This window comes from Ferrovum sp. (assembly GCF_027317285.1).
Taxonomy (GTDB): domain Bacteria; phylum Pseudomonadota; class Gammaproteobacteria; order Burkholderiales; family Ferrovaceae; genus Ferrovum.
This window is the reverse complement of the sequence record NZ_DAHVHV010000004.1, coordinates 1-57,671: the sequence shown is the minus strand read 5'-3', so window position 1 is coordinate 57,671 and position 57,671 is coordinate 1. Positions and strand designations below refer to the sequence as shown.

The following is a 57,671-nucleotide window of genomic DNA, read 5'->3' as shown; positions in this document are numbered from 1 at the left end:
CACACAAAAAACAGCCCCGCCGCCCCCGTTCTCCTGAGGAATGAGCGAAACTCCACCGCCATGGGCCTGAACCAGTGCGCGGACAATGGAAAGCCCCACCCCACTGCCCTTGCGCGCGCCGGCAGGTTGACGTTTGCCTTGATAAAAGGGATCAAAGATGTGCGACGCATCCTGGGGATCAACACCGGGGCCCTGATCCTGAATCGTCAGTTTCCAGTTCTCTTTCCCTTCTGAAAGGGTCAACCGGATCAACCCGGACACCGGAGAGAAACGAATGGCATTGACCAGCAGATTCCCCGCCACGGTCTCCCATTTGTCCGGATCCAGCCAGACCCGTGCCAGCGTCCCCTCGATCCGGACCTGCAACGACTTGGCCTGAATCTGCAAACGCTGGCGCGTCACCAGATTTTCCAGGAGAGTCCGCACATCCACCCAGCGTTTTTGCAGATACTGGGCGCCCGATGCTGCCGCATTGTACTGCAGGAGACCTTCGATCTGGTGTTGCAGCGCCAGGGAGTTTTCTCGCAGAATCACCAGAATTTCCCGTTGCGCTTCATTGACCGGGCCCGGCACCTGTTCTTCGAGCAGGGCCACACCCTCCCGAAGATTGGCCAGGGGCGTCTTCAGTTCGTGAGAAATATGCCGCATGAACTGGAGTTTATCCGATTCCAGATCCGCCAGTCGTTGTTGCACCCAACGCACCCGTTCCCCCAATTGACGAATATCCGTCGGCCCCCCCAGCGGTTTCAGGGGAATCTGCTGAGACTGTCCCAACTGGCGGATGGCGCGGTCCAACTGGGCAAAGGACCGTGACAGCCACGCCCCCAGCCCAAGAGCCAGCACCAGGGCCAGCGAAGAAGCCGTGACGCCCATGTTAATCAGAACTTGCCGTTGACGCTCGAACTCCTGCAATAAGGTTTGATCCTGTTCTGCCAGACGGGTTTGCAGCACGCTGTCCAGTTGCTGGTCCAGTTGCCCCAACTGATGGAACACCGCATCCAGTTGCGCGGTGGGAATGCTCATTCGTTCACTGTGTTCCTCGAGCAAGGGAGGAATATTGGCCGCCGCCAGTGCGCGCCATTGCTGGGTCAGGGGGACGAGATCCGCCGGGCCCGCATCATCCAGTTTCTTCAGCACGGCCAGACTTTGCATCCAACTATGGCGGATATCCGTGCGCAGGGAAGGATCGTGCAACACCAGGTATTGGCGGACCTGGCGTTCCAGGGCGATGGTGGTTTCCTGCAATTCGCGCACCTGCCCGGAACGTTGCAGCGCCTTGGCCGGAAAGTCCCGGCTGTCCCGACTCAGCGTATCCACCGCCACCAGGGCACGTCCCAGCGCCCCGCCCAGCAGGATCAGGATCCCGGCAAAGGAAGCCCCCAGCAACTGTTTGAACGAGAAAGGAAAGGGGGCATGCATCACCAACCGTCTGAAACGTAACCAGCGCACTATGCTGCCTCCCGTGAATCCGCCGGGCGAACCCCGGCATCGCGCCGGTCTTCGGCAAAGCGCAGGGCCAACTGCTGGTAGAGTTCCGGTCCAAAATAAGCGCTGATGGCACGCGCCAGAAAGGTCACCGCCATGAGGGGCAGGGCCATGCGATGCCCATCCACCATCTCGATCACGATCAGGGCTGCCGTGATCGGCGCCTGGGTGACAGCCGCCAGAAAGCCGGCCATGCACAAGGTAACCCAGGGGACCAGGTCGTGGCTGCCCAGGGCGGGGGCCAGGGTTGCCCCCAGGGTACTGCCCACCGCAAGCGCCGGCGCAAAGATCCCGCCGGGAATTCCCGAATAATAACTGATCACGGTAGCCAGGAAACGGGCGGGGGAAGCATACCAGGGCACGCTCTGTGTCCCTCCATTCACCAGGGGCAGGGCAAGGGCATAACCACTCCCGAAGGAAAGCCCATGTGTCAGCAGGCCCAGCACGGCAATCAGCACCCCGCAGAGCCCGGCGAACAGGACCGGGTTTTTCTGGCGCCAGCGCCACACCCCCCAGGCCTGCCCATGTTGCGGCCACAACAACAGGCGGCTGAAAAGCCCACCCAGCAGGCCGCAAACCGTCCCACTCACCAGCACGGGCCCCGCGATCCGGTAATCCAGATCATGAAGGGTAATGCGTCCGAAATAATTGTAGTTTCCCAGGAACGCGATGGAGGTCAGTCCGGAAATGATGATCACCCCGAGCAACACGCCGCTGGTGCGGGTTTCCAGGCGGCGTCCCAACTCTTCGATGGCAAACACCACCCCGGCCAGAGGCGTATTGAAAGCAGCTGCCACCCCGGCGGCCCCGCCAGCCAGGATCAGGTCACTGGGGCGCAGAACCCGGGAACGGGGCAGATAGCGGTGAGCCAGAAACACCAGCGACGCCGACACCTGCACGGAAGGCCCCTCACGCCCCGCGGAAAACCCGCCGGTCAAGGCCAGCAATCCCACCAAAACCTTGCCCACGGCAATCCGCAGGGATACCAGATGGTGAACGGGTTTTCCCTGGGCAATCAAACGAGTGGCGGCGATCACCTGGGGAATGCCGCTCCCCTGAATGCCGGGAAACACTTTCTGGGTCAGGGCCACGGACACCATCCCGATGAAAGGCGTCCAGATCAAGGGTAACCAGAACCAATGCCGATCCAGAGCAAAAAAGAACGCCAGGGCCAGATCGGCTCCCTTGGCAAACCCCGTCACCGCCAGACCCGACAAGGCCGCAAAACCCCACAGAACGAGGCGCAAACGCCAACGTGCCCGACGCCATGGGTTGAGAGAGCGCTTCAGATGAAAAAATAAAGGCATGGCCGGAGTCTAACCCAGGTTCGCCCCACCAGAGCAATACCTTTCGTTTTGAATCCTCTCCCCCCACCCAACGCAGATTACAGTTCCTTCGCCCCGGACTCGGCAAACGCCAGGAACGCGTCCAGAGTCATCGGCTTGGCGATGAAATAGCCCTGTGCGATATCGCAGTCCAGACTTTTCAGCGTGTCCCAATCCTGCCGTGTCTCCACACCCTCGGCCACGCTCTTGACCCGCAGTTTGCGCGCCAGGCTGATGCTCGATTCCACCACGATGCGCAAGGCTTCGTTATGAGCGATGTCCTTTACGAAAGACTGGTCGATTTTCAGTTCGCTGAAGGCAATCCGCATCAACTGCTGCATGCTGGCATAGCCGGTGCCGAAATCATCGATGGAGAGGCCGAAGCCATGCATGCGCAGACGCGCCAGATTTTCCAGGGCGTGGGCCACATCGGTCATGGCTGCCGACTCGGTCACTTCAAGGACAATGCTGTGGGGATCCACCCCCGCATCGAGCACCAATTGGGTGACCCGATCGGCCAGCGTGATGTCGGTGAGCGAGGTCAGGGACAAATTGACCGATATGACCAGGGAATGTCCCCTATCCTGCAGGGTGCGGCAGGCGACCACCGACTTTTCCAGCATCATGAAAGTCAGTTCGTCCATCTCCTTCGCCCTCTCCAGGAGCGGGATGAAGGCATAAGGAGCGATCACGCCATACTCGGGATGAACCCAGCGCGCCAGCGCCTCTGCCCCCATCAATCGTCCTGTTTTCATGTCTGTTTTGGGCTGGAAATAGGGTTCGAACTGTCCCGCCTTCATTCCCTGCCGGATTTCCTCGAGCGTGAATACCTGTACCGCGTCACTGAGTTGCCGTGCCCTGCTGCTGCCCCGCTTGTAACGGAGGATCAACCCCTCGAGTTGAGCCAGCGTGAGGGGTTTTTCGACAGACCCCAGCAACTTGACCCCGTAGGCCTCGGACATTTTTTCCACGGACACCAGCAACACCCGTTCCAGCATGCTGAGAATGATGACCGCAGCCGCGTTATTTTCCTGCCCCAGGTGACGCAGGAATTCCATGCCATCCATTTCCGGCATGTCCATGTCGCAAAGTACGATGTCCACCGGCCTTGCGTGCCCCGCATGCAGCATCTCGAGCGCCTGCCTGCCATTGCCGGCTTCCTGCACCTCGGTGGCCCCCAGGGAGCGCAACATGGAAACAACCATCCGGCGCTGAAAATCATCATCTTCAACCACCAGAAAATTCAGTTCGCTCGCAGTCATCTGCTTTCCCCGTTCGAAGCCTTCAACGCCGCGCAATGTGCTTCCAGCTGCTCGATGGCCGCATCCAGTCCGGCCAGGGCCAGGTGCGCCTCGGTCAGTTTCCCCTCCCGCACCGCCTGCTCGATGACGACGCAGGCGGTACCGATGTCCGTGGCACCCACCATCCGGCTCGATCCTTTCATGCGGTGCGCCGTGCGCTCACCATCGAGGTGATCCCCCTGTTCCAACATTTCGCCCAAATGGATGCGGTCCGCGCAAAGATGTGCCTGAAAATCACGCAGCACCCGAACCTGATCGGCCTGCTCCGGCACCACCCGACTCAACGCGGCATAATCGATGGGGGCCGGGGTCTGTTCGCCCTCCCCCGCGGGCAACGGGGCGGCAGGTTCACGGCGGTCCGTCCCGGCAAGGTGCAGCCATTCTTTCAGCACCTCCTTCAGTTGCGACAGATCCGCAGGTTTGACCAACAACGCATCCATGCCGGCGTTCTGGCAACGTTCCTTTTCTTCGGCAAGCGCATTGGCCGTCCAGGCGATGACAGGCGTGCGCGGCAATCTTTTCTCTGCCTCGATCCGACGTATTTCCTTCGTGAGCACATACCCGTCCATCTCCGGCATATGGCAGTCGGTGATCACCAGCGCGAAACGCCCCTCCTGCCACAGAGACAGGGCGACTTGCCCATTCTCTGCGGTTTCGGCCCGCAAACCGAGTAACTTGATCTGACGCACCAGCAAGTCGCGGTTGATCGGATGATCATCCACCGCCAGCACCAGCGGCGCCTCCGCACCCTCCTCCAGAAGCGGTTGAACGTGCTTTCGGGTCACCTCGGGCAAGGCGGTCACCCCCATATCTCCCGGCGTCGCGGAAATCGGCAGGCTGAGGGTCACGCTGAACGTGGAACCTTGCCCGGGTTCACTCACCAGTTCGAGTTGGCCATCCATCAAATCCGCCAGACGGCGGCAGATCGACAGCCCAAGCCCGGTTCCGCCATACATGCGGGCCGTATCAGCACTCTCCTGGCGGTAGCGCTGAAACAGGTGCTGCTGGACTTCCCGGTCGATACCGATACCGGTGTCCCTGACCGAGAAGCGTACGCGCTCACAACTGTCGAGCCGTTCGAGGCGTTCGGCGCGCAGTTCGATCTCTCCGCTCCGGGTGAATCTGAGCGCATTGCTGACAAAGTTGTTGAGTACCTGCGAGAGGCGCAGCGGATCGACGATATGTGCCGCGGCAAGCCGGGCATCGGCATGGTGCCACAGCAGCAGGGACTTGGAACTGGCCACCCGCGAATAGGTGTTGACGACCTCCTGCAGCAGGCGGGGAAGCGAAATGGATCGAGGGGAGAGCGTCAATTTGCCCGCCTCGATTTTCGACCAGTCCAGAATGTCGTTGACGATGCGCAGCAAACTCCGCCCAGACTCCCACACGGCCTTCAATGTCTCATCCTGGTCATGGTCGAGGGAGGTCAGTGAAAGCACCTCCAGCATGCCCAGCATTCCGGTGAGCGGCGTACGGATTTCATGGCTCATGGTGGCAAGGAACGAATCCTTCGCGCGGTTGGCCAGTTCTGCGGCTTCCTTTGCAACAAAGAGTTTCTGTTCGGCCTGTTTGCGCTCGGTGATGTCATGCACGACGCCGATGAAGTGACGCTCACCTTCCAGCCGCATCTCGCTCACGGCCAGATACATCGGAAAAATGCTGCCGTCCTTGCGCTGTCCCACCACTTCGCGCCCGCTGCCAAGGATATGCGCCTCACCCGTCGTCCGATAACGCTCGAGGTAGCCATCATGTTGACTGCGATACGGTTCCGACATCAACATGCAGATGTTCTGCCCGACGATCTCGGCGACGTCATAACCAAACATGGTTTTTACGGCCAGGTTGGCCGTCCAGACGGTACCGCGCTCATCGATGGTGATGATGACATCCGCCACCGTATTCAGAATGACCTGGATACGCGTGGCGCTGTCGCGCAATGCGGCCTGGGTTGCGTATTCCCTGCTCACATCGCGGAACACCAGCACCGTTCCGACCACATCGCCCGCACGATTGCGAATGGGGGCACAACTGTCGGCGATGGCGCACTCGCTCCCATCGCGGGCAATCAACACGGTATCGTTGGCCAGGCCATAAATGGCACCTTGCGCCAGGGTTTCCGCCACGGGAAGAAGGGCAGGCCGACGGGTCTTCTGGTTGATGATGTGAAAAACATCTTCTGCCGGTCGGCCGATCGCTTCCGTCCTGGACCAGCCGGTGAGTCGCTCTGCAACGGTGTTCAGGCGCGTCACCCGACCCTCGGCATCCGTGGTCAGAACCCCGTCGCCAATGGAGTTGAGCGTGACGGACAGGTTTTCCTCGCTGGCGCGCAACACGTCATGAGCCTCGCTCAGTGCCGTGTTCGCCTCTTCACTGACCCGCAGCCGCAGCCGCGTTTCGCGGTACACGATGTAGACAGAGATCAGGGTCAGTCCCATCGCCAACACGTTGGCGATGGTCATCGACACCAGCAACAGGCTCAGATCCTGGTGAAATCGAGCCGCACGCTGTTCCAGCAAGGTATTTTCCTGCCGGTTGAACTCGTTCAACTCGGCGCGAATTTCGTCCATCAACTGCCTGCCCGAACCACTACGCAATATTTTCAGGGCATCTTCGGCCTGTTGGTTGCCGTATAACGCCAATACCTTTCTCAACTCCAGCAACTTTGCCTGGACCAGGGGGGCCAGCACGTCCAGCCGATGTTTCTGGGCCGGGTTATCCTGGGTGAGTCGGCGCAACTCTGCCACCTGGGACGGGATGGTATCGCGTACGGTCAGATAAGGCTTCAGAAAGGCGTTATCCCCCGTCAGCAGATACCCGCGCTGGCCCACCTCGGTATCCTTCAGGCTGGAAAGCAACAGATTCGCCTTGTTCAGGACCTGCAACGTATGCTCCTGCCACCGGTCGGCGTCTTCGCTCTGCCGGAACAGCCAAAACGACAGCAACGCCACCAGAATGATCAAAAAACCCGCACTGCCGAACCAGACCGCTATTTTAGAAGTAGTTTTCAAAGAATTATTCTCCTTTGAATCTCTTGCAAAAAAATTTCGCCCCCCCCAGGGTATTGGCATTGTAACCGCTAACCGGACGACGGATTGTTTCCGTTCGAACTATACTACGATTTGGGATGGGTCCATGGTGTAATGTAAATTTAGTTGACAAATACCCGCAAAAGGTTGATAAACGTCTTTAATTAGATTTACAAACAAACCACAGAAGATTGACAATCAACCATGAACCAGCAACAAATTACAGCCTTGAAACTGATTGCCGAAAGCGGCTACAACGTAGGCACACGCCTTGGCAACCTCCTGGGAATCACAAGGCAGGCAGCCAGCGCCAGGCTAAAAAGGCTCCTAAAGGATGGCCTGGTTGAGGTCTCGGGTACCTCGCGTGCGCGCTTTTACCGCTTAAAGGTTGTAGGCCAGACTTCCGCAAGCTACCCCATTCTTGGGCTCAACGAAGACTTGGTATGGCGCGGTCTATGCCTTCCATTTATCGCCGGTCTGCCGGAAAACCTCAAGAATATTTGGCACTACGGAATAACCGAAATGGTGAACAACGCCATAGACCATTCTGGGTCGAATGTGCTTACTGTCGGCATGGAGAGAACCGCCATCTACACAACAGCCTGGGTATCAGATGACGGCGAAGGGATTTTTCTCAAAATTCAGAAGGCGTTGGGTTTATATGACCCTCGCGAGTCGATCTTGGAACTGGCCAAAGGAAAATTCACAACCGATCCAGCAAATCACTCCGGCGAAGGGATTTTTTTCTCCAGCAAGATGTTTGATATGTATGACATCCGGTCAGGGAATCTGCACTTCATGCACGATGACGGGTTGCGAGATGTGTTGACTGAGCGTGATTCCGGAAGCGCAGGGACCGTTGTGCTAATGCGGTTGAACAATGACAGCGCAAGAACCTCGAAGGAGGTGTTTGATCGATTTTCCAGCCCAGATGAATACACCTTTGACCGTACGATTGTGCCGGTACGTTTGGCAGCTTATGAGGGGGAAAATTTAGTATCCAGATCCCAGGCCAAACGGCTCACGATGCGATTTGAGCGATTCAGGCACGTGATACTGGATTTTGAAGAAGTAAATGAAATTGGGCAGGCTTTTGCTGATGAAGTGTTTCGAGTATTCAGGAACGCACATCCGAGCACAGAAATGATTCCGAGAAATATGTCAAAAGCGGTTTCGGAAATGATTATGAGAGCCCAGTCCAAGGAATAGCGCCACAAAGTTAATAGGATCGGCACCACCGCCTGATGGTCTCGGGCATTGAAGTCAGCTCGGTTAACGACCGTCGCCTAGATGTGATGGTGGCGAATCAGGGATTCGAACCCCGGACCTTCGGATTATGATTCCGTCGCTCTAACCGGCTGAGCTAATTCGCCACAAGCGGGGCATTCTAACCCTTGACCGGACTTTACTCAAGCCCCTGAGCCAATATTTTTGGTATGATGGCCCCTGTTGCCCCATAAACCCCAAGGACAGACCCCATGATCAACCGTTCTCTGGTGCGCCTCTGGTTCGTGTTGTTCGGTTTTTTCCCGCTGCTGGTCAGCGCAACTCCTTCCCAGGGAGAGGAAACCTTCGATCAGGACGCCATCGTCAAGGATGCCGACCAGTTTTTTGGTCAAACCACGGAGGGATTGGCCAAACTGATCGAAAAGGCCTTTCGTGAGAAAGGGCGCCCCAATGGCTACATCAAGGGGGAAGAAGTCGCCGGCGCGATTGGAGTCGGACTGCGTTACGGGAACGGCGACCTGATCATGAAGGAAGGAGCCGCGCGCAAGGTCTACTGGACCGGTCCGTCCGTTGGCTTTGACCTGGGCGGGGATGCCACCAAGGTATTCGTTCTGGTCTATCACCTCCCCTCCGCCAATGCCATCTTCCAGCGCTACCCAGGTGTCGACGGCAGCCTCTACTTTATCGGCGGCGCCGGCATCAACTACCAGCAACTGGGCGATGTCATCCTGGCTCCGATCCGGCTGGGCGTGGGTCTGCGTGAAGGCGCCAGCGTCGGTTACATGCATTACACCCCAGAAAAAACCTGGAACCCGTTCTGAACTTTCTCCATTTCACAGGTCACGCTGCCGTTTCAATGAATTCCACCGTCTCGCTCCCACCTCCGGGCCGAAAGGTCCATATCAAGACCTTCGGCTGTCAGATGAATGTCTATGACTCGGAGAAAATACTCGCTTTGCTCCAACAATCCCATGCCATGGAACCTACAGAGGACATGGCGAGTGCCGACCTGATCATCTTCAACACCTGTTCTGTGCGCGAAAAAGCCGAGGAAAAGTTTTTTTCCGAACTGGGACGAGCCCACGAATTCAAATTGGCCCAACCCGGCGTAGTAATTGCCGTCGGCGGGTGTGTGGCCAGCCAGGAGGGTCAGGCCCTGCTGGACCGCGCCCCCTATGTGGATGTGGTATTCGGGCCGCAGACTCTCCATCGCCTGCCCGAACTGATGCGCCAGCGCCAGCGTTCCGGGCAAAACCAGCTCGACATTTCCTTTCCGGAAATCGAAAAATTCGACGCCCTGCCAGCCGCCCGGGTTGAAGGCCCCACCGCGTTCGTTTCCATCATGGAAGGGTGCAGCAAGTACTGCAGTTTTTGTGTCGTTCCCTATACGCGCGGCGAAGAGTTCTCCCGCCCCATCGAGGCTGTTCTGGAGGAAATCCGCCTCCTGGCCCGCCGGGGAGTTCGGGAAGTCACGCTGCTCGGACAAAACGTCAATGCCTGGCTGAACCTGCAAAACTCCGGCGCGGATCTGGACTTCGCGCACCTTTTGACCGAGGTCTGTACCCTCGAAGGCATCGAACGGGTCCGCTACACCACCAGCCACCCGCTGGAAGTGACCCCTGGCCTGATCGCCGCCCACGAACGGCTGCCCAAACTGGCCAGCCAGATCCACCTGCCCGTACAATCGGGCTCCAACCGCATTCTGGCGGCCATGAAGCGGGGCTATACCGTGGAATCCTACAAGGAAATCGTGACCGCCCTGCGTCAGGCCAAACCCGGTTTGTCCCTGACCAGCGACTTCATCATCGGTTTTCCCGGCGAAACCGACGAGGATTTTGCCGCCACTCTCCAGTTGATCGAAGAAGTGGGGTTCGATGGCAGTTACGGCTTCATGTACAGCCCTCGCCCCGGCACCCCGGCAGCCGATCTACCGGATACCGTCCCGTTGGCGGTCAAACGGGCCCGGCTCCAGGCACTGCTGGCCCGAACCGACGCCCACGCCTTCAAAATCAGTACCGCCATGGTAGGCACCCAGCAGCGCATCCTGGTGGATGGGCATGCGCGCCGCCATACGCTGGAGATGCGGGGGAGAACGGACAACAATCGCGTCGTGAACTTTCCTGGCGGGGAACGACTGGTGGGGCATTTCGTCGATGTGCGCATCACGGCCACCGCCCCCCACACCCTGCGTGGCGAGTTGGTTGATTTGCTCTGATGCCCGTCCCCGTTCTCGAGCAATGCGAATTCGTCCCCACCCCCCTGGACAATGTTCGGCTGGCCAATCTGTGTGGGGTACTTGATGAAAATCTGGCCATCATGGCCCGTCATCTGGAGATCGGCCTGCATCGACGGGGAGACGTCTTCACCCTGACCGGGCAACCCCGGGACCTGAAGCGGGCCAAGGCAATACTGGGCACGTTATACCAGGAGGCTACCGCCCCTCTGGATCCCACCCTTCTGTTCCAGAAACTGACCCATTTACGCCTGCAACAGGCCGAAGAACCCGCCCAGGCACCGACCACGCAGATACTGCAGACGCGCCGTGGCCTGGTGGAAGCCCGTTCCCCCCGCCAAATCCAGTACCTGCAACAAATGCGCGAACATATCCTGTGCTTCGGCGTAGGACCCGCTGGCACGGGAAAAACCTATCTGGCCGTGGCAGCCGCCGTGGATGCCCTGGAACGGGAAGAAGTCAAACGCATCATCCTGGTGCGTCCGGCCGTGGAAGCGGGCGAGCGCCTGGGCTTTCTGCCGGGCGATCTCCAGCAGAAAATCGACCCCTACCTGCGCCCCCTGTATGATGCGCTCTATGATCTGCTGGGCCATGACCGGGTCGGACGCCTCTTCGAGCGCGGGGTCATCGAGGTGGCGCCGCTGGCCTACATGCGGGGACGCACCCTCAACCATAGCTTCATCATTCTGGACGAAGCACAAAACACGACGCCAGAGCAGATGAAAATGTTTCTCACCCGGATCGGCTTTGGCACCCGCGCCGTGATCACGGGCGATGTCACCCAGATCGACCTGCACCGCACCCAGAAAAGCGGACTGATCGACGCCCGCAACGTCCTGCAACGGGTGGAAGGCGTTGCCTTCACCATCTTTCAGACGGAGGATGTGGTTCGCCACCCCCTGGTTCAACGCATCGTCAACGCTTATGAAACCCAGCACGCCGCCCATGGCTGAGCCGCATCGCTTCCACCTCGACCTGACGGTTCAGCGCGCCAGCCGTTCCTCCCCCCTCCCCTCCGAACGGCAGATCCGCCGCTGGCTGCGTCATGCGCTGCGCCGTTCCGCCGTGATCACCGTGCGCCTGGTGGACCGCCCGGAGGGACGATCCCTGAATCAAGCCTTTCGTCACAAGGATTACCCCACCAATGTTCTGACGTTCTCCTATCCCGACGAAAATCCGCGCGCCTCTGCACGCCTGCACGGAGACCTGGTACTCTGTGCCCCCGTGGTCAAGGCTGAAGCCCGGCAGCAACATAAACCGCTCCTGGATCATTATGCCCATCTGCTCATTCACGGAACACTTCATTTGCAGGGCTACGATCACGAAAACGAGCGGGAGGCAGCCCTCATGGAAACCCTCGAAATCGACCTGTTGACCCAACTATCCATTCCCAACCCTTATCTGGACCGTCCTGCCCATGGTTGAAGACCCCCCCAACAAACCCTCGCTGCTCGAACGTCTGACCCACTGGTTGCACCATGAGCCCGAGAACCGCGAAGAACTCATCGCCATCCTGCACCAGGCACTGGAACGAAACCTGCTCGACACCGACGCCCTGAGCATGATGGAGGGCGTTCTGGGGGTAGCCGACATGCAGGTTCGGGATGTCATGATTCCCCGGGCCCAGATGGACGTCATCGATCTCCAGTCCTCACCGGAACAGGTCATTCCGTTTCTCATCGAAACTGCTCATTCCCGTTTTCCCGCCATCGACGGCAGCAAGGACAACGTGGTGGGCATCCTGCTGGCCAAGGACATGCTGCGCTTCACCGCCGGGCTGCCCTTTCAGATCCGCGACATGCTGCGCCCCGCCATCTTCGTCCCCGAATCCAAACGGCTCAATGTCCTGCTCCGCGAATTCCGTACCAACCGGAACCACATGGCGATGGTGGTGGACGAATACGGGGGGGTCTCGGGCCTGGTGACCATCGAGGACGTGCTGGAACAGATCGTGGGCGACATCGAGGATGAATACGATTTTGACGAAACCGAGGACAATATCGTCCCGGAAGGCGAGGATCAGTTTCGCGTCAAGGCCACCACCGAACTGGAAGATTTCAACAGTTTCATGGGAACGCATCTCCATGGCAACGGCATCGAAACCCTGGGCGGACTGGTCCTGAATCAGTTCGGACGCATGCCCAAGCGCGGTGAACAGATCATCTTCTCCGGGCTCAAGGTCAAAGTCCTGCGGGCCGACAGCCGCCGCCTCCATTCCGTCTCGGTGACGAAAGTCGACCATGAGGATCCCTCGTCTTCATGAAAGGAAAACTCTGGGCCGGCCTCTTTGCCCTTCTGGCTGGAGCCCTGGCCATCACCGGTTTCGCGCCTTACCATGTCTGGCCTGCGCCCCTCCTGTCCCTCTCGGTTCTGGGGTTGCTCTGGCATGGCTGCCGTCATGGCCGGGGCGCTGGCTGGATCGGGTGGTTTTGGGGTCTGGGTTTTTTCGGCGCCGGGATCCACTGGATCGAGATCAGCCTGCACGAATTCGGCGGCATGTCCCTGCCCCTGGCCTACGCCCTCATTTTCCTCTTCAGCGCCTTTCTCGCCCTCTTTCCCGCCTTGGTCGGACGCTGGAGCTGGCGTTTCCATGATCGCCCCACCAGCCGCTGGCTGCTGGTCACTCCGGCACTCTGGACGCTCTCCGAATGGGTGCGCAGCTGGTTTCTGACCGGATTTCCCTGGCTGTCCCTGGGCTATGCCGCCACCCCCAGGGGCCCACTGGCCGGGTTCACGCCTCTGCTCGGCGTATTTGGCACCTCGGCAGCCACCGTCCTTGGTGCAGGACTGCTGACGCTCGCCCTTCTTTCACTACGGCACCATCGTTCTGCCCTCACCCTGCTCCTCGCCCTGGGCATGCTCCTCGCCAGCGGGCAGGCCCTCAGGCGATTGCCCTGGGTTCACCCCGTGGGCCAGCCCATCGCCGTCAACCTGCTGCAGGGAAACATTCCCCAGGACATGAAGTTCGTGGCCGAAAGCCGGGGGCTGATCGTGCAACGCTACAACACCCTGCTCTTCAACAGTACCGGACGCCTGATTCTCCTGCCTGAAAGTGCCTTGCCCTACCTGCGCCAGCGGATGCCGGAGGGGTATAGCGAAGCGCTCGAGACGTTTGGCTATGAAAACAACAGCGACATTCTGGTGGGCCTGTTTTCCGAACCGGAACGCGGTCAGTATTACAACAGCGTCTTCAGTTTCGGCCACTCTCCCATGCAGGCCTACCACAAGGTCCACCTCGTCCCCTTTGGCGAATTCATCCCGTTTGGCGATCTGCTGGCGCCCCTGATCCATGCCATTCTGAATATTCCCCTGGACGATCAGCAGCGCGGCAATCCCGACCAACCGCCCCTGCGCGTGGGCGGGCAGTGGGTCGGGGTGGACATCTGCTACGAAGACGCCTTTGGCGATGAGATCCGCCGGGCCTTGCCCCAGGCGACCCTGTTGGCAAACTTCACCAATGATGCCTGGTTCGGGTCCTCCATCGGTCCCGAACAGCACCTTCAAATGGCCCAGACTCGCGCCCTGGAAACGGGGCGCCCCATGCTGCGTGTCACCAATACGGGCGTCACCGCCCTGATCGGTGCCCGGGGAGAGATCCTGGAACGCGCGCCCCGTGGAGAAATTTTCAACCTCAGCGGGAATATTTCAGGCTACGGGGGCGTGACACCTTTCGTGCTGGTCGGAAATTACGGTATCCTTGCGCTTTGCGTGCTTGCCCTGATTCTTTCCTTACGTTGGCGACCCTTGCGATGAATTTTCCATTTTCGCGCCGCCTCTGCCACGGCTTTGGTTTTGTGGCGGCCAGCGGCCTGATCTTTTTTGCCCTCTATCTGCAGCATGGTCTGGGTGAAGAACCCTGTCCCCTGTGTATCCTCCAGCGCGTCCTGATGATGGGGCTGGGCGTCATCTTTCTCATCGCAGCCATTCATGACCCCGCCCAGGGATTTTTTGTGCGCGTCTATGCGCGCCTGGGGGGAGCCCTGGCCCTTCTGGGCGCAGCCATCGCGGCACGCCAGATCTGGCTGCAGCATCTTCCCCCCGACCAGGTCCCCAGTTGTGGCCCGGGACTGAATTACATCCTCAAGGCCCATCCTTTCTTCAACGCACTGGCCATCGTCCTCAAGGGTTCGGGGGAATGTGCCAGCGTAGGCTGGACCTTTGCCGGTCTGGCCATTTCGGAATGGTCCCTGCTCTGGTTCATCGTCCTCGGACTGTGGATTTCCCTGCAACCCCTGAACAAACGATCCTGACCCATGCTCACTTTCCAAGCCATGCTGCTGCGCTTGCAACACTACTGGAACGATCAGGGCTGTGCCCTGCTGCAACCCTTTGACATGGAAGTGGGCGCGGGCACCTCCCATCCGGCCACCTTCCTGCGCGCCCTCGGCCCCGAACCCTGGAAGGCCGCCTTTGTCCAACCCTCGCGGCGCCCCAGGGATGGACGCTATGGCGAGAACCCCAACCGTTTGCAGCATTATTACCAGTTTCAGGTGGTCCTGAAACCCTCTCCGGACAATATCCAGTCTCTCTATCTGGATTCTCTCATCGCTCTGGGCATCGACCCCCGGAACAATGACATCCGTTTCGTGGAAGACGATTGGGAAAACCCGACGTTGGGCGCCTGGGGACTGGGCTGGGAAGTCTGGCTCAACGGCATGGAAGTCACGCAGTTCACCTATTTTCAGGAAGTGGGGGGACTGACCTGCGCCCCCGTACTGGGAGAAATCACCTATGGGACGGAACGTCTCGCCATGTACCTGCAAGGCTGCGACAACGTCTACGACCTGGTCTGGACGGAAGGCCTGCGGTACGGGGACATCTACCATCAAAACGAGGTGGAACAGTCCCGTTACAACTTCGAGGCCAGCGATCCCGCCTGGCTATTCGAACAGTTTGCGGGTTTTGAGCGCGAGTCCAAACGCCTGATCGAGGCGGGCCTGCCCCTCCCCGCCTACGACATGGCCCTCAAGTGTTCGCATACCTTCAACCTGCTGGATGCCCGTGGCGCCATTTCGGTCACGGAACGCGCCGGTTATATCGGGCGCATCCGCGCCCTGTCGCGGCAGGTGGCTCTGGCCTACCACGAGGCCCGGGCAGCCCTCGGTTTTCCTCTGCTGAGCGCGCACCCCGGAGAACCCAAATGACCTCTGCGCCTTTGCTGATCGAATTGCGCACCGAAGAACTGCCCCCCAGATCCCTGCTGAAACTGTCCACCAGTTTTGCCCAGGGCGTGCATCAGGGACTGGTGAACCAGCACCTCGCCCCGACCCATGCTTCCGTCCAGGTCTTCGCAACGCCACGCCGTCTGGCGGTGTTGATCGAGGACGTCGAGGGCATGCAACCCGAACGTCCGGTGGAACGCAAGGGCCCCAGCCGCAAGGCCGGACAGGCAGCCGATGGCACAGCGACCCCGGCACTGCAGGGTTTTGCCCGATCCTGTGGGGTTGCCGTGGACGAACTGGAACTGCGCACGGATGACAAGGGGATGGAATATTATGTCCACTCTTCCCTGCAGCGGGGCATCCCTCTGGAGGAAGTACTCCCCGTCCTGCTCGACCAGGTCGTGCGCCAACTGCCCGTGGCCAAGGTGATGCGCTGGGGCTCGGGCGACTCTGAATTTGTCCGCCCGGTCCATGGACTGATGGTCCTGCACGGAGAGCGATTGATCCCCCTGAGCCTGCTCGGGCAGTCGAGCAGTCGCCAGACCCTGGGGCACCGTTTTCTGGGCACGGGTCTGCTCACCCTCGACCATGCCTCATCCTATGCCGCACTCCTGGAACGGGAAGGCAAGGTGATCGCTTCCTTTGCCGAGCGACGCCAGCGTATCCAGCAAGCCTTGAACGCCCTGGCCCTGCCCCACCATGTCCTGGCCGGACCGGAACTGCTCGACGAAGTGACGGCCCTGGTGGAATGGCCCACCGTCCTGGAAGGAAGGTTCGACCCCGCTTTCCTGGAAATCCCCCAGGAATGCCTGATTCTATCCATGCAACAACACCAGAAGTATTTCCCGCTGGGCGATGCCCGGAATCAGTTGCAGCCCCGCTTTCTGCTGGTCAGCAACCTGGAAACAGCCACCCCGGCGGCCATCGTCCAGGGCAATGAACGCGTCCTGCGGGCACGCCTGGCAGACGCCCGCTTCTTCTACCAGCAGGACCGCAAGATCCCCCTCGGCGAACGGCGCGCCCACCTGGATCATGTGGTTTACCACCAGCGTCTGGGCAGTCTGGGCGCACGCGTCGAACGCCTGTCCCAACTGGCCGAAAGGATGGCCAGCGCCCTGCATTTGCCCGGCGCGCAAGCCCGACGGGCCGCGCAGTTGCTGAAAGCCGATCTGGGTACGGACATGGTGGGCGAATTCCCCGAACTGCAGGGGTTCATGGGACGGGACTATGCCCGCCACGATCAGGAAGAGGAAGAGGTGGCGCTGGCCATCGAGGCCCACTACCGCCCCCGTTTCGCCGGCGATTCCCTGCCGACCACCCCACTGGGCACGGTCATGGCCCTGGCCGACAAACTGGAAACGCTGGTGGGCATTTATGGCATCGGCCAGATTCCCACGGGAGACCGGGATCCTTACGGGTTACGCCGCGCCACCCTGGGAATCCTGCGCCTGCTGATGGACAAGGCGCCGGCGCTGGAACTGCCAACGCTCCTCGCCTGGACCGAAGCCACTTTTCCTCAGGGGGTGCTGGACACCGTGGCGTTGGGGTCTCTGCCCGCCTTCATCCAGGATCGTCTGCGCGGCCTGTTGCGCGACCAGGGATTCGATCAGGCCCTGGTGGAAGCGGTCGTTTCTCCCTTGCCCGCTCATCTGGACCAGTTGTCCGCACACCTCCAGGCGCTCGCTTCCTTCCGCAACCGCCCTGAAGCCATCGGGCTGAGTGCCGCACATAAACGCATCCGAAACCTGCTCAAAAAGTCCGGCTCGACACAGTCCGTTCCCCCCGCGCCCCTGCAGGAACCGGCGGAACTCGACTTGCAGGAAAAGTTGCAGGCCCTGCAACCCCGTATCGCCTCTTTCGTGCGCCAGGCCGACTTCTCCGCCGCCTTGAGCGCGCTGGCAGAGTTGCATGCCCCCGTGGACCGGTTTTTTACCGACCTCATGGTGATGTGTGAGGATCCCGGACTGCGGGCGGCACGCCTGGCTTTGTTGCAAAACCTGGAATCGCTCATGAATCAGGTAGGCGACCTGTCCTGCCTGAGCAGTTGAAGCGTTTCCTCACTGGCAAGGAACCCTACGCTCATGTCTCTCGTCATTCTCGACCGCGATGGCGTCATCAATGCCGATAGCGACCGCTTCATCAAAAGCCCCGAAGAATGGCACCCCATTCCCGGCAGTCTGGCGGCCATCGCCCGCCTCAACCATGCCGGTTATCGGGTCGTAGTCGCCACCAACCAGTCGGGGATCGCACGGGGACTGTTCGACTTGGCGGCCCTCAATGCCATTCACCAGAAGATGATCGATGCCCTGGCCCAGCAGGGCGGCATGATCGAGGCCATTTTCTTCTGCCCCCATGCCCGCGAATCACGTTGCCATTGCCGCAAGCCGGCACCCGGGCTATTTGAAGAAATCAGCCAGCGCTACCACATCCCGCTTCAGGGCGTTCCCGCCATCGGCGATTCCCTGCGCGACCTGATCGCTGCAGAACGGGCCGGAGCCCAACCCCTGCTGGTCCTCACCGGCAAAGGTCAAAAAACCCTCGAGGCGGGCAATTTGCCGCCCGGAACCCAGGTTCACGACAACCTTCAGGAGGCCGTGCGCACCCTGCTGGCCAAACGTTGATCATGCGAATCCTGCGCGCGCTGATTTTTGCCCTGGCCCAGGGATTGGCCACTCCCCTGTACGCCCTGCTCATGATCCTGTCTGCGCCCTTCGGCGTGCGTGGCCCCCGCTATTTTGCCGGGGCCTGGTCGCGCCTGATGCTGGGCCTGGCCCGCTGGATCTGCGGCATCCGCCACGAACTCAGCGGCTGGGAGCACCTGCCCGCCGGCCCCTTCGTCCTGATCGCCAAACATCAATCGGCCTGGGAGACGATTTTTTTTCCGGCCTTTCTCCCTCCCCACGTCTTCGTATTGAAGCAGGAAATTCTCTCCATCCCTTTTTTTGGCTGGGGAATGCGCCTGCTCGAGCCCATCGCCATCGATCGTGAGCAACGGCGCGAAGCTTTTCAGCAGGTACTCAGTCAGGGACGGGAACGCCTGAGCCGAGGACTGATCGTGATCATTTTTCCGGAAGGGACGCGCGTGCCCTACGGTTACCGGGGTCGCTATGCCCCTGGCGGCGGCTTGTTGGCCGCCCAGGCAGGGGTTCCCGTGGTGCCCCTGGCCCACGATGCAGGCCGGTTATGGAAAAGGGGGGTGCTGGGCAAATACCCAGGCACCATTCATCTGGCTCTGGGCCCCATCCTCTCCACCGAGGGACGGGACGGGCTCGAGGTCAATCGGGAAGCCGAAGCCTGGATCGAAGCCGAACTGGAACGCTGGAGCCACCAACCCGCCCGTCCCTGGCGGCGCAAACCCGGAACCCGCTCCCTTCCCCAATGAGCCGTCCTGCACTGCCCCAACCACCGCTCACCTGCGCTGGTCAGACTCTCCCTTACTGGCTGGTGAGAAGCCCGCGCCGCAGGACGATTGGCCTCAAGGTCGATGAACGGGGTTTGACGGTCTTTGCGCCCGCCAACCTGCCCGGGGCACACCTCGAAACCCTGATCCAGACCCGTGCCGCCTGGATCCGCACCAAATGGACCGAGTGCTGCCAAAAATCGGCGCTGCGCGTCGCCCCCCGGGAAGGCGCCCTGCTCCCTTATCTGGGACACGCGGTGCGCCTGTCCCTGGATTCCGGCCCCACCCGCCTGGAGGGCGAGGTGCTGTACCTCAATCCCGGTCGGGGCGATATCCCGGGAACCCTCCGGCGTTGGTACCAGGTCCAGGCCCTGCCCTTTTTTTTGCCCCGCGTTGCACAGTACGCCGAGCGACTGGGCGTGCCCCTGCCCGCCGTAGCCCTGTCCAATGCCCGTCGCCGCTGGGGCAGTTGTCATGCACGCGGGATGATCCGCCTCAACTGGCGTTTGCTCAAGGCCAGCCCGGCAGAAATGGATTATGTCATCGCCCATGAAGTGACCCATCTGCGACACATGAACCATGGCCCGGAATTCCGGAAAACCCTGCAACACCTGTATCCCGATCACGCCGAAGCACACCGCACATTACGTGAACGGGGCTTCCTGTACCAGGCTTTCTGACCCATGACCGACGGATTATCATCCCCCGGATTTTATCCCCCGGAGTGCTTTGACAGCCTATTCAAAGCATGCGATGATGGGCCTCTGGAGGCCTACTTTTCAACCCTGTGAAGCCAAGGGAGCGAGTCGTCATTTCATGGAAACATCTTCACTCTCGCCCTCAGACCGTTGCTTCGAAACCGCCTCCCGGGAGACCCTGGACCGCATGCTGGGGCAGGCCTGCCGCACCTTTGCGCAGCATGATGCCTTCCAGTGTCTGGGGCACACCTTCACCTACGCAATGATCGAACGGTGGTCCCTGAATTTCGCCAGTTGGCTGCAGGATCAGGGCTTGACCGTCGGCACGCGGGTGGCGGTCATGCTCCCCAATCTGCCCCAGTATCCCGTTGCCGTGTATGGCATCCTGCGTGCCGGCGGCGTGGTGGTCAATTGCAACCCGCTTTATACCTCCCGGGAACTGGAATTCCAGTTGCGCGACGCTGAAGCCGAATATCTCGTGGTTCTGGAAAATTTTGCCCATACAGTGGCCCAGGCCCGTGTCCCCAGTCTGCGCCACGTGATCGTGACTCAGGTGGGTGATCTGATGGGGCTGCGCGGAACCTTCCTGAACCTGGTTCTGCGCTACTGGAAAAAAGCCATTCCTGCCTGGCACATGGACACGGTACTTCCCTTTCCCGCCGTTCTGGAACAGGGACAGAGCCGACCTTTCACCTGCCCTTCCCTGACGCCGGAACATCTGGCTTTTTTGCAATATACCGGCGGAACGACCGGGCGCGCAAAAGGCGCCATGCTCAGCCATCGCAACATCATGGCCAACCTGGACCAGGTGGGGATCTGGCATGGCCAGCATCTGACCCCCGGACAGGAAAAAATCGTCACGGCCTTGCCGTTTTATCATATCTTTGCCCTGACCGCCAATTGCCTGCTGTTCTGGAAATTGGGCGCCACCAACCTGCTGATCCCCAACCCGCGCGACATCCCCGGACTGGTTCGCGCCCTGAAGTCCTACCCCATGAGCGTCTTTACCGGAGTCAATACCCTGTTTGCCGCTCTGCTGTCCCATCCGGCCTTTGCCCATCTGGACTTCTCTCACCTCAAATCCACCCTGGGTGGAGGCATGGCCGTCAAGAGCGAAGTGGCCCAACGCTGGCAAATCGTCACGGGATGCTGCGTCAATCAGGCCTACGGGTTGACCGAAACCTCTCCCGGGGTCTGTCTGAACCCCTTTGACGTCCAGGAATTTGATGGCAGCGTGGGGTACCCTCTACCGTGCACCGAGATCTCCCTGCGCAATGACGAAGGCAACGAAGTCCCCCCCCAGGCCAGCGGTGAAGTCTGCATCCGCGGACCTCAGGTCATGTCTGGCTACTGGCAGCAACCGGAAGAAACCAGCCAGGCTTTCTGGCCCGACGGGTATTTTCGCAGCGGCGATATCGGGCGCTGGAACCCGACTGGAACACTGACCCTGCTGGACCGTAAAAAGGACATGATCAAAGTCTCCGGGTTCAACGTCTACCCTAATGAAATCGAGGAAATTCTCTCTCACCACCCGGGGATTGCCGAAGTCGCTGCCATCGGCGTCGAGGATATTCATTCGGGCGAAGCCATCACGGTGTTTGTGGTGCGTCGCGACCCCAACCTCACGGAACAGGAACTTCTTGCCTGGTGCCACCAGGAATTGACGGGTTACAAGGTCCCGCGCCACATCGAATTCCGGACCGAACTTCCCCATTCCACCGTGGGCAAGGTCCTGCGCCGGGCACTCAGGGAAAAGGCCTGATCCTCCCTACCTGACACAGGATCTCTTCAAGTCCGACAGGCCTCCTCCCCGGCAACCTATTCATCCTTTCATTTTTTTGCGCTTTCTGTTATCATGCCGGCACTGCATGCGACAGGTAGTGCAGTGTCCCTGACCTTATCCATTCATTTCTGAATGTCTTTTGCCGGTTAGTGACTTACGCCGGCGGTTCTCCGCTGTTTTTTCATCTGAGGCTCGTGTGAACCCTCCCGGGTTCCCTTTACCTGTCGCTTCGCCCTCGAGGATTAGTACATTGACTACCCCCATGTTGTTTGAACACTTGAATCTGGACCCCCGCCTGCTCAGCGCCGTTACCGAAGCCGGCTACACCGAACCCACCCCCGTCCAGGCCCAGGCCATTCCGGCCCTGCTGACGGGCTCCGACCTGATGGTCACCTCACGCACCGGATCGGGCAAAACTGCCGCCTTCATGTTGCCGGCCCTGCATCGTCTGGCCACTCGCCCCTTGAGCGGAAAAGGCCCGCGCCTGCTGATCCTGTCCCCCACCCGGGAACTGGCCAGCCAGATCACCGAAGCCGCCAAAATCTACGGAAAAAACCTGAAACAGGTTCGCACCGTGACCTTGCTGGGCGGAACGCCCTATCCGGTCCAGAACCGCAATCTGGCACGCCCCTACGACATTTTGGTGGCCACGCCGGGACGTTTGCTCGACCAGATGGACAGTCGGCGGGTCGATCTGTCCCAAGTCGAAATGCTGGTCCTGGATGAAGCCGACCGCATGCTCGACATGGGGTTCATCGACGATGTCAAACGCATCGCCAGCGCCACCCCGATCACCCGTCAGACCCTGATGTTTTCTGCCACCTTCGACAAACCCATTGCGCGCCTGGCCGAAACCCTCCTGCGGGACCCCGTGCGCATCGAGGCCACCTCCCTCAAGGCCGCCCATGAAAACATCGACCAGCGCCTCCACTATGTGGACAATCTGGCCCACAAGAATCGTCTGCTGGCCCACCTGCTGACCGACGTCGACCTCAACCAGGCCATCATTTTCACCGCCACCAAGCGCGATGCCGACCTGCTGGCCGACGACCTGAGCGGACAAGGCCACTCTGCGGCCGCACTTCACGGCGACATGCATCAGGGGGCCCGTAACCGCACCCTGGACGGCCTGCGCCACGGACGTTTGCGCGTTCTGGTGGCGACCGATGTGGCTGCGCGCGGAATCGATGTCCCCGGCATCAGTCACGTCATCAACTATGATCTGCCCAAAGTGGCCGAAGACTATGTCCACCGGATTGGCCGTACCGGCCGCGCCGGCAACAAGGGAATCGCCATTTCCCTGGCCAGCAGCCGCGATTTCCTGCAACTGCAGCGCATCGAACGCTTCACCGGGAAATCCATCGATGTTCATACCATCGCCGGATTCGAGCCGCGCATGCCCATTCGCCCCCCTTCCCGGTCTGCCCGCCCTGGTCCTGCCAGCAAGGGACGCAGCAATCCTGCGCAGGATCGGCCCCAGCACCGTGAAGCACGCACCCCCTGGTCGGCAGAACCACGCCAGAACAAGGCGCCCATTCGCAAACGCGCTGGCTGAAACTTGCTGAAGGCGGTTCATGTCCGACTTGGTGCGCAGACTGAAAGGCTTGTGGATCCTGGCCCTACTGACCACCTGGTTGGCCCTGGTCCAGTTGCCCCTGTTTGACGAGGACGAAGGAGAGTACGGAGAAGTCGCTGTGGAAATGGCCCGCAGCGGCGACTTTATTACCCCGACCCTGAACGGTCAGCCTTTTTTTGAAAAGCCCATCCTGGCTTTTTGGCTCGAGGCCCCGCTGGTCAAGGTATTCGGCGTCCATGCCTGGGTTTTCCGCTTGCCCTCACTGCTGGCTTGTCTGCTCTGGATGCTCATTCTGGGCCGCTTTGCCCGCCGACACTGGGGGCCTGAAGCCGGGGCGCTGGCCGCCCTGCTCTGTGCCACCTCTCTGGGCGTCACGGTATCGGCCCACGCCGCAGCAATGGACGGGGTTCTCTGTCTCCTCATCACCCTGGCCCAACTGGATCTCTATCGAGCCTGGAAAACGCAGGATCCCTGGGCTGAACGGCGTACCTGGCTGTGGATGGCACTCGGCTTTCTGGCCAAGGGGCCGGTGGCCGTGGTGGTCCCCGCACTCACCAGTTTCCTGTTCTACGGACTCCACAAAGAATGGAAGCGCTGGTTCCGCAGCGCCTTCAATGGCTGGGGATGGCTCATTTTTTGTACGCTGGCCCTGCCCTGGTACGTCGTCCAGTACCACTTGATGGGGCCCCGCTTCATCGATTATTTCCTGTGGCGGGAAAACCTCGGACGCCTCACCGGCACCCTGCAGGGGCATGGGGGAAGCGTTCTGTATTACCTGCCCGTGCTGCTGGTGATTGCCTGGCCTCATACACCCCTGTTATTGAAATCGCTGGGAGAAGGCTGGCGCGATCGCGCCAGCCCCCTGACCCAGTTCCTGTTGCTTTGGTTTGCTACGGTTTTTGCCCTGTTTTCCCTGGCGCATACCAAGTTGCCCCACTATCTGCTGATCGGGTTACCCCCCCTCTTCCTGCTCATGGCCCAGCACCGCCACTCCCTCAAGCATTCCTGGAGCCTCTGGCTCCCATGGTTTCTCATGCCCGCCCTGGTCATCAGTTTACCTTTCATCGTCCAATCCCAGGCGCGGTCCACCTCCAATCCCTACCTGCGCGCCCTGCTTCTCCAGGGCCCGGACATTTTCACCACAGGCTGGTGGACAGGCGTGACCGGCCTGCTGCTGCTCTGTGCCCTGCTGGGGTTCGTGGTCATCCGGGTCCATCCGATCCCTGAACATCTTTCTGCGCGCAGCCTGGCTCTGGGGGCCACCGGCGTGATGAGTACCCTGATCCTGACCACGATACTCATGCCGGTGGCCGCCCGCTTGCAGCAAACCCCGGTGCGCGTCCTGGCCCAGTGGAGTCGTCAGCACCCGGGGCCGATCGTTGCAGACGATCGCATGCCCAGTTTTGCCGTGTACAGTGGCAGAGCCACTGTCAACCGACCGGCCCATCCCGGAGATTGGGTTTTCATCCGGGCAGACCACCTTTCCAACCTCCCCCCTCATGTCGTCCTGTACGCCATGGGCGGTCTCTATCTGGTTCAAATTCTGCCCCAATGACTCCGCCACCCCTCTCTACTCGAACACTCTGGCGCTGGACCTTCCCTCTGGTGTGCCTGGGACTGGCTCTCGAAGTTGCCTTGACCTGCACCAATCTGCCCCTGTTCGAGGTATTGCATCGGCTTTTCTCCTGCCTGCCTCCCCTGCTGTGGACCCACTGGACGGCACTGGGGGATTCCGCACTGGTCCCCCTGCTCCTGTTTCCCTGGTGGCGACGGCGCCCGGATCTGTTATGGGCTGCCCTGCTGGCCGCCCTGCTGGCCTTCCTTTTTTCCCATGGCTTGAAGCACTGGATAGACGCGCCGCGCCCCCCCGCCGTTCTGACGGTGACGGTCATCGGCCCCCGCCTGTTGCATGGGTCCTTCCCCTCGGGACATACCACCGCCATCTTCACCCTGATCGCCCTTCTCATCCACGGTCTCCCACTCCGCACCCCTGGCACACGCTGGGCCTTGATTCTCGTGGGATCCGCCGTGGCTGCCTCCCGTATTGCCCTCGGCGTACACTGGCCTCTGGATGTGCTGGTAGGGGCAGCTGGCGGATGGCTCTGCGCCCTCGCTGGACTGGCCTGGGCGCAACGCTGGACCTGGGGGACGACCCGGGGGCGCTGGCTGCCCCTGCTGGTATTGGTCGCGCTCGCAGCCTTTGCCCTGTTCCGGAAATCCGAAGGTCTGCCGGGTGTCTTCTGGTCTGAGAAGGCACTGGTGCTGACCATGCTGATCCTCGGCTGGCGCGCAGGCTTGCATGCCCCGCCCCCGCCCGCGAAAACCCTGGACTAATCAGGGTATACTTCGGTACCTCGCGGGCCGCCCTGATTCAACAAAGGATTTCAACGCATGACGGTTTCTCCCCATCCCCTGCAACACCTCTTTGACAATAACCGCCTTTGGGTGGACTCCATGCTGGCCGAGGACCCCAACTTCTTCAAGGCACTGGCCACCCAACAGGCCCCTGAATACCTCTGGATCGGTTGTTCCGACTCCCGTGTCCCGGCCAATCAGATCACCGGCCTGGCCCCTGGAGAGGTCTTCGTACACCGTAACGTGGCCAATGTCGTGGTGCACAGCGACCTCAATTCCCTGTCGGTTCTGCAGTTTGCCGTGGACCAGTTGAAGGTGCGTCATATCATGGTGGTGGGTCACTATGGCTGCTCGGGCGTGCGCACCGCCTTGACCGGAATGCGCGTCGGGATTGCCGATAACTGGTTACGGCACGTCCGGGATGTCCATGAGAAGCATGAGGAACTCATCGAGCGGTGCCCCGCCAACCTGCGTCATGACCGCCTGTGCGAATTGAATGCCATGGAACAGGCCCTCACCGTCTGCCAGACCACCGTGGTCCAGGATGCCTGGGAACGCCGGCAACCCGTCACCGTCCACGCCTGGGTCTATGGGGTGGACAATGGCCAACTGCACGACCTCGGCTTTACCGTTTCCTCCCCCCAGGAGTTGCGGACCCGCTACGCCACCACCCTGGAACTCATCTCGGCGCGGATCAGTTGCGCTGGCAGCGCGGACAATACCAGGTAGAGCGTTGTCCCTGACGAATCTGACGGATGGGCGTTGCACAGCGCACACAGGGTTGTCCCGTGCGACCGTAAACCTGGTGTTGCTGCTGAAAATACCCGCCCTCCCCCGTGACCCCCACAAAATCGCGCAGAGTACTCCCACCGGCCCGAATGGCCTGTTCCAGAACCTGACGCACCGCCTGGGCCAGACGATGGTAGCGCTCCAGGCCGATCCGGCCCGCCGCGCGACGCGGGTCGATCCCGGCCAGGAAGAGACTTTCGCAGGCATAGATATTGCCGGCCCCCACCACCAACCGACCTTCCAGCAACAGGGGTTTGATGGCGACCTTCAGGCCGCGCGTGGCGCGATGAAACCAGGCCCCGTCAAACCCTGCTTCCAGGGGTTCCCGCCCCATCCTGGAAAAACAGGGGTGAGTCTGCCAGAAAGACGTTTGAGGGGCTTCCGCAGGACGGGGAACCCAGAGCAGCGCGCCAAACCGGCGGGGGTCACGATAGCGCACCAGGCTTCCGTCTGCGAACAGCAGGTCCACATGCTCATGCCGTTGCGCAGGCACTGACTGGGTCAGGTAGCGCAGGGTGCCGCTCATGCCCAGATGAATGATCAGCGCCCCGTGACTCATTTCCAGTACCAGATATTTTCCCCGTCGTCGTACCTGCAGAACCTGCTGGGGTTCGGGACTCGCCAACGCCGAAGGAACGGGATGACGCAAGCGGCTCTCCCGAATCACGGCACCCACCCAGATCCGACCGGTCACGTGGGAGCTGAGCGCCTGGCGGGTGACTTCGACTTCAGGCAATTCCGGCATGCTTCAGGGCTCGATGGAAAATGGGTTGAAATGGGTATGCTCGTCGTAAAAATCTTCCTGTTCCGCCCGTTTCAGGAAATTGACCAGCGCATAGGTGAGGGGCGTGGCCAGGGCTTCCCAAAAGACCTTGATGCCATACTCCAGGATCGCCACCTCGATCAAATCCCGGGTCTCCCATATTCCGTAAAAAGCAATCCCGTAAAAAAGCAGTGAATCCAGGCCCTCCCCAACCGCCGTCGAAAGAATGGCACGCATCCACAGCCATCGTCCGCGCATCTTCACCTTGAGACGGGCCAGGACGTAACTGTTGGAAAAACTGCCGCACCAGTAAGCCAGCATGGAGCCGGCAGCAATTCGCCAGGTATTTCCGAATACCCCCTCCAGTTGCCCCTGAAAGGTCGCCATGAAAACATTGGGCGCGGGGGGGAGGGAAACGATCACCCAAGCCATGAGGGAGGCGAAGGCCAGAGCCGTGAATCCCGCCCAGACGACCCGGCGGTCGCGGGCATAGCCATAGACCTCGGTTAGAACATCCCCGAAAAAGTAGGAAATGGGAAAGAACAACACCCCTGCACCCACGGTAAAAGTCCTGAATCCCGGCACGCTGAGCGTCGTCTGTTTGGCTGCCCCGATCAGGTTGGTACACAGCAGAATGCAGATGAAAGCCGCCATGATCAGATCATAATAGCGGTAGTGCCTGTCCCGGGCCTGGGTCTGGACAGTCATGAGGAGCAACTCAGGGTCAAAGCCCCGGCCCAGTCCGGGGGCGCGAGAGCCCAGGCAGAAAATTCGGGATGCTCATCCCAGGGCGTTCGCAGCACAGTTTCCAGATCGCGAGCCATGGCAAAGTCTCCCTGTTGGGCCTGACGAATCGCCAATTCTGCCAGATAGGTACGCAAAACATATTTGGGGTTGGCGGCACGCATCCCCTGTGCCCTTACCCCCGTGGAACTTTCTTCCTGCGCACATCGTTCCCGATAGGCGCTTACCCACTCGGTCCAGGAGGACGGGCCCTGAAATTCGGCTTCATCCTCCAGACGCGCAGGTTCTGCCTGTACGGCATCCTGGGCCAGAAAACGAAAGAAACGGGTAAAATCCACCTGGTTCCGGTGCAGGAGAGACAGCAGGGACTCTATCAGGGACGGGTCCTCGGGCAAAGGTTTCCGCCATCCCAACTTGCGGCGAAAACGGCTCAGCAAGGATGTGGAAAATTTCGGTTCATACCGTCCCAGCACGGTCTGGATGCCTTCTTCATCGTCGATCAGCACACTCAATGCACTGCCCAGGACGGCACAATTCCAGGCCCCAATCCCGGGTTGTTGATCATAGGCATAACGCCCCTCCTGATCGGAATGATTACCAATGAACTGCGGGTCGTAACGGTCCAGAAAGGCAAAGGGCCCATAATCAAGCGTCAGTCCCAGCAGAGACATGTTATCGGTATTCATGACCCCATGGCAAAACCCCACCGATTGCCAGGCCGCCATGAGGTGCGCGGTACGTTCCACCACTGCCTCCAGTACGCTCAATACTGGATTGGGCTGATGTCTGGCCGCAGGATAATGAAACGTGATCAACAAATCGAGCAGTCGTTTCAATTCGGCAGGAAAGCCGTGCCAGGCCAGATGTTCCACATGACCAAAACGCAGGAAACTGGGGGCCACCCGTGCCACGATGGCAGCCGTTTCACGGGTTTCACGCCGTACGGGCAGGGAGGAAGTCAGCAGAGCCAGCGCACGGGTGGTGGGAATCCCCAATCCTGCCATGGCTTCTGACCCCAGATATTCACGCAGGGAAGAGCGCAGCACGGCGCGCCCGTCTCCACGCCGTGAATAAGGGGTCATGCCTGCCCCCTTGAGCTGGATTTCCTGATTTCCTGCCGGATCTCGTCCCAGGGTATGGGCCCGTCCATCACCCAGCAACCCTGCCCACTGGCCAAACTGATGCCCTGCGTAAGCGCTGCACCAGGGCACCTGTGGGCCATTTCCGGAGAAGTGGACATTGGCTTCCTGGGTAGGAATTTCGGACAACCCCAGTTCCTGCGCCAGCGTTGAATTCCATATCCCCCATCGGGGATCCGGCAAACCTTCACAGCGCGTTTGGCACACGAAACCCGCCCCCCAATCATGCCAGAGGGGCGGTCGAAAAAAATCCCGGAGGAACGGTGAGGTACTCATCCTGGGATTCTAACGCGATTTAGACTTAAAATAAACTATCGGGGCTCTTTCCGCAAACACAGAGCCGATATTCCGCTCCTTTCCCGACTTGTACGGTATGAGGCATGATGTTTTCCTATACAATGAAGCGATTTCCGGAAATTACAATGTACGCGTTCGTACTAAATACGCAAGCCCCTTTATGCCGACCACTTGTTTTGAATTTCTCCCCACGTTGCGCGAATTGGTGCGCACCTATCAGGCTTTTGATGCCTTTTCGAGCGCCCATATCCGAACGCTGGGGCTGACCTCGCCCCAGTTCGATGTCATTGCCACCCTGGGGAATACGCAGGGGATGAGTTGTCGGGATATCGGCCAGAACACCCTGATGGTCAAGGGAACCCTGACGGGTGTACTCGACCGCCTGGAGCAAAAGGGCATGATTTTCAGGATCTCCCACCCCACCGACGGGCGCAGCACTCTGGTCAGGCTGAGTCCGGCAGGTGAAGACCTGTTTGCCCGGATATTTTCGACCCATCTGGCCTACCTGGAACCGGTCTTCGCTGAACTGGGCAAGGAGACTCTGGAGACCTTGCGCCAACAACTCGAACAGTTGCGCCACAGTCTGGAAAATCAGTCTTCCCCCCCCTCCGGTCAGGAAGATTTCAGCCGGGCGCGGCGTTGAGCCTTGGGGTCCACCTGGCGAGGCCGATAAATTTCCACGCGGTCCCCAGAATGCAAGGGAGTGGTCAGACTGCGGACCCGCCCCCACACCCCGATCGCCATCTGCGCCCAGTCGATCTCCGGATACGCCTCCAGCACACCCGAGGCCGTCAGGGCATCCGCAACGAGCGCCGTGTCGGCAACCCTTACCTTCCGGATGAACTGGTGTTCAGGCAAGGCGTAGACGACCGTCACTTCCACGCCTCACCCTCCATACAGGTCATCTGCACGCTTGACGAAGGCGTCGACCATGGTGTTGGCAATGGTGTGGAAAACCGGTCCGACCATTTTTTCCAGCAGGAAACTGGCGAAGCGCCATTCCAGGACAAACTGGATTCGGCAGGCCTCCGTTCCCAGCGGAACGAAACGAAATTCCCCTTGCAAGTGCTGAAAGGGGCCTTTCTCCAGCACCATGACCATGGATTGGGGAGGGGTTCCCTGATTGCGCGTCGTAAAACTCTGACGAATGCCATGAAAATTGATGTGCAAGGTCGCAACCGTCCGGTGCCCTTCCTGTTCATGGACCTCTGCCGCACTGCACCAAGGCAGGAAATGGGGGTATTGAGGAATATCTTCCACCAGTCCATACATCTTTTCGGCGGAATACATCACCAATACCGACTTTTCTACACGCGTCACGGAGCCACCCTAGGGTAAAATGCAGGATTCTGCACAAGATACCCCATCATGAGCCTGATCGACAACCGTAAAGCCTTTCACGATTACTTCATCGAAGAACGCCATGAAGCGGGGATTGTCCTGGAAGGATGGGAGGTAAAGGCCATCCGGGCCGGCAGGGGACAAATCAAGGAAGCCTATGTGGTGATCCTGGAGGGCGAACTGTATCTGTTGGGCGCCCACATCAGTCCCTTGCCCACCGCCTCCACCCATATCCACCCGGACCCGACCCGGACCCGCAAGTTGCTCCTGCATGCTGCAGAGATCGCCAAACTCATCGGCAAGGTAGAGCGGGCGGGCTATACCCTGATCCCCCTCAACCTGCATTACAGCAAAGGACGGATCAAGGTCGACATCGGGTTGGCCAAGGGCAAAAAACAACATGACAAGCGCGAGGCAGAAAAAGAAAAAGACTGGGAACGGGAAAAACAGCGCTGGCTGAAACAGCGCTGAGAAATGAGGGGGACAAAGGCAGGGCGGGATTTCAACCACACCCCCCGCCTTGCCTCAGGTGAACATCACGAAGGCAACCGCAGCAAGAAAAAGGATGATGGTAATGGTTTCAAGCATGGGTCATGCTACCTTCATCCCCGCTGCCCTGTCAACGCCTTTCGGGTCAGACCAGATTGGCGATCAGCGCGGCACCGAATCCCGAACAGGAAACCTGTTGGGCACCGTCCATCAAGCGCGCAAAATCGTAGGTCACGGTTTTGGCCTTGATGGTTTTTTCCATGGTGCGAACCAGGGCATCTGCCGCTTCCACCCACCCCATATGGCGTAACATCATCTCGGCGGACAAAATCAGGGAACCTGGGTTCACATAGTCCTTGCCCGCATACTTGGGGGCCGTCCCGTGGGTGGCTTCAAACAGGGCCACCGTATCGGACAGGTTGGCGCCCGGGGCGATTCCGATACCCCCCACCTGAGCCGCCAGAGCATCGGAGATGTAGTCCCCGTTCAGGTTGAGGGTCGCAATGACATCGTATTCGGCGGGGCGCAGGAGAATTTGCTGGAGGAAAGCATCGGCGATCACATCCTTGATGACAATGCCGTTGGGCAAGCGCATCCAGGGACCGCCATCCAGCAATTCGGCGCCAAACTCCCGGCGGCACAGGTCATAGCCCCAACTTTTGAACGCGCCTTCGGTGTACTTCATGATATTTCCCTTGTGCACCAGGGTCACCGAACGACGCTGGTTGTCCAGGGCGTACTGAACGGCCTTGCGCACCAACCGTTCCGTCCCTTCACGGGAGACGGCCTTGATCCCGATGCCGGAAGTCTCCGGGAAACGGATGGACGTCACGTTCATTTCCTGCTGCAGGAACGCAATCAACTTGCGCGCCTCGGAGGATTCTGCCGGCCATTCGATGCCCGCATAAATATCCTCCGAATTTTCCCGAAAAATCACCATGTCGGTCTTATGGGGTTCACGCACCGGACTGGGTACCCCTGTAAACCAGCGCACGGGACGCAGGCACACATACAGGTCGAGTTGCTGGCGCATGGCCACGTTGATGGAGCGAATCCCCCCGCCCACCGGCGTGGTCAGCGGCCCCTTGATGGACACGACGTAATCGCGCAAGACCTGCAAGGTTTCTTCCGGCAGCCAGACATCCGGACCATACATCCGCACCGATTTCTCCCCGGCATACACCTCCATCCAGGAAATCTTGCGTCGACCGGCGTAACACTGCGCCACCACCGCATCCACCACGTCCTTCATGACGGGTGTGATGTCCACCCCGGTCCCATCCCCCTCGATGAAAGGAATGATGGGCTGGTCCGGAACATCGAGCCTGCCATTGGCATCGACCAGAATTTTTTCCCCTGTCACAGGGACCACGATATGCTGATACATAAGGGACCTCAACAATAAACCCGAGCCGGGCGTGATCGAAACGATTTCCCACGATTATACGACCCTTATCTCTCCCGCGTGAAAACCCATCCCCCCACTTTCACTCATGCCGGTCAACGATTTTCTCCAGTCCTGCGTTAAACTGTGCATGGGAAGCGGCGATCCTTCAACCGCCCGACCCGTCTCCAACTGATCTTTTTGAGGTAACTTCATGAAAAAATTCATCCTTGCCACCTTGACCGGTCTCGCGACCCTGGCAACTGTCGAAGTCATGGCTGCCGATGCGACACCCAGCCAACCTGCTCCCGCCCCCATGGCTGCGCCGGCGCCCGCCGCAGCACCCGCTGCAGCGCCTGCTGCGGGAAAATCCACCCCGGCCACCCATGGCAAGAAGAAGCACCATCATCATAAAAAGCACGCCAAGAAGACCGCGCCGACCAACTGAAATTGAATCACCCCGCACCAAAAGGCAGGGGTCGTCTCTGCCTTTTTTCATTTCCCAGAGTTTCCGAACCATGTCCAAACCTCGTGTCATCGTTGGCCTTTCCGGCGGAGTAGATTCCTCTGTCAGTGCCCTGCTGTTGAAGGAGCAAGGCTATGAGGTAATCGGGCTGTTCATGAAAAACTGGGAAGACGATCCCGAATGCACGGCCCGCGCCGATTTGGTGGATGCCGTGGCAGTGGCCGACGTGCTGAAGATCGATATCGAAGTGGTCAACTTTTCCGCAGAATATCGGGAGCGGGTTTTTTCTTACTTCCTCGAGGAATATCAGGCTGGGCGCACCCCCAATCCGGACATCCTGTGCAACTCGGAAATCAAGTTCAAGGCATTTCTGGACCATGCCTTGAAACTCGGCGGAGACAAGATTGCCACGGGCCATTATGCCCGCGTCCAGGACGAAAACGGCAAGATCCAACTCCTGCGCGGGCTCGATCCCGGCAAGGACCAGAGTTATTTCCTGTACCGTCTGAACCAGTCTCAACTGGCCCACACCCTTTTCCCGGTGGGCCATCTGCCCAAACGGGAAGTCCGTGCCCTGGCCCAGAAAGCCGGCCTGGCCACCGCCACCAAGAAAGACAGCACAGGCATCTGCTTCATCGGGGAACGGCCCTTTCGGGAGTTTCTGGAACGTTACCTGCCCCGCCGGCCGGGCCCCATGGAAACGCCCACCGGGAAGGTCGTGGGACACCATCAGGGGTTGGCATTCTATACCCTGGGACAACGCCAGGGCCTCGGGATCGGCGGTCCAGGAGAACCATGGTTCGTGGCGGCCAAAGACCTGGCAAACAACTGCCTGATCGTGGTTCAGGGGCATGACCACCCGCTGCTCCACGGCCTCGGCCTGAGCGCCGGGCAACTTTCCTGGATTTCCGGCACCCCCCCTTCTCCCGGCGTCTACAGCGCAAAAAACCGCTACCGTCAAAAAGACGCCCCCTGTCATCTGACGTATGCGCGCGAAAATGCCGTTGCCGACCTTCATTTCGAGGATCCCCAGTGGGCAATCACCCCCGGGCAATCCGCCGTTCTCTACCAGGGAGAAACCTGTCTCGGCGGCGGAATCATCCTGAGTCCGTCCACCTGCGCATGACCAAATAGGAAGTTTGGCGTACGATCTCCAAAGGAACGAATGCCTGACCTTCCTTCTGGTAAAATCGCCCTTTTTGCGGATCGATGCCATGGCCCCCTCTCCCCTGACCGCTTTATCCCCTCTGGATGGCCGCTACGGGTCGCAACTGGACCCACTGCGCCCGTATTTCAGCGAATATGGTCTGATCCATTTCCGTCTGAAGGTGGAAGTGGCCTGGCTGCTCCATTTGTCCCGGTGTCCTGAGATCGCAGAAATTCCCCCTTTTTCGGCAGAAAGCCAGCACCAGTTGAATGCCCTGGTCGAAAATTTTTCAGAAAGCGATGCAGCGCAGATCAAGGCCATTGAGTCACGCACCAACCATGACGTCAAAGCCCTGGAGTACTGGATACGCGAACGCCTGTCCGGCAACCCGGAAGTCGTGACCTGCGCCGAGTTCATCCATTTTGGCTGCACCTCGGAGGACATCAATAACCTGTCGCACGCGCTCATGCTGACCGCCGCCTGTCGCAGCGTCCTGTTCCCCACCCTGGACGAATTGATCGCCCATCTGGAAGAAATGGCCAAGACCCATGCCCACCAGCCCATGCTGGCCCGCACCCATGGTCAAGCGGCCACCCCCACCACGGTGGGCAAAGAATTGATCAATGTGGTGGCGCGTCTGCAACGCCAGCGCACCCGTCTGGAACACGTCGCCCTGCTCGGAAAATTCAATGGCGCCGTCGGCAACTACAATGCCCACCTCAGCGCCTACCCAGCCATAGACTGGCCTGGCCTGGCCCGGGCTTTCGTGGAATCCCTGGGGATCTCGTTCAACCCGTACACCACCCAGATCGAGCCCCATGATTCCCTGGCCGAACTGATGCAGGGGTTTGCCTTGCTCAACACCATCCTCATCGATCTGGATCGCGACCTCTGGGGCTATATTTCCCAGGGTTACTTCCGCCAGCAACTCAAAGCGGGGGAAGTGGGGTCATCCACCATGCCGCACAAGGTCAACCCCATCGATTTCGAGAATTCCGAAGGCAATCTGGGACTGGCCAATGCCCTTCTGGGCCATCTCGCCGAGAAATTACCCATTTCCCGCTGGCAACGGGACCTGACCGATTCCACCGTATTGCGCAATCTGGGGGTGGGGCTGGGCCACAGTTTGCTGGGCTATCTGTCCTGCCAGAAGGGCCTGAAAAAACTGGCCATCGATGTCGCCCGGTTGAACGAAGATCTGGACCACGCCTGGGAAGTTCTGGCCGAACCCGTTCAGACGGTCATGCGCAAACACGGCATGAGCAACGCCTATGACCGCCTCAAGGAAATGACCCGGGGACAGGCCATTACCCGTGAAATCATGCAGAAATTCGTGCAGGAACTGAACCTGCCCGAGGAGGACAAGGCACGCCTGCTGGCCCTGACCCCCGCCACCTACACCGGATTGGCTGCCACACTGACCCAACAATACATCTGATTTTATCCGTTCCATCCAATAACAAGCCGGCCTGACCGACCGGGGGAGGTACTATTATGTCGGCTGCTGATGAGATACAAAAAGATATCGAGATACTATCCGAAGTCTTAACTTGCATCCCGTTTGAGTGGGAAGGAAAACAGTGCATCACGGAAATGAAACAGGCGGGTAGCCGCCATTGGAAACAGATGGAATGGATTGGCTTCTATGCGGAATTTCTAATCCGAGGAGTACTTGCCAACCGCCCTGAAAACTCACGGATTTGTCCAGAGGGGGATATGTATGGGAACGTTTCCTTCGATCTTAAACGGGCAATCAACTGGGACATAAAAACCCATCCAAATACTGCTCATGGTGCCATTCTCAATGACTGTGAGGCCATGGACATCTCATTGAAAAACCATGGACATCATGGAATCCTGATGATCTGCGCTGATTGTCAATACGACACAACCGGCGAGTTCAAGGCTTGGCATGATACATTGAAAGGCGGGACCAGCCCGTATGAACAGGATAGAAAACAAAGAGGCGCCCCGAGTCGTCGAAGAAAAGTCTCGGCACACTTAACAGAGGCTCGTTTTATCGTGTTTGATTCGACAACCATCCAAACTCTTTCAAAAAAGCAAAAAGGCTGGCGAAACGCCGATGGAAGTCCAAGAAGAGAAAAATATTCCATATCCAACGCCCAAATCAAAAATCTCACTTCGATGCAACATGATTTTCCATCAAAATAACCCGCTGATCCCCAATCAAAAAAGCAAAGCCAATTGAGGTTCTCTATCAAACACCGTTGGATAAACTCCCAACAAAATCCCCGCCACCCTCTGGATCGTACCGACATTTACCGCATTCCCCAACTGTTTATAAGCAGCTTGTGGGGAAACAGACTTTTTTTGATAGATGTGATCAGGCAATCCCTGCAACCGACCCGCTTCCACCAACGTTAATTTTCGGTAAGTCTTTGCGTGTTTTCTCAACATCGGCCCAACGACCGAAGTCTGGGTGATCGCCACCAATGCCGGCAGATAGGTAGGGGGTTTGACCCGAATACCACTGGGGCGAAACTGGATCACCAAGTCTTTCAAGGTTCGACCTTTCCGCCCCGGATGCTTTTTCCTGGCCTGCCATTCGAATTTTTGCCGCGAAACCGGAAACTCTGGCACGGTCAATCGTGCTGTTCCCCATTTCATCTGTTTCCACTGGTCGATAAAATCCTTATTCTCGATATAAAACCGTGAATTCTTGATACGAAAATCCACTTCCCAGGAGGCCATATCCGCAGTCAATTGTGGCTCTGGCTGAAACGCAAACGCCCAAATTGGAAAACCCGGCAGCAGATCCTGTTCAATGGTTTCTACGAAATAGTTCCACGCTTCCAGATACATTTCCTCATTCTTACTGACTTCATGATCTTGAATATTTTCGAGGGTTTCATCATCCTCGAGATAGTCCGCAATTCGCCACTGGTCTGGGTCCCATAACTTCTTTCCCTGCATCCCCTGATTGAACAGGATCAGATTCTCGATCTGTCCCTTTTCCACATCTTCCCGGACCCCCAGAATAAAAACCCTCTCCCTGACCTGTGGAGCCCCCCCGAATTTGGGAGGCAACAAGTGGGGACTGAAGATGAGGGGATCTGAAGCCACCACATAACCCAAGTCCCGCAGTGAAGAAACAATGGTCTGCCAAGTATCGGCATGACGAGGGCCAGCCAGATTCCGAACATTTTCCAAAAACAGGTAGGAAGGACGTTTGGCTTCAATGATCTGAAGGATATCGAAAAACAAGGTTCCTCGGGTTTTATCTTTAATTCCTTGTTGCCCCCCTGATTTGGAAAAAGGTTGGCAGGGGAAACCGCCACAAAGCACCTCGTGATCAGGGACCAGGCGGCTTATGTCTTCGGGGGATAAAAGAGTTTCTTCGTCATCGATGACAGAACGGGTCAAGTGACGAATATTGTCTATGAACGGAAATTTTTCTTGAGCAGGGTCAAAGATCTCACAATAAATTTTGCGTGCATCGCCATCGATTTCACACGCCAGCACGCACTCCCCCCCCAAGGACTGCAGAGCATGATGAAACCCCCCAATCCCGGAAAACAAATCCAAGAACCTGAAGGATGATGCGTTATTCATTGAGCCACCCTCTATAGTAGAACAGTTTGATGTGCCTATCATAACTCCAAACGAGCCGATCTTTGACACGACAAATACCACTATTTTTGCCTTTATAAGCACCGCGCACTGTACCGATGTCAGGGCGAATCGGTTTGAGGAAAAGACTCCCGTGTATAATTCCCCCAACTCTTCCATCACAGGATCATTCGTCATGAAACTTCTGGGTTCCGTCACCAGCCCCTTCGTCCGCAAGGTGCGCGTCGTCCTGATTGAAAAACATATCGATTTTGAGTTGGTGGGCGACGCCATGACAGGAGAGACGCCCCTGATCGAAAAACATAATCCCCTGGGCAAAATTCCTGCCCTGGTACTGGATGACGGACTGACCCTGTTCGATTCCCAGGTCATCACGGAATATCTCGACGCCATCAGCCCGGTGGGCCACCTGATCCCGGATAACCCGCGCGAGCGTGCGGTGGTCAAACGTTGGGAGGCCATGGCCGATGGCATCCTGGATGCCGGAGTCGCCATCGTCCTGGAAAAACGTCGCCCGGAAACGGAACAAAGTCCCGCCTGGATGGAAAGACAGCGCGGCAAGATGGAACGGGGGCTTGCCCAGATGTCCAAAGAACTGGGGACCCGCGCCTGGTGTACCGCCGATGCCCTCAATCTGTCCGATCTGGCCACCGGAAGCCTTCTGTTCTGGCTGGATTTCCGTTTCCCCGAATGGCTCTGGCGTCAGCAGTACCCAAACCTGAACGCGCTGGCGAACAAGTTGGGGCAACGAAAGTCATTCAAGGAAACGCTTCCGAATCCTTAGCGGGGACGGCGCAGGGTGTGGTGCAAGGTGGCCAGCCCGATGGGGAGCAGGGTCAGCGCTACGATGCCCAGAATCATTTCCGTGAGGTGACCCTTCACAAAGGGAACATTCCCGAACCAGTGGCCAGCCAGCAACAAGGACCCTACCCACGCAATGGCGCCAATGAAATTGAACACGGCGAACCGCGTGTGGGCCATGTCGCCCACCCCGGCCACGAAGGGCGCATAGGTACGCACGATGGGGATGAAGCGGGCCATGACAATGGTTTTTCCGCCGTGATGCTCGTAAAAGGCATGGGCTTCAGCCAGATGCCTGGGATTGAAAAGTACGGAACGTTCCCAGTGAAACACTTTGGGGCCGATCCAGCGTCCAATCTGGAAATTCAGTTGGTTGCCCAGAAAAGCGCCTGCAGACAGTACCACCCACAACAGGGGAAGATTGAACGGGCCGGGAGTCAGGGCATTTCCAGCCGCGACGGCCCCTGCCACAAACAGCAGGGAATCTCCCGGCAGCAAGGGTGCAATCACCAACCCGGTCTCGCTGAAGATGATCAGGAATAAAATCAGATCGGAGGCATACCCATACTGCTGGCTCAAGGCCACCAGATGATCGTCCAGGTGCGCCAACAAATGAAGGATATCCACGGAAATTACGGGGTGTCCGGAAGTTGGCTGGTTTTCCGGTCGCTCACCAGAAAATCGGCACGGGTCATGCCCAGTGCCATGGCAATGGGACTGGCCACCAACACGGAGGAGTAGATCCCGAAAAGAATTCCAATGGTCAGTGCCAGTGCAAAGTAGTGCAGGGCTTCTCCCCCGAAGAAAAGCATGGAAGTGACCATCAACTGGGTGCATCCATGGGTAATGATGGTCCGACTCATGGTCCGTGTGATGGCATTGTCAATGACCTGAGCCACCGAGGCCCCACGCATCTTGCGAAAGTTCTCCCGCACCCGGTCGAACACCACCACGGATTCATTCACCGAATACCCCAGAATAGCCAATACTGCGGCCAGGACGGAGAGGGAAAACTCCCACTGAAAGAAAGCAAAAAAGCCCAGGATGATCACCACATCGTGCAGGTTGGCCACGATAGTGGCCACCGCCGGTCGCCATTTGAAACGCAGGGAAAGGTAGATGACGATGCCCAGGGAAACGAACAAAAGGGCCGCAGAGCCGTCCTTGACCAACTCGTCGCCGACCTGGGGGCCGACAAACTCCACCCGCCGCACCTGCAAGGAGGCATCCTGTTGCCACAGGGTTTGACGCACCTTTTCCGAAAGGGCACCACTGCTGACCCCGTGACGCAGGGGCAGACGAATCAATACATCGTGGGAACTTCCGAAGTTCTGCACATTCGCATCATTCAGCCCCAACTGCTTCAGGCTCCGACGCATGCCCGTCAAATCGGCTTGACCCGCCGTATGGACTTCCATGACGGTGCCACCCGTGAAATCCACTGAAAAATTCAGCCCCTTGCTGTACAGAAAAAACACCGCCAATAAAAAGGTGATGAGCGATACCGAAGTGGTGTATTTCCCCCAACTCATGAAGGGAATGTCACGTTTCATCCTAAAAAATTCCATAGCGTCCTCAGGTCACATGCCGATGGAAAGATGATCGATCTTGCGGCGGCGTCCGTAGATCAGGTTGATCAAAGCACGCGACACCAATACGGAACTGAACATGGAGGTCAGTATTCCAAGCACCAACACCACGGCAAACCCCTTGACCGGCCCCGAGCCAAAGGCAAACAGCGCCAAGCCGGCAATCCCCGTCGTCACATTCGAATCCAGGATGGTCCCGAAGGCCCGGTCATAACCCGCATGAATGGCAGCCCCTGGCGAATTGCCATTGCGCAACTCTTCCCGAATCCGCTCGTTGATCAGCACGTTGGCATCGATGGCCATCCCCACGGTCAACGCAATCGCTGCCATGCCCGGCAGGGTGAGCGTGGCTTGTAGCAAGGATAACAACCCCACCAGCAGAAGGACATTGACCGCCAGGGCCACCACCGATATGGTCCCGAACAGGGCGTAATAAACCATCATGAAAACCGCAATGGCGGCAAATCCGATCCAGGTGGAATGAAAACCCCGGGCAATGTTTTCCGCCCCCAGACTGGGTCCCACGGTCCGCTCTTCCAGAAAATCCATGGGGGCCGCCAAGGCTCCGGCGCGCAGCAATAACGCCAGATCATTGGCCTCCTTGGAACTTTGCAGCCCGGTAATCTGAAAACGCGCCCCCAGTTCATCCTGTATGGTGGCCACACTGATGGCTTCGGTCTTGCTCTTTTCCAGAAGCAGGATGGCCATGCGTTTTTTGAGATTGTCCCGCGAGACCTGACGGATGATGCGCGCACCCTTGGCATCCATGCTGATGTTAACGGTGGGACGATTGTTCTGGGAATCAAAGCCGGCACCGGCATCGGTAATGACATCCCCGCTCAACACCACGGCCTTGCGCACGAATACCGGAATCCCCTGGCGATCGAGCACCAGCAGATCGCCAGCGGGCGGCACCTGGGTCACCGAAACCGGGTTGGGATGTTCTTCATCCACCAGATGGATTTCCAGAGAGGCCGTTCGACCGATGATGTCCTTGGCCTTGGCCGTATCCTGCACGCCGGGGAGTTGAACGATGATGCGGTCTGCGCCCTGCTGCTGGATGATCGGTTCCTTGGCGCCCAACTCGTTGACCCGGTTACGCAAGGCCAGAATATTCTGCTTGACGGCCTGATCCTGGATGGCCGTGCGGGTTTCCGGCTTCAAAGACAACACCAGATCGTCCCCTTCGGCCTTCAGATTCATATCATGGTGCGTGTTTTCCAGAACTTGCTGGGCGGAAGACAAGGAGATCCCATCATGAAAATGCACCACCAGCCTTTCCCCGTCCCGGTTCAGTCCGTCGTAGTAAATCTGTTTGTCCTGCAACTCCGACCGAACTTCCGCCGCATCTCCTTCCAGTCGCTTGGTCAACGCGGCCTGCTGATCCACCTGGAGCAGAAAATGCACCCCGCCCGACAGATCCAGCCCCAGATACATGGGCAATGCACCAATCTCCGACAGCCAGGACGGAGAATTGGGCACCAGGTTGAGCGCCACCACATAGCGCTGAGGCTGTCCCTCGGGATTCAGCGCACGATCGATGACGTCCCGCGCCTTCAATTGAGTATCCGTATCGGCAAAGCGCACCCGCAATCCGGTCCCATCGAGGGAAGCACGGGTCTCGACCAACTGGGCCGCCCTCAGGGCCTGTTCCACCTGATTTTGCATCCCCGGCCCCAGGGGAGGGGTGGTTCCCAGCGGGGAGATCTGGACGGCAGGCGACTGGCCGAAAAAATTGGGTAGCGTATACAGTGCGCCCAGAGCAATCACACAAAAGACCAGCAAATTCTTCCAGAGCGGAAAACGGTTCATCAATATTCCTGGTGCGGCCTCCGAGGCCGGTTTATTTGAGACTTCCCTTGGGCAGCAGATTGCTTACGGCAGAGCGCTGAACCTGTATCACGGTACCCTTGGCCACTTCGAGTCGGGCAAAATTGGCATCGATTTCGACAATCTTGCCGACAATCCCGCCCACCACCACCTCATCCCCTTTGCTCAGGGACTCCAGCAAGGCTTTCTGCTCTTTCTGACGCTTCAGCTGGGGGCGGATGATCATGAAATAAAGCGCCAGAAACATGAACGCGATGAAAAACAGGTTGATCCCCATATCAGGGGCGGATCCACCACCGGACAGATCGGCAAAGGCATTTTCAATCAGCATGAGTCCCTCCAAAAAAACTTCACGATTCTAACACGATAGGATCACTTCACTCCACGCGCACGATCTGCCTGAAATTGTTGAACGAATTTGGCGAGCGTGCCGGTTTCGATGGCGGTACGCAATTCGCCCATCAGGGTCTGATAGTAATGCAGGTTATGCAGCGTATTGAGACGCGCCCCCAGCATCTCTCTGGCCTGCTGGAGATGGTGCAGATAACTGCGCGAAAAGTGTTGGCAGGTATAGCAGGGGCAAGTGGGATCGAGCGGCCGACCATCATTCCGGTACCCGGCATTGCGAATCTTGACGTTCCCGAAGCGGGTAAACAACCACCCGTTGCGCGCGTTGCGCGTGGGCATGACGCAATCCATCATGTCGATTCCCGCAGACACCGCATTCACGATGTCCTCCGGCGTCCCCATTCCCATCAGGTAACGCGGTTTGTGGGCCGGCAACAAGGTCGGGGTATGCGCCAGGATCCGCGCCCGATCTGCCGCTGGTTCCCCCACGGACAAACCGCCGATGGCATAACCCGGAAAATCGAGCGCCACCATTTCTCGCGCCGAGATTTCACGCAGGGGTTCGTACATTCCGCCCTGGATGATCCCGAATAGGGCATTGGGATTTCCTTCATGACCACGCAAGGAACGATCAGCCCAGCGCAGGGATAATTCCATGGAACGACGGGCCTCCGGCTCGGTGGCCGGATAAGGTGTGCACTCGTCAAAGGCCATGACGATGTCCGAATTCAGGACGCGCTGGATCTCCATGGAGATTTCCGGGGTCAGGAACAAACGATCGCCATTGATGGGAGAGCGAAAGGTGACCCCTTCTTCCGAAATCTTGCGCAATGCCCCCAGACTGAACACCTGAAATCCCCCCGAGTCTGTCAGGATCGGGGCCTGCCAGTTCATGAACCCATGCAGTCCCCCTTGCGCCCGAAACACCTCCAGGCCCGGGCGCAACCACAAGTGGAACGTATTCCCCAGAATGATCCGGGCCCCCAGGGCCATCAGTTCATCGGGAGTTACGCCCTTGACGGCACCATAGGTTCCTACCGGCATGAATACGGGCGTCTCCACCACGCCATGCGGCAAACTCAGGCGCGCCCGACGCGCCTTGCCATCCTGGGACAATACCTCAAACTTCATCTTTATTTCTTTCCACCAACATGGCATCCCCGTAACTGAAAAACCGATAGGCCTGCGCAACGGCATGGGCATAAGCCTGCCGCACTGCATCCATTCCGGCAAAGGCACTGACCAGCATGAGCAAGGTGGAACGAGGCAAATGAAAATTGGTCAGAAGGCGATCCACCACCTGAAAACGGTACCCAGGGGTGATGAACAGTCGGGTTTCCTGGGCCCCTGCACATAATTCCCCCCCCGCTGCGGCTGCCTCCAGCGCCCGCAAACTGGTGGTCCCCACCGCCACGACCCGTCCACCGCGGGCCCGGGTACGCCGGACGGCCTCCTCCGTTTCCGCAGGGAGGTTGAACCATTCCGCATGCATGTGATGTTCCGCCAGACGCTCCACACGCACGGGTTGAAAGGTTCCGGCGCCCACATGCAAGGTCAGGGAGGCCGTTTCAACGCCGCAGGCGCGCACCGTCTCCATCATCGCTTCATCGAAATGCAACCCCGCCGTGGGGGCCGCTACCGCACCGGGATTCCGGGCATAGACGGTCTGATAACGCTCGGCATCCACCGTACTGGCCGAATGCTCGATGTAGGGGGGCAGCGGCAGGGACCCCACCTGTTCCAGCCAGGCATGAAAGTCCACCCCGGTCCCCGCACCGATCAACCCAACCCGGTAAAGATCCTCGGATTTTTCCAGGACTTCCCATGCCCGACCGTCGGAAAAATGGATCAGGCCTCCCGCACGGGGCGCGTGACTGGCACGAATCTGCACCCAGGCTTCGGAAGCCGACACAACCCGCTCCACCAGGGCCTCGATCCGTCCGCCGCTGGATTTCCGGCCAAACACCCGCGCCTTGATCACGCGCGTATCATTGAAAACCAGGAGATCGCCCGCCGACAGCAACTCGGGAAGTTGAACAAACCACCGATCCTGTACCCCCCGCCCGGACAAATGAAGCAGCCGGCTGGCACGCCGCACTGCCGTCGGAGTTTGGGCTATCAGGTGGGAGGGCAGAATATAATCGAAGTCACTCGTGCAGAAATCCATGAAGCGCATTATAATGCACGGCTGCTGCCCGGGTGGCGAAATTGGTAGACGCATCAGACTCAAAATCTGACGCTGGCGACAGTGTGCCGGTTCGAGTCCGGCCCCGGGCACCATCAGACAGTCCAGAGACCTCCGCGCTCACATCCGGATTTGATACAACACCAGAACTGAAAGAAAGCGACAATAGGGCGAGATTTTCCTGGTAGAAGAAGGAACCCAGTGCGCAAATCAAGATTCGTGGCAGTCTTTTCACTCGTATTTGCAGGATGTTCGACTGTCTCCGTACACGACCCCCTGCCCCTGAAACAGAACGATTCCATTTCGATCTATTATTGTGTCGAGTCGACGGCACAGATGAACATTCTGGATAAAGCGCTCACCAAGGAAAAAAACAAGAACAGGTTTGACGAAGAAAATGCGGCGGCCCTTGAAGCCGTCAACGATTACCTGAACAGGAACATGATCAAATCGCCGCGCCTGAACGTCACGAAACTGCCCTCCTGCCAGAAGTTGGCCGCATTACCGCACAACCCGACCGCGCTATACCTGACCGTTACCCTGAGTGGCTACGGGAGTCTGAATGAAAGGTGGAAAAAACTGTTCATCGGTTCCGGAATCATAGAGGGGACCGTTCAGGGCATCGTTGTCGGAACGGCCACTCAAAATCCGTGGCTGGGCCTTGCGATGGCAACTGAAGAATTTGGGCAGGAATATTTGACCTGGAACGGCATTGACTGGCTGATGGGGGAAACCTATGCCCCGGTAACTTTGGAGGGTGCCCTGGTATCGTCGACGGACCGGCAGACGATCTGGAAGGACAGTTCATTCATCACGGACAACAGCGACGAACTGGAAAAGATGAGCAAGGACGAAAAAAAGAAGAAGGAAGTGCAATTGAAAGCCAGCCTGCATAAAGCCGAAGAGGAACTGGGGACCTCTCTCAACGCTTATCTGACAAAAGAAATCCTGAAGGATGAGCCCTTGCCCGTTTCAAAATGACCGATTTGGCGAAAGCGCAGACAGCAGGCATGAAGTACTCACGCGTTCAACGAAGTCCCTGCAAAGCAGGCAGAACTCCGGCCACGCTCTTGTACCCCACCTCGATGGCCTCTACCCCGCGATGAAAATCGAAAAAGCCCACATGGCCCACCTTGGGGGTAATGAGCACGTCCGCCGGGTCTCCCGCCAACCGCCCGCGCGCAATACGTAATTGCATAATATTGATACTATTACTCAAAATTTCCCGTAACGAGGGTTTTGTCATTTCCGGACGCATCCAGGGCTGAAGAAGGTCCGTGTTCAAATCCACGGCAATGACGAATTCGGCGCCCATCGCTCTTGCCAGGGACACGGGAACGGGGTTGACCAACCCCCCATCCACCAGAAATCTCTCGTCTCGCCGTACCGGCGTAAACAGCGCAGGAAAAGCAATGGAAGCCCTCATGGCTTCGATTGCCGAGCCTTCGCGCAGCCAGACCTCCATTCCCGAATGCAGACACGTTGCCACCGCCCCATAAGGCAAAGCCAATTGTTCTATGGGACGATCCACGAAGTGAACCCGAAAGTACTCAATCAGTTTTTCTCCCTTGAGCATTCCTCCCTTCATACTGACGTCCAGCAATGAAAAGATATTCCTCATGTTCATGTCCAGAAGCCACTGTTCAAACCGACCCAGTTCGCCAGCCGCATACACCGCGCCGACCAAAGCCCCGATGGAGGTTCCACAGACCAGGTCAGGATGAATGCCGGCATCTTCCAGGGCTTTGATCACCCCCACATGCGCCCAGCCCCGGGCAGCCCCCCCACCCAGCACCAGTCCGATCCGGGGTTTTTTCGGAACCACCGGCGCAGAGACCTTGCTCGCTTCGGCATCAAATCTCTTCAGAAAATGCATTTCCCTACCCCTCAGTCAAGCGTCAAACGCAGCCCCCCTGCCGGTCTCGGCTGGCGAATCTGTCCCTCAGGCCCGCCAACGCGCACATTGCCTTTGCACCACTTCGGCCAGAGACTTTGTCTGTGCATGCTGTCGACGCAGCCAATCCACATCACTGCTGGCGGTCAACACTTCACGACGCAGGGCGGCACAGGCTTCATCCGCCTTGAGGGCGATGGCGTGGGATTCAATTTTATCCAGGGTATCCAGAATTTCTTCGGACAAGGAACGGTGTTCATGGTTCCGGGGACTGACATAAACCCCCTCATATCCAAACCGGCAGGCCTGAAAACGATTGAAGGTATAAACCAGATAATCCTTTTCCTGAGGAGAATAAGGGCGCTCGAGGATCAGATAACGGGCCAGTGACTGAATGAATGCCGCAATCTGGGCTGCTTTTCCTACCGTCAGGGGCGTATCCATGACCCGCACCTCGATCGTCCCATATTCGGGCTTGGGTCGAATGTCCCAGTAAAAATCCTTCATACTTTTGACGATCCCGGTCGCCATCATGGAATCAAAGTACTCCCCAAAGGAGTCCCACGTTTCAACCAGGGGAGCACGTCCACTCAGGGGAAACGAAAAGACGGAATTCAGGCGGGCCGAATGAAACCCCGTATCATTGCCCTGAACGAATGGTGAGGACGCGCTCAGGGCGATGAAATGCGGGATGAACCCCGAAAGCAGATGAAGAAGGATCAATGCCTCATCCGCATTGTCGCATCCCACATGGACATGCTGTCCAAAAATCGTGAACTGCTTGGCCAGATACCCGTAGAGAGAGGATAACTGGTCAAAGCGGGGCGTGTCATAAATACGACGTTCGCTCCAGTGCTGGAACGCATGGGTTCCCCCGCCGCACACCCCGATGTCCAGACGGTCGGCACACTCTACAATGCCCTGGCGAATCTCGTCGAGTTGCCCGAAGACATCGGCATGGGAGGTGCAGATCCCGGTAGCCATTTCCACCATTCCCTGGGTGATTTCCGGCTTGACGTCCCAATCCTTGCCCTTTTTTTTCAGAAGACGCAACAGATCGGTGGTGGAATCCACAAGGTCATAATCGTAAGTATTGACCAGTTGCAATTCCAGTTCCACCCCCAATGTCAGGGGACGGGAAGAAGAAAAAGGAGGAAGTGTCATGACGATTTTTCCTGGAATTCCTGCGAGCGAATCAATCCCCACTGAACAGCCATGGGACCCAGGACTTCAAGCACGTTCATCATGCTGAAAACGATCGGAAGAATCCTGACCCCCACCTGGGGATACAGGGTCCGCATATCCATCAGTTCCACCAGCGGGATTTCAGCCATGGGAATGAGAACGATACCCAGCACCAGCGATTGACGCAAATTCAATCCGCTGATCGGTCCCAGCAACAACACCCCCAGCCCTTTTGCGGCGAACCTGACCAACACGACGATCATGGCGGCTCCTGCTCCAACCATAAACTCACTCCGGGTCAGCAGGGACCCCGTCATCATGAACAGAATGATCGTCAAAATGCTCCCCGCCGTTCCAAAGTGGCGGGGCCAGAGATGGGGCCGCGGATCGAAGTGCTTGGCCAGCACCCCCCCCAGTAACGGAGCCAGAAAAACGGGCAACTCGAGCGCGACGAGAAAAGCCTGCAACAGGAGGAGAAGACCGAACAGCACCGGCGCACTCTGCTCGTCCGATAGTTCGAACATCCGACGCAACAACTTGAAAGACAAGGCCAGGACCAGCCCCATCCCCAGGGACCCCGCAAGAAGATAAAACGAATGGAAGAGGGCCATGAACCATTGCCCATGAAATGTGCCCTGGAACCAACCCATGATCAGGTAAAAACACACCACCGAATAAACCGTATTCAGACCGCACAACACCAGCAATCGCTGGGTGACTTGCCCCTGAGCGCGCATCTCGGTCACCATCCGCAGCACGATGACCGGCGAAGTTCCCATGGCAACGACCGCGATGGACAAAGCGTTTTTCACCTCGAACCCCATCACCATGAGGACCCCGAACACCGCAACGAAGGTCGCCCCCGACTCCAGGAGACTGGACGCGATGACCCAGGGATTGTATTTCAGCCAACGCAAACTCACCCGAACGCCCAACTCGAAGAGCAGCAGGGTCAAGGTCAACTCCACCAGAAACCTGAAATCGGGCAGATCCTCTCCATCCACCCAGCCCAACCCCAAGGGACCCAGCAGAATCCCTGCCAGCGCATACCCCGTGATTCGAGGCATTTTGACCAGACGACAGATTCCCTCTCCGGCCAGGGAAGCCAGAAGGAAGGAAAGCGCGATGCGCATAAAAAACAGCCATTGGGTGTGTCCCATCATGGGTATTGACTCCTGACGATCTCTCCGGGGACAGGGCCATCCGTAACAGTCTGTATTTCCGGGAGAGGGTGAGCGATGAGCGCAAACGGCACTGATGACATAAGGCGGCAGCCGGTTTTCCTGGTTTGAAAACCGGGAAGAAAAATTGATCCCGCCGTACAGTATAATGCCCTGAGCATGAAAGTCCAAACCTGCCCCCTGGCCCTTCCTCCACAAAGGTTCTCATGATCCGGCACGCGACAAGTTCCGCCCTTCCACCCAATCCGTACCGCCCATGAGTATGCCCCCCCCTGGTCTCGTCGTCCTGCACGGTAACCGCCTGGAATTGTTGCAGGAGGCCGTGGTGCACTGGATGCGCCAACACCCACTGGCCCCGCTGACCGAAGAGGTCATCCTGGTCAACAGTATCGGCACAGCCGAATGGGTCAAGTCCTCCCTGGCTGAATCTCTGGGGGTCTGTGCCGCGACTCGGGTCGAACTACCCGGCCGTTTCCTGTGGCGTTCATACCGCAAAATCCTGGGCCGGGCGGTGGCAGAACGATCCCCCCTGAATCGTCAGGCCCTGATCTGGCGCATCATGAAACTGGCGCTTCAGGACACGCTGCCCGCTCCCCTGGCCGCCATCGTTCACCTTCTCCGGGCAGAGGACCTGGAAGCCCGTTATGGCTTTGCCCGCGAAGTCGCCGACCTCTTCGATCAATACCAGAATTACCGGTCCGCCTGGCTGGCAGACTGGATTCAGGGTCGGAATCAGTTGACCACGGCGCGGGGTGAAGAGTTACCCGTCCCGCCGGACCAAGCCTGGCAACCCGCCCTGTGGCGTTGTCTCTGGCAGGATCTGTCTCCCGTCGAACGCGCCTTCACCCTCCCGGCCCTGCATCAGCAGGTCCTCGAACGGCTGCAACGGGGCGGAGAAATCATCGGGTTACCCCCCCGTATCCTCGTCTTCGGCGTCTCCACGCTGCCCCATTCAACCCTGCAGATCCTGGATGCCCTGGCGCATCACTGCCAGGTGCTGGTGGCTTTGCTCAATCCCTGTCGTTTTCACTGGTCCGATATCGTGGAGGGACGGGAACTCTGGCAAGCCGTCCGGCGCCGCCAACCCTGGCGCCACCATGATTTCAGCATGACGGCCTTTGAAGACATGCATCTTCACGCTCACCCGCTGCTGGCCGCATGGGGTCGTCAGGGAAGAGACTTCATGCGGCAACTGGATGCCTATGCGCCTTCCATCCCGGAGGCCACGGACCTCCCCCGCATCGATCTGTTCGATGAACGAACCCCGCATACGTTGCTGGAGGAAGTTCAATGCGCCATCCGCGATTTGCTCCCCCTGGCCGAGCACCCGCGGAATGTCGTTGTTGCAACGGACCGCTCTCTGGTCTTTCAGCGGGCCCATAGCCCCCTGCGCGAAGTACAGGTACTGCAAGACCAGTTGCTCGATCTTTTGACCCAGTCATCCCCCGCCTTGCAGCCCCGTCAGATCGTGGTCATGATCCCCGCGCTCGAAGATTATGTCCCCTTCATCGAGGCCGTCTTCGATCGCTATGAATCCGGGGACCCGCGCTTCATTCCCTATGAAATCGCCCTCTCCCGCCCCCACCTCAGTACCCCGCTCATCCAGGCCCTGAAATGGCTGCTGGCGCTCGACCAACACCGGATCACGGCCAGCGAGGTCCGTTCGTTGCTGGAAGTCCCTGCGCTGGCACAGCACTTCGAACTGGATGCCGACGGGGTGAGCAAGTTGTCTCGATGGGCAGATGCCAGCGGGATCCGCTGGGGTCTGGATGACCTCCATCGCGCTTCCCTCGAACTGGGTGCCTGTGGCGACCAGAATACCTGGCACTTCGGCCTGGAACGCCTCTGGCTCGGCTATGCCAACGGCTCTTCCGGCCCCTTCGACGGCATCGAGCCCTACCCGCACCTGAGCGGACTGGAAGCCACCGTCCTTGGCTCCCTGGCCCGTTTCATCGAGACCCTGAAGGAGACCTGGGAGACCCTGCGCAGCCCTGCGCCCCCGGCGGTCTGGGCGGAGCGGGGACGCCAGTTGCTGGACAACTGGTTCGACGCGACCAATGAACTGGAAAACCTCAGCCTCGGACTGTTGCACGAAGCCCTGAGTGACTGGCTGACCCTTTGCCAGGAAACCGGTTTTGCAGACCCTATCCCCCTTTCCCTGTTTCGTCGGTCCTGGTTCGATACGCTGGAAGAACCCAAGGAAACGGGCCGTTTTCTCAGCGGAGGGGTCACATTTTGCACCTTGCTGCCCCTGCGCGCCCTTCCCTTCGAGGTCATCTGCCTGTTGGGCATGAACCTCGAAGCCTTTCCTCGCCGCGCTGCCGCGCGCCCGCACGATCTGATGCAAAGACCGGGGATGCCGCGCCCCGGTGACCGCGCCCGCCAGGAGGATGATCGGGCTCTGATGCTGGATACCCTGCTCGCTGCCCGGCGAGTTCTGTCCATCAGTTGGTGCGGTCGGGACCCGCGCGATGATTCCGAACGTCCGCCCTCCGTGCTGGTGGCCCAGTTACGCGATTACCTGATGCGCGGGTGGCGTCCTGATGAAAATCATGGATACACCGATCTCCTGGCCCAGCAGACCCGGGATCACCCCTTGCAACCCTTCAGTCGCCGCTATTTCGAGGAAAACCAGCCCATTCACACCTATGCAGGGGAATGGCGTCAGGTCTTTGACCCGGCCTTGCCAGAGGTGACTCTTCCTCCCCTCTCTGCCCAGGACCCACCCAAAACACTCTCGCTCGGGACGCTGGGCCGTTTTCTCAGAAACCCGGTCAGGTTTTACCTGGAGTCCATCCTGAACATACATTTCGAGGAAGCCCAGACTCCCCCGGACGAAGAAATGTTCGAGACTTCGGGTTTGGCGCGCCATGAGTGGATCTATGCCCTGATCACCCCACCTTTCAACCCGCGCGAATCGCAGGAACTGGAAACCCGGCTACAGCGCCTGTGCCGTGCCGGGCAACTCCCCCTGGCCGAAATGGGACAGGCGGTCATGGCGGAATTGCGCGGCACCGTCACCCCCATGCTGGAAACCTGGGGCGCCCTGCAGGAGCGTTATCCCTGCCTGTGCGACAAGCACCCGATTCACCTCTCCTTCGGGACCCATGAAATCCGCGACTGGCTGGAAGGCCTGCGCAAAGAAGGGGACAGGGAACCCGCCGCGTGGGTGGAACTCCTTGCCTCCCGTGTTCTGGAAAAAAATGGCAAAGACCTGCAACTGCACAAACTGCTGCCGGTCTGGCTCCGTCACCTCGTCGCCAGCGCCACGGGGCACATGCCCGACTGCCACCTGGTGGCCCAGGACATCGTGCTCACCCTGCGTGCCCCTGCGCCGGAAGAGGCCCGGGCAATACTTTCCAGCCTGGTCGAACTTTGGCAGGAGGGCCATCGCCGACCACTGCCGATGGCCCTCAAATCCGCCTTCACCCTGGTTCGATCCGACGATCTGGAGAAAACCGCCCGGATCTACGAGGGAACAGACCATTTTCCTGCAGAAAGGGACCGTTATCAGGAACGCATCTACCCGACCTTTGCCAGCCTGAACCAGACCGGAGAATTCGAAGCCCTCACCCGGAGTCTGGCCTTCCCTCTGTGGTCCTGGGCAAGAAATGCCGTACTGACCCCCCTGGCGTCCGCCCATGAGTGAACCCCTCGATCCCCTGACCTTTCCCCTGTGGGGGAGTCGCCTCATCGAAGCCAGCGCCGGAACCGGAAAAACCTGGACCCTGGCTGCGCTCTATGTGCGCCTGGTGCTGGGACATGGTTCAGGGCATCACGCCCCCCCCGGCGCATTCCTGCCCGAACAGATTCTGGTCATGACCTTTACCCGGGCGGCCACCCGCGAACTGTCCGAACGCATTCGCGCACGCCTGGAAGAAGCCGCCGCCTGTTTCAGGGGCGACAGCCTCCCGGCCGATGATTTCCTGCGCACCCTGCTGGACGACTATCCCGATCCGCTGGCACGGCGCCATGCCGCCTGGCGTCTGACCCTGGCCAGCCAAGCCATGGAGAGCGCCGCCATCCACACGCTGGATGCCTGGTGCCAACAGGTGTTGCAGGACACGACTTTTTCCCATGGACAATGGTTTCCCGCTCAAATCACGGACAACGACGAGGACCTTATTCCCCTGGCGCTGCAAGATCTTTGGCGGCAACGTCTCTACCCGTTGAGCGGGCTGGAATTCCGGTTTTTTCTGGAGGACTGGAAGGATTTCTCCCATTTTTCCCGGTGCATCCAGAAAGATCTTCCAAAAAACACCCTCCCGTCATGGTCAATGGAAAACGCCCGTGCCAACGCCATCACCTGGAAGGAAAGGCACCAGGCAATGACCGACGGGTTGAAAACCCTGCGCACGCTGTGGCGCTCCCGCATCGAGGCCCTGTGTACCTGGCTCGATGACCAACTCCCCCCCAATCGGCAGGATACCCCTTTCAATCAGAAAACCTTCAGGGCGGAGACGGTACGCCAATGGTGTGCCCGTTTGCGCCGCTGGTGCGAAGAAAACGGACCGGCCGACCCCTGTCTGACGGAGGAGGTATGGGACAAACTGACGCCCGCAGGGCTCCAGGCTCAAGTCAAAAAGAATTGCCGGATCGATCCCCCGGCGCTCCTCGAAGAACTCGATGACCTCCGCACGACATTGCAACACCTGAGAGACCAGAGGAAACAGTTGCACGACCTCATGGTGGAAGGGGTTGCCCTGCGTCTTGCCCAACACAAGTCCCAGATCCTGCGCCAGAACTTCACCGACCTCCAGCAACGTCTCGACCGGGCCCTGCAGGGATCGCAAGGGGAAGCCCTGGTCACGGGGCTGCGCCTGCGCTACCCCGTTGCCCTGATCGACGAATTTCAGGACACCTCGATGCGCCAACTGCGCATGCTGGACCGTATTTATGACTTGAATGCCCACGCGCCGGAACGGGGGATCTTCCTGATCGGCGACCCCAAACAATCCATCTACGGTTTCCGCGATGCAGACATTCAGAGTTATCTCAAAGCCCGTGCATCCGTGGCGCCGCGTCATTACTTCCTGACCACCAATCATCGTTCGGTGGCGCCCGTCGTCGAACTTATCAACACACTCTTCCAGGGCGCCGAACAACGGGATGGACCGGGGGCCTTTCGCTTCCGCGAAAGAGACGAGGCCCCCCTGCCGTTCCACCCCGTGCAGGCCCATGGACGAGAGGAACAGTTGCGCTGTAACGGGCAGCCTTATCCTGCCCTCACAGTCTCCTGGACCGCTGAACTGGACAACCGGGGTCAATTGCTCGAACGCATGGCAGAACATTGTGCGGAACATCTGGGGGTACTTCTGGCCTCCGGCGCCAGCTTTTGCACGAGCGACCTCCGGGTCCCCCTTCGCCCCGCCGATCTGGCCATACTGGTACGCGACCGTCATGAAGCCGCAGCGGTGAAAAATGCCCTGGAACGACGAAACATCTCCTCGGTCTATCTGTCCGACCGAACTCACCTGCTGGACTCTGCGGAAACCCCGGACGTCCTTCTGTGGCTTCAGTCCGTGGCTCATCCCCGCAACCCCCGCCTCCTGCGGGCGGCCCTGGGTACCGCCACCCTGGGGTTCTCACTGGCCGAACTGGAACACTGGGCCAGGTCGGAAACTGCCTTCGAAGAACTATTGAATTTCTGGATGGAACTTCACCACTGCTGGCAACGGCAGGGAGTGTTGTCCACGCTGCAGCGCCTGCTCCACCATTTTTCCCTGCCGGCCCGCTGGCTTCAGGAAAAAGACGGCGAGCGCCGCCTTACCCAGGTTCTCCATCTGGCAGAATTCCTGCAGCGCACCAGCGCCCGCCTCGAAGGCCCGGAAGCCCTGATCCAGTGGCTGGTCCACGAGTGTCAGACCCCCACCTCGAGCCCGGAGGAATTACGTCTGGAAAGCGATGCAGACCGGGTTCGCCTCATCACCATCCATAAATCCAAGGGGCTGGAATTTCCTGTGGTCTATCTGCCCTTTGCCACCTGTTTCAGACCCGAACCCGATGCCGACGCCGATGAAAGACGCCTCCAGGAAGATATCCGCCTGCTTTATGTGGCGTTGACCCGTGCCCGGCACGCCCTGTGGATCGGAGTTTCGCCCTTCAAATATAAAACCGGCGACCCTCAGTTCTCCGCCAGCGCCCTGGGCTGGTTGCTGGGGGCGACCCGGGGCGACCCTGCCGAACGACTGTTGCCCCTGCTCCGGGAAACCTGGGGCAGTTTTCCGGAAGTGCGTTTCACGGAAGCCCGTCTGCCGCTCGCGACCACGCCCTTTAGCCCCCCGCCTGCCCCGGCCTTGCGTCCCGCCTCCCTCATCACCGGCACCTTTGATCGCGCCTGGGCCATTCACAGTTTTTCCTCCCTCACCCGTTCCCTGGCATTGACGTTGCCCCCCTCTCCCGCGACACCACAAAACCCGCCTCTGTCCGAGGCCAGCCCACGCCATCGTTTTCCGCGCGGCGCCTGGGCCGGGAAATTTCTGCATGAACAGCTGGCCTGGGCTGCCGAACGCCGTTTTGCCTTCGACACCGACCCCACCCTGAGTCTCCAGTTACATCAACGCTGCCTGCGTCAAGGCTGGGAAGCCCATGCCGATGACCTCGGACAGTGGTTACAGGAAATTGCCCTGACTCCCATCGCCCCCAGCGGAGTCGCCCTGCGTGCACTTCCCCGGACTTTCCAGGAAATGGAATTCTGGTTTCCGCTCCAACCCACCCACACCGAACGGCTGGATGACTTCTGCCAGACGCATTTCTGGCCCACCCATCCCCGCCCTCCCCTCGCGGCACGGGCGCTGAAGGGATTGATGATGGGATTTGCCGATCTGGTCTTCGTCTGGGAGGATCGCTTCTGGGTATTGGACTACAAATCCAATGCCCTGGGGGATAACGATGCCGCCTATACCCGCACGGCCCTGGAACAGGCGGCGGTCACGCATCGCTATGAAGTACAAATGGCACTTTATCTGTTGGCCTTGCACCGCCTTCTGAAAGTGCGCCTGGGGTCCGCCTATGTCCCCCGCCAGCATCTGGGCGGCGGCATCGACCTCTTCCTGCGGGGCATCCAGGGACCGGAGCGCGGAAGCCTGCTGCTCGAATCCCCCGATCGGTGGATCGAAGCGCTCGATGCCCTGCTTGCACCCACGTTCACCGGAACCCCCTCATGACTCCCGCCAGCCTTTTGGAACACCTCGAAACCTGGTACCGTCAGGGGAAGTTGCGCCTGCTCGATGTCTCCTTTGCGCGCTGGTGTGCCCGGCATGATCCCGCACCCACGCCCGAACTTCTGCTGGTCGCGGCCTTGGTTGCATACCTGGAGGGACGGGGACACAGTTGCCTGGATCTCGACCCTCTCCTTCAACAGACCCTGAACCTGGGTACGGAACTGGAGGCAGCACTGGCCCATGTCCTGGCCGAGTTACCGCGCACCCGGGCCGCCTGGCAGGACACCCTGTACGGCAGCCCTTGCGTCGCCCCCCCCTCGTCTCCCGTCCCGTCGCCACTGGTGCTGGCGGAAAACCGCCTGTACCTGCGACGCTACTGGCAGTACGAAACCGCCCTCAGCCAGCAGATTCGCCAGCGTACAAACCCTGTGCTCTGGTCCCTCGATGCACTGGCCGGTGCCCTTCCCTGGCTCCACGCACTCTTCCCCACCCATGATGCGGGAATCCACTGGCAACGGGTGGCCTGTGCCCTGGCCCTGCGCAGCCCCTTCACCCTCATCACCGGCGGACCGGGTACCGGAAAAACCCATACCGTCGCCCGGTTGCTGACCGTCCTCCTGAGTCAGTCCGCCCACCCGGAAGCACTGCGTATCGCCCTGGCCGCACCCACCGGAAAGGCCGCAGCCCGCCTCACGGAATCCCTCCGGAAAGCGCTTCGTGAATTGCCCCCGAACCTGCCCGCCGCTCTGGATATCCCGACCCTCATCGAACAGGTGGGCCCGGCCCGCACGCTCCACTCCCTGCTCGGACAGGACTGGACGACCCGCCAGTTCCGCCACGACGCCGCGCACCCCCTCGACCTCGACCTCCTCATCGTGGATGAAGCCTCCATGGTGGATCTGAAAATGATGGTTGCGCTGTTCGATGCCCTTCCTTCCCGCAGCCGCATCGTACTTCTGGGAGACCGGGATCAACTGGCCAGCGTGGAAGCGGGCGCCGTGCTGGGGGATCTCTGCCTCCATGCCGAGGCAGGGCACTACCGTCCGGAGACGGCCGATTTTCTCCGTACCCTGGGCGACCCTTCCTTGCCAGAAAACCTGTGTGATCCCAACGGATCGGATCTCGCCCAATGCCGGGTCATGCTGCGCCACAGCCACCGCTTTGGCACTGCCATCGGCGCCCTGGCCATGGCGGTCAATGCCGGCGATGTCGGATCCGTCACCCGCTTGCTGAAACAGGAGACTCATTCCTCCCTGGCCTGGAAGGACTGTGCCTCTCCTCAGGAAGTGGTAGAGATCGCTACCTGTTCCACCGATCTCTCCTACGGAAAGTTTTCTCGACTGCTTCAGACCCGACCCGCCCCCGCCGATTTTGACTCCTGGGCCCTTCTGCTGCTCCAGGCTTTGGACCAGTTCCGCGTCCTCTGCGCGCTGCGCGAGGGTCCCTGGGGGGTCATCGAACTCAATCGGTCCATCGAACAGAAATTGCGGACCATGGGTGGACTACAGCCCCAGGGCGAATGGTACGAAGGACGCCCGGTCATCATCACGCGCAACGACGCCGACCTGTCCCTGGCCAACGGGGACATCGGTCTGACCCTGCGTTCTCCCTACCCTGCGCAGGGACTACGGGTCTATTTTCCGGATGCCATGCGAAGCCTGCGCGCACTGGCGCCCAGCCGGCTCAACCATGTGGAAACCGCCTTTGCCCTGACCGTCCACAAATCCCAGGGCTCCGAATTCGAGCATACCTTCCTGGTGCTTCCTGCTCCCCA

At 59.2% G+C, this 57,671-nt stretch carries 49 protein-coding genes and 2 tRNA genes (1 of these 51 running past the window's edge); 30 read left to right on the top strand and 21 right to left on the bottom strand.

Annotated elements, in window-relative coordinates; translation table 11 throughout:
• From M6F29_RS02265 to M6F29_RS02250, 4 genes are all read right to left on the bottom strand, one after another.
• Positions 1–1,449: the 5' portion of a sensor histidine kinase gene (locus tag M6F29_RS02265; RefSeq protein ID WP_298157109.1), read on the bottom strand. Its footprint begins 66 nt before the window's first position; 1,449 of the gene's 1,515 nt are visible here — the first part of the coding sequence; its start codon is at positions 1,447–1,449; its stop codon lies beyond the left edge, outside the window.
• Positions 1,449–2,792, bottom strand: a complete 1,344-nt coding sequence (locus M6F29_RS02260) for a chloride channel protein (RefSeq protein WP_297502345.1) — start codon at positions 2,790–2,792, stop codon at positions 1,449–1,451. The genes M6F29_RS02265 and M6F29_RS02260 overlap by 1 nt, the downstream gene beginning before the upstream one ends.
• A 77-nt stretch (positions 2,793–2,869) precedes the next feature.
• Positions 2,870–4,072: an EAL domain-containing response regulator gene (locus tag M6F29_RS02255; protein ID WP_298157105.1), complete on the bottom strand. Its 1,203-nt coding sequence runs from the start codon at positions 4,070–4,072 to the stop codon at positions 2,870–2,872.
• Entirely contained in the window at positions 4,069–7,119 is a 3,051-nt protein-coding gene (locus M6F29_RS02250) for a PAS domain S-box protein (protein ID WP_298157103.1), read from the bottom strand. The genes M6F29_RS02255 and M6F29_RS02250 overlap by 4 nt, the downstream gene beginning before the upstream one ends.
• 222 nt (positions 7,120–7,341) lie before the next feature.
• Here M6F29_RS02250 and M6F29_RS02245 point away from each other — a divergent pair, with 222 nt between their 5' ends.
• Positions 7,342–8,346, top strand: a complete 1,005-nt coding sequence (locus M6F29_RS02245) for an STAS-like domain-containing protein (RefSeq protein ID WP_298157100.1) — start codon at positions 7,342–7,344, stop codon at positions 8,344–8,346.
• A gap of 87 nt (positions 8,347–8,433) precedes the next feature.
• On the opposite strand, the gene M6F29_RS02240 is transcribed toward M6F29_RS02245, so the two are convergent.
• Positions 8,434–8,510: transfer RNA gene (locus tag M6F29_RS02240), tRNA-Met, on the bottom strand.
• 105 nt (positions 8,511–8,615) lie between these two features.
• On the opposite strand from M6F29_RS02240, the gene M6F29_RS02235 reads away from it, so the two are divergent.
• From M6F29_RS02235 to can, 17 genes are all read left to right on the top strand, one after another.
• Entirely contained in the window at positions 8,616–9,185 is a 570-nt protein-coding gene (locus M6F29_RS02235) for a DUF1134 domain-containing protein (protein WP_298157097.1), read from the top strand.
• Positions 9,186–9,220: 35 nt separating this feature from the next.
• Positions 9,221–10,579 carry a tRNA (N6-isopentenyl adenosine(37)-C2)-methylthiotransferase MiaB gene (miaB, locus tag M6F29_RS02230; RefSeq protein WP_298157095.1) on the top strand — a complete coding sequence of 453 codons (1,359 nt, stop codon included), beginning with the start codon at positions 9,221–9,223 and terminating at the stop codon, positions 10,577–10,579.
• The gene (locus tag M6F29_RS02225; protein WP_297486487.1) at positions 10,579–11,550 is read left to right on the top strand and encodes a PhoH family protein; all 972 of its coding nucleotides are present in this window, start codon (positions 10,579–10,581) and stop codon (positions 11,548–11,550) included. Before miaB ends, M6F29_RS02225 begins: the two co-directional genes overlap by 1 nt.
• Positions 11,543–12,022, top strand: a complete 480-nt coding sequence (gene ybeY, locus M6F29_RS02220; protein WP_297497402.1) for an rRNA maturation RNase YbeY — start codon at positions 11,543–11,545, stop codon at positions 12,020–12,022. Before M6F29_RS02225 ends, ybeY begins: the two co-directional genes overlap by 8 nt.
• A complete protein-coding gene (locus M6F29_RS02215) occupies positions 12,015–12,860 on the top strand; it encodes a CorC family transporter (protein WP_297480143.1) in 846 nt (281 codons plus the stop codon). The genes ybeY and M6F29_RS02215 overlap by 8 nt, the downstream gene beginning before the upstream one ends.
• A complete protein-coding gene (gene lnt, locus M6F29_RS02210; RefSeq protein WP_298157092.1) occupies positions 12,857–14,350 on the top strand; it encodes an apolipoprotein N-acyltransferase in 1,494 nt (497 codons plus the stop codon). Before M6F29_RS02215 ends, lnt begins: the two co-directional genes overlap by 4 nt.
• Positions 14,347–14,847 carry a disulfide bond formation protein B gene (locus M6F29_RS02205; RefSeq protein ID WP_297455554.1) on the top strand — a complete coding sequence of 167 codons (501 nt, stop codon included), beginning with the start codon at positions 14,347–14,349 and terminating at the stop codon, positions 14,845–14,847. The genes lnt and M6F29_RS02205 overlap by 4 nt, the downstream gene beginning before the upstream one ends.
• 3 nt (positions 14,848–14,850) lie before the next feature.
• Positions 14,851–15,741, top strand: coding sequence for a glycine--tRNA ligase subunit alpha (gene glyQ / locus M6F29_RS02200; protein WP_297455552.1), 891 nt, complete (start codon positions 14,851–14,853; stop codon positions 15,739–15,741).
• The gene (gene glyS / locus M6F29_RS02195) at positions 15,738–17,807 is read left to right on the top strand and encodes a glycine--tRNA ligase subunit beta (protein WP_298157087.1); all 2,070 of its coding nucleotides are present in this window, start codon (positions 15,738–15,740) and stop codon (positions 17,805–17,807) included. Before glyQ ends, glyS begins: the two co-directional genes overlap by 4 nt.
• Positions 17,808–17,840: 33 nt before the next feature.
• On the top strand, positions 17,841–18,380 hold the full coding sequence (gene gmhB / locus M6F29_RS02190) for a D-glycero-beta-D-manno-heptose 1,7-bisphosphate 7-phosphatase (protein WP_297455548.1): 540 nt from the start codon (positions 17,841–17,843) through the stop codon (positions 18,378–18,380).
• 2 nt (positions 18,381–18,382) lie between these two features.
• A complete protein-coding gene (locus M6F29_RS02185) occupies positions 18,383–19,141 on the top strand; it encodes a lysophospholipid acyltransferase family protein (protein ID WP_298157083.1) in 759 nt (252 codons plus the stop codon).
• Positions 19,138–19,839 carry a M48 family metallopeptidase gene (locus M6F29_RS02180; protein WP_298157080.1) on the top strand — a complete coding sequence of 234 codons (702 nt, stop codon included), beginning with the start codon at positions 19,138–19,140 and terminating at the stop codon, positions 19,837–19,839. Before M6F29_RS02185 ends, M6F29_RS02180 begins: the two co-directional genes overlap by 4 nt.
• Positions 19,840–19,975: 136 nt before the next feature.
• Positions 19,976–21,619, top strand: a complete 1,644-nt coding sequence (locus M6F29_RS02175; protein ID WP_298157078.1) for an AMP-binding protein — start codon at positions 19,976–19,978, stop codon at positions 21,617–21,619.
• 283 nt (positions 21,620–21,902) lie between these two features.
• The gene (locus M6F29_RS02170) at positions 21,903–23,195 is read left to right on the top strand and encodes a DEAD/DEAH box helicase (RefSeq protein ID WP_298157075.1); all 1,293 of its coding nucleotides are present in this window, start codon (positions 21,903–21,905) and stop codon (positions 23,193–23,195) included.
• A gap of 19 nt (positions 23,196–23,214) precedes the next feature.
• Entirely contained in the window at positions 23,215–24,771 is a 1,557-nt protein-coding gene (locus M6F29_RS02165; protein WP_298157072.1) for an ArnT family glycosyltransferase, read from the top strand.
• Positions 24,768–25,550 carry a phosphatase PAP2 family protein gene (locus tag M6F29_RS02160; RefSeq protein ID WP_298157069.1) on the top strand — a complete coding sequence of 261 codons (783 nt, stop codon included), beginning with the start codon at positions 24,768–24,770 and terminating at the stop codon, positions 25,548–25,550. Before M6F29_RS02165 ends, M6F29_RS02160 begins: the two co-directional genes overlap by 4 nt.
• Positions 25,551–25,607: 57 nt before the next feature.
• Positions 25,608–26,300 (top strand): carbonate dehydratase, encoded by a 693-nt coding sequence (gene can, locus M6F29_RS02155; RefSeq protein WP_297480108.1) that lies wholly within the window; start codon positions 25,608–25,610, stop codon positions 26,298–26,300.
• Here the strand turns inward: can and mutM are convergent.
• The 3 genes from mutM to M6F29_RS02140 are packed head-to-tail and all read right to left on the bottom strand — an operon-like array spanning position 26,266 to position 29,282.
• Complete coding sequence (gene mutM, locus M6F29_RS02150) at positions 26,266–27,105, bottom strand: bifunctional DNA-formamidopyrimidine glycosylase/DNA-(apurinic or apyrimidinic site) lyase (protein WP_298157064.1); 840 nt, start codon at positions 27,103–27,105, stop codon at positions 26,266–26,268. The two genes, can and mutM, sit on opposite strands and share 35 nt — an antisense overlap.
• 3 nt (positions 27,106–27,108) lie before the next feature.
• Positions 27,109–27,831 carry a queuosine precursor transporter gene (locus tag M6F29_RS02145; protein ID WP_297498142.1) on the bottom strand — a complete coding sequence of 241 codons (723 nt, stop codon included), beginning with the start codon at positions 27,829–27,831 and terminating at the stop codon, positions 27,109–27,111.
• Positions 27,828–29,282, bottom strand: coding sequence for a protein adenylyltransferase SelO (locus M6F29_RS02140; RefSeq protein WP_298157062.1), 1,455 nt, complete (start codon positions 29,280–29,282; stop codon positions 27,828–27,830). Before M6F29_RS02140 ends, M6F29_RS02145 begins: the two co-directional genes overlap by 4 nt.
• 181 nt (positions 29,283–29,463) lie before the next feature.
• On the opposite strand from M6F29_RS02140, the gene M6F29_RS02135 reads away from it, so the two are divergent.
• Complete coding sequence (locus M6F29_RS02135; RefSeq protein ID WP_298157059.1) at positions 29,464–29,946, top strand: MarR family winged helix-turn-helix transcriptional regulator; 483 nt, start codon at positions 29,464–29,466, stop codon at positions 29,944–29,946.
• Here the strand turns inward: M6F29_RS02135 and M6F29_RS02130 are convergent.
• Together M6F29_RS02130 and M6F29_RS02125 are read right to left on the bottom strand one after the other, a co-directional pair.
• Positions 29,916–30,185: an RnfH family protein gene (locus M6F29_RS02130; protein WP_297498136.1), complete on the bottom strand. Its 270-nt coding sequence runs from the start codon at positions 30,183–30,185 to the stop codon at positions 29,916–29,918. The genes M6F29_RS02135 and M6F29_RS02130 overlap by 31 nt on opposite strands.
• A gap of 3 nt (positions 30,186–30,188) precedes the next feature.
• Positions 30,189–30,623 (bottom strand): type II toxin-antitoxin system RatA family toxin, encoded by a 435-nt coding sequence (locus M6F29_RS02125; protein WP_298157056.1) that lies wholly within the window; start codon positions 30,621–30,623, stop codon positions 30,189–30,191.
• Positions 30,624–30,671: 48 nt separating this feature from the next.
• Here M6F29_RS02125 and smpB point away from each other — a divergent pair, with 48 nt between their 5' ends.
• On the top strand, positions 30,672–31,115 hold the full coding sequence (gene smpB / locus M6F29_RS02120) for an SsrA-binding protein SmpB (RefSeq protein WP_297454918.1): 444 nt from the start codon (positions 30,672–30,674) through the stop codon (positions 31,113–31,115).
• A 163-nt stretch (positions 31,116–31,278) separates the two neighbouring features.
• Here the strand turns inward: smpB and icd are convergent, their stop codons facing one another.
• Positions 31,279–32,520 carry an NADP-dependent isocitrate dehydrogenase gene (gene icd, locus M6F29_RS02115; protein ID WP_298157052.1) on the bottom strand — a complete coding sequence of 414 codons (1,242 nt, stop codon included), beginning with the start codon at positions 32,518–32,520 and terminating at the stop codon, positions 31,279–31,281.
• Between the two features lie 211 nt (positions 32,521–32,731).
• On the opposite strand from icd, the gene M6F29_RS02110 reads away from it, so the two are divergent.
• The 4 genes from M6F29_RS02110 (at position 32,732) to M6F29_RS02095 (ending at position 36,302) form a co-directional block, all read left to right on the top strand.
• Positions 32,732–32,965 (top strand): hypothetical protein, encoded by a 234-nt coding sequence (locus tag M6F29_RS02110; RefSeq protein WP_298157049.1) that lies wholly within the window; start codon positions 32,732–32,734, stop codon positions 32,963–32,965.
• Positions 32,904–34,109 (top strand): tRNA 2-thiouridine(34) synthase MnmA, encoded by a 1,206-nt coding sequence (mnmA, locus tag M6F29_RS02105; protein ID WP_298157046.1) that lies wholly within the window; start codon positions 32,904–32,906, stop codon positions 34,107–34,109. Before M6F29_RS02110 ends, mnmA begins: the two co-directional genes overlap by 62 nt.
• An 88-nt stretch (positions 34,110–34,197) precedes the next feature.
• A complete protein-coding gene (gene purB / locus M6F29_RS02100; RefSeq protein ID WP_366525920.1) occupies positions 34,198–35,568 on the top strand; it encodes an adenylosuccinate lyase in 1,371 nt (456 codons plus the stop codon).
• A 56-nt stretch (positions 35,569–35,624) separates the two neighbouring features.
• On the top strand, positions 35,625–36,302 hold the full coding sequence (locus tag M6F29_RS02095) for a hypothetical protein (protein ID WP_298157042.1): 678 nt from the start codon (positions 35,625–35,627) through the stop codon (positions 36,300–36,302).
• A 15-nt stretch (positions 36,303–36,317) separates the two neighbouring features.
• On the opposite strand, the gene M6F29_RS02090 is transcribed toward M6F29_RS02095, so the two are convergent.
• On the bottom strand, positions 36,318–37,898 hold the full coding sequence (locus M6F29_RS02090) for a DNA (cytosine-5-)-methyltransferase (protein ID WP_298157040.1): 1,581 nt from the start codon (positions 37,896–37,898) through the stop codon (positions 36,318–36,320).
• On the opposite strand from M6F29_RS02090, the gene M6F29_RS02085 reads away from it, so the two are divergent.
• Positions 37,897–38,505 carry a glutathione S-transferase N-terminal domain-containing protein gene (locus M6F29_RS02085; protein WP_297454946.1) on the top strand — a complete coding sequence of 203 codons (609 nt, stop codon included), beginning with the start codon at positions 37,897–37,899 and terminating at the stop codon, positions 38,503–38,505. The genes M6F29_RS02090 and M6F29_RS02085 overlap by 2 nt on opposite strands.
• Here M6F29_RS02085 and M6F29_RS02080 read toward each other — a convergent pair.
• From M6F29_RS02080 to queA, 6 genes are read right to left on the bottom strand one after another with little or no spacing between them, the layout of a single operon-like run.
• Positions 38,502–39,149 (bottom strand): VTT domain-containing protein, encoded by a 648-nt coding sequence (locus M6F29_RS02080; RefSeq protein WP_297454949.1) that lies wholly within the window; start codon positions 39,147–39,149, stop codon positions 38,502–38,504. The genes M6F29_RS02085 and M6F29_RS02080 overlap by 4 nt on opposite strands.
• 5 nt (positions 39,150–39,154) lie before the next feature.
• Positions 39,155–40,090: a protein translocase subunit SecF gene (gene secF, locus M6F29_RS02075; RefSeq protein WP_366525918.1), complete on the bottom strand. Its 936-nt coding sequence runs from the start codon at positions 40,088–40,090 to the stop codon at positions 39,155–39,157.
• A 12-nt stretch (positions 40,091–40,102) separates the two neighbouring features.
• Complete coding sequence (gene secD, locus M6F29_RS02070; protein ID WP_298157036.1) at positions 40,103–41,923, bottom strand: protein translocase subunit SecD; 1,821 nt, start codon at positions 41,921–41,923, stop codon at positions 40,103–40,105.
• Between the two features lie 31 nt (positions 41,924–41,954).
• Positions 41,955–42,272 (bottom strand): preprotein translocase subunit YajC, encoded by a 318-nt coding sequence (gene yajC, locus M6F29_RS02065; RefSeq protein WP_297454957.1) that lies wholly within the window; start codon positions 42,270–42,272, stop codon positions 41,955–41,957.
• A 41-nt stretch (positions 42,273–42,313) separates the two neighbouring features.
• Positions 42,314–43,420: a tRNA guanosine(34) transglycosylase Tgt gene (tgt, locus tag M6F29_RS02060; protein ID WP_366525917.1), complete on the bottom strand. Its 1,107-nt coding sequence runs from the start codon at positions 43,418–43,420 to the stop codon at positions 42,314–42,316.
• Positions 43,410–44,456, bottom strand: coding sequence for a tRNA preQ1(34) S-adenosylmethionine ribosyltransferase-isomerase QueA (gene queA, locus M6F29_RS02055; RefSeq protein ID WP_298157029.1), 1,047 nt, complete (start codon positions 44,454–44,456; stop codon positions 43,410–43,412). The genes tgt and queA overlap by 11 nt, the downstream gene beginning before the upstream one ends.
• A gap of 26 nt (positions 44,457–44,482) precedes the next feature.
• Between queA and M6F29_RS02050 the strand changes: the two genes are divergently transcribed.
• A tRNA-Leu gene (locus tag M6F29_RS02050) sits at positions 44,483–44,569 on the top strand.
• A 241-nt stretch (positions 44,570–44,810) separates the two neighbouring features.
• A complete protein-coding gene (locus M6F29_RS02045; RefSeq protein ID WP_298157026.1) occupies positions 44,811–45,455 on the top strand; it encodes a hypothetical protein in 645 nt (214 codons plus the stop codon).
• Positions 45,456–45,501: 46 nt separating this feature from the next.
• Here M6F29_RS02045 and M6F29_RS02040 read toward each other — a convergent pair whose 3' ends face one another.
• The 3 genes from M6F29_RS02040 to M6F29_RS02030 form a co-directional block, all read right to left on the bottom strand.
• Positions 45,502–46,350 carry a patatin-like phospholipase family protein gene (locus M6F29_RS02040; protein WP_298157023.1) on the bottom strand — a complete coding sequence of 283 codons (849 nt, stop codon included), beginning with the start codon at positions 46,348–46,350 and terminating at the stop codon, positions 45,502–45,504.
• Positions 46,351–46,416: 66 nt separating this feature from the next.
• Entirely contained in the window at positions 46,417–47,532 is a 1,116-nt protein-coding gene (locus M6F29_RS02035; protein WP_298157020.1) for a YbdK family carboxylate-amine ligase, read from the bottom strand.
• Entirely contained in the window at positions 47,529–48,716 is a 1,188-nt protein-coding gene (locus tag M6F29_RS02030; RefSeq protein ID WP_297486305.1) for a cation:proton antiporter, read from the bottom strand. Before M6F29_RS02030 ends, M6F29_RS02035 begins: the two co-directional genes overlap by 4 nt.
• Before the next feature lie 274 nt (positions 48,717–48,990).
• Between M6F29_RS02030 and recC the strand changes: the two genes are divergently transcribed.
• The 3 genes from recC to recD form a co-directional block, all read left to right on the top strand.
• Positions 48,991–52,383: an exodeoxyribonuclease V subunit gamma gene (gene recC, locus M6F29_RS02025; RefSeq protein ID WP_298157017.1), complete on the top strand. Its 3,393-nt coding sequence runs from the start codon at positions 48,991–48,993 to the stop codon at positions 52,381–52,383.
• Positions 52,376–55,900 (top strand): exodeoxyribonuclease V subunit beta, encoded by a 3,525-nt coding sequence (recB, locus tag M6F29_RS02020; RefSeq protein ID WP_298157015.1) that lies wholly within the window; start codon positions 52,376–52,378, stop codon positions 55,898–55,900. The genes recC and recB overlap by 8 nt, the downstream gene beginning before the upstream one ends.
• Positions 55,897–57,671: exodeoxyribonuclease V subunit alpha (gene recD, locus M6F29_RS02015; protein ID WP_298157012.1), on the top strand; the 1,775-nt coding region annotated here is incomplete at its 3' end. The genes recB and recD, both read left to right, overlap by 4 nt.

Bases quoted from the DNA above. Each gene is read 5' to 3' on its own strand.
- purB (WP_366525920.1), top strand. From the start codon at position 34,198: ATGGCCCCCTCTCCCCTGACCGCTTTATCCCCTCTGGATGGCCGCTAC.
- M6F29_RS02235 (WP_298157097.1), top strand. From the start codon at position 8,616: ATGATCAACCGTTCTCTGGTGCGCCTCTGGTTCGTGTTGTTCGGTTTT.
- M6F29_RS02160 (WP_298157069.1), top strand. From the start codon at position 24,768: ATGACTCCGCCACCCCTCTCTACTCGAACACTCTGGCGCTGGACCTTC.
- miaB (WP_298157095.1), top strand. From the start codon at position 9,221: ATGAATTCCACCGTCTCGCTCCCACCTCCGGGCCGAAAGGTCCATATC.
- M6F29_RS02045 (WP_298157026.1), top strand. From the start codon at position 44,811: ATGAACATTCTGGATAAAGCGCTCACCAAGGAAAAAAACAAGAACAGG.
- M6F29_RS02215 (WP_297480143.1), top strand. From the start codon at position 12,015: ATGGTTGAAGACCCCCCCAACAAACCCTCGCTGCTCGAACGTCTGACC.
- glyS (WP_298157087.1), top strand. From the start codon at position 15,738: ATGACCTCTGCGCCTTTGCTGATCGAATTGCGCACCGAAGAACTGCCC.
- tgt (WP_366525917.1), bottom strand. From the start codon at position 43,420: ATGAAGTTTGAGGTATTGTCCCAGGATGGCAAGGCGCGTCGGGCGCGC.
- mutM (WP_298157064.1), bottom strand. From the start codon at position 27,105: ATGCCGGAATTGCCTGAAGTCGAAGTCACCCGCCAGGCGCTCAGCTCC.
- yajC (WP_297454957.1), bottom strand. From the start codon at position 42,272: ATGCTGATTGAAAATGCCTTTGCCGATCTGTCCGGTGGTGGATCCGCC.
- recB (WP_298157015.1), top strand. From the start codon at position 52,376: ATGAGTGAACCCCTCGATCCCCTGACCTTTCCCCTGTGGGGGAGTCGC.
- M6F29_RS02095 (WP_298157042.1), top strand. From the start codon at position 35,625: ATGTCGGCTGCTGATGAGATACAAAAAGATATCGAGATACTATCCGAA.
- M6F29_RS02225 (WP_297486487.1), top strand. From the start codon at position 10,579: ATGCCCGTCCCCGTTCTCGAGCAATGCGAATTCGTCCCCACCCCCCTG.
- M6F29_RS02145 (WP_297498142.1), bottom strand. From the start codon at position 27,831: ATGACTGTCCAGACCCAGGCCCGGGACAGGCACTACCGCTATTATGAT.
- M6F29_RS02030 (WP_297486305.1), bottom strand. From the start codon at position 48,716: ATGATGGGACACACCCAATGGCTGTTTTTTATGCGCATCGCGCTTTCC.
- lnt (WP_298157092.1), top strand. From the start codon at position 12,857: ATGAAAGGAAAACTCTGGGCCGGCCTCTTTGCCCTTCTGGCTGGAGCC.
- M6F29_RS02185 (WP_298157083.1), top strand. From the start codon at position 18,383: ATGCGAATCCTGCGCGCGCTGATTTTTGCCCTGGCCCAGGGATTGGCC.
- recC (WP_298157017.1), top strand. From the start codon at position 48,991: ATGAGTATGCCCCCCCCTGGTCTCGTCGTCCTGCACGGTAACCGCCTG.
- M6F29_RS02035 (WP_298157020.1), bottom strand. From the start codon at position 47,532: ATGACACTTCCTCCTTTTTCTTCTTCCCGTCCCCTGACATTGGGGGTG.
- M6F29_RS02090 (WP_298157040.1), bottom strand. From the start codon at position 37,898: ATGACGAATGATCCTGTGATGGAAGAGTTGGGGGAATTATACACGGGA.
- M6F29_RS02140 (WP_298157062.1), bottom strand. From the start codon at position 29,282: ATGAGTACCTCACCGTTCCTCCGGGATTTTTTTCGACCGCCCCTCTGG.
- mnmA (WP_298157046.1), top strand. From the start codon at position 32,904: ATGGCAAGAAGAAGCACCATCATCATAAAAAGCACGCCAAGAAGACCG.
- smpB (WP_297454918.1), top strand. From the start codon at position 30,672: ATGAGCCTGATCGACAACCGTAAAGCCTTTCACGATTACTTCATCGAA.
- M6F29_RS02085 (WP_297454946.1), top strand. From the start codon at position 37,897: ATGAAACTTCTGGGTTCCGTCACCAGCCCCTTCGTCCGCAAGGTGCGC.
- icd (WP_298157052.1), bottom strand. From the start codon at position 32,520: ATGTATCAGCATATCGTGGTCCCTGTGACAGGGGAAAAAATTCTGGTC.
- M6F29_RS02170 (WP_298157075.1), top strand. From the start codon at position 21,903: ATGTTGTTTGAACACTTGAATCTGGACCCCCGCCTGCTCAGCGCCGTT.
- can (WP_297480108.1), top strand. From the start codon at position 25,608: ATGACGGTTTCTCCCCATCCCCTGCAACACCTCTTTGACAATAACCGC.
- M6F29_RS02180 (WP_298157080.1), top strand. From the start codon at position 19,138: ATGAGCCGTCCTGCACTGCCCCAACCACCGCTCACCTGCGCTGGTCAG.
- M6F29_RS02175 (WP_298157078.1), top strand. From the start codon at position 19,976: ATGGAAACATCTTCACTCTCGCCCTCAGACCGTTGCTTCGAAACCGCC.
- glyQ (WP_297455552.1), top strand. From the start codon at position 14,851: ATGCTCACTTTCCAAGCCATGCTGCTGCGCTTGCAACACTACTGGAAC.
- M6F29_RS02110 (WP_298157049.1), top strand. From the start codon at position 32,732: ATGAAAAAATTCATCCTTGCCACCTTGACCGGTCTCGCGACCCTGGCA.
- M6F29_RS02040 (WP_298157023.1), bottom strand. From the start codon at position 46,350: ATGCATTTTCTGAAGAGATTTGATGCCGAAGCGAGCAAGGTCTCTGCG.
- M6F29_RS02255 (WP_298157105.1), bottom strand. From the start codon at position 4,072: ATGACTGCGAGCGAACTGAATTTTCTGGTGGTTGAAGATGATGATTTT.
- M6F29_RS02165 (WP_298157072.1), top strand. From the start codon at position 23,215: ATGTCCGACTTGGTGCGCAGACTGAAAGGCTTGTGGATCCTGGCCCTA.
- M6F29_RS02135 (WP_298157059.1), top strand. From the start codon at position 29,464: ATGCCGACCACTTGTTTTGAATTTCTCCCCACGTTGCGCGAATTGGTG.
- M6F29_RS02260 (WP_297502345.1), bottom strand. From the start codon at position 2,792: ATGCCTTTATTTTTTCATCTGAAGCGCTCTCTCAACCCATGGCGTCGG.
- M6F29_RS02245 (WP_298157100.1), top strand. From the start codon at position 7,342: ATGAACCAGCAACAAATTACAGCCTTGAAACTGATTGCCGAAAGCGGC.
- secD (WP_298157036.1), bottom strand. From the start codon at position 41,923: ATGAACCGTTTTCCGCTCTGGAAGAATTTGCTGGTCTTTTGTGTGATT.
- gmhB (WP_297455548.1), top strand. From the start codon at position 17,841: ATGTCTCTCGTCATTCTCGACCGCGATGGCGTCATCAATGCCGATAGC.
- ybeY (WP_297497402.1), top strand. From the start codon at position 11,543: ATGGCTGAGCCGCATCGCTTCCACCTCGACCTGACGGTTCAGCGCGCC.
- secF (WP_366525918.1), bottom strand. From the start codon at position 40,090: ATGGAATTTTTTAGGATGAAACGTGACATTCCCTTCATGAGTTGGGGG.
- queA (WP_298157029.1), bottom strand. From the start codon at position 44,456: ATGGATTTCTGCACGAGTGACTTCGATTATATTCTGCCCTCCCACCTG.
- M6F29_RS02205 (WP_297455554.1), top strand. From the start codon at position 14,347: ATGAATTTTCCATTTTCGCGCCGCCTCTGCCACGGCTTTGGTTTTGTG.